The sequence below is a fragment of the Candidatus Palauibacter sp. genome (assembly GCF_965213655.1).
Classification (GTDB): Bacteria; Gemmatimonadota; Gemmatimonadetes; order Palauibacterales; family Palauibacteraceae; genus Palauibacter.
The window spans coordinates 2,050,275-2,107,558 of the sequence record NZ_CBDBZT010000003.1; the positions used below are offsets into that span (position 1 = coordinate 2,050,275).

A 57,284-nucleotide genomic window follows, 5' to 3' on the forward strand; every position below is an offset into this window, starting at 1 on the left:
TTACATGTCTGCATCGAAGTGATTTGGATACCTGTGGAGGTAACGATATGCACCAGCTGACAACGATTTGCACGGCGGCGGCGGTCCTGTTGGTCGCGGCCCCGGTCGCGGCCCAGGAGGGGGCCGACACGACGGTGTACACGGGGGCGGACGCTCCGGTTTGGCTCACGGTGGAGGACGTCGAAGGCGACGCGGGCGCGCACCGGGTTCTAGTGGGGGTGAAGTGGGACGACCACCGCTCTACGCTTCCGTTCGCCGTCGAGGTCGGACCGGGGGACCTTACGGTGTTCCTTCCGAAGACGGAGGACGCGGACGAATCGGACCTGTCCGAAGGCTGCCGGTTCACAAGCGCGAGGATGGCGCACGGCAACCCCGGCATGGTCCCCGCGAACCGGGCGGATACGGAATGTCTCGCACCCCCGGCGGCGTACCTTCCGCTGGTCGGGATCGAGTACACGAGCTCGCCGGCGCCGTTGGTCTGCCGGACGGCGGCGCGGGATGACGGGATCGAGAACCCGGCGGTTCGGTATTTCGCGTGCCTCTACCGGCCCGATCTGAACGAAGGCTGAACCGGGACCGACTGGCGTATAGAGGGACAAGCGGGGCCGCTTCGGACGCGATCCGGGGCGGCCCCTGCCGTATAAGGGCGTTTTCCGGGCCGCTGGCGCAATCGGGGCTGGCGCCGGGCACAAATGGACGATGCGGGCTTTCGGGACCCTCGACGATGAGGGTAGCGCGGGTGAGGGAGTCCCGCCATTCGAGTCTGGTTTTCCCGCTTTCGCTACACGGTCCAGCAGGGTCCAGTCCAACGGCAGAAAACGCAGATCGTGCAGTCCTATAAATAGTTAGACGATTCTCTGCCGTGATTCTGACCTCAAGCGATCCGCTGCCCCATCGGTGTGGGCGACGGCCGACTACGGGGCCACCTGGCGCCGTATCGATGCCGGGTTCCCGGAGGACGATTTCGTGTGGGTCGTGCGCGAGGACGCGGAGCAGCCCGGGCTGCTGTACGCCGGTGCGGAGTGGAGCGGCGTGTGGGTGAGCCTCGACGACGGGGAGAACTGGCACTCCTTGCGCCTCAACCTCCCGGTCACACCGGTGCGCGACCTCAAGCTGAAGGACGGCGACGTGGTTGCGGCCACGCACGGGCGCGCGCACTGGATCCTGGACGACATCTCGCCGCTGCGGCAGTTGGCGGCCGCGGGCGTGGCGCTGAGGAGCGACGGTGGCGAGCCGGGCGCGGACGCCGGGGTTCGGCTGTTCACGCCGCGGCCCACGATCCGGTTCCGGGAGATGGTCACGCGCGCGACGTTCGGCGGCCTCTTCATGCCGAACCCGCCAAGCGGCGTCGTCGTCCGCTACTACCTGCCCCAGGCCCCCGAGGCGGAGGTCCGGTTGTCGATCCATGAAGCAGGCGACGATGGGGAGGGAGAGGAGATCCGCACTTTCTCCAGCCGGGGCGCCGCCGCCGAGCCGGGGCCCGATCCGATCGACCCGGCGGACCTGGTGGAGCCGGGGCTCCCCGCGGAAGCCGGGGCCAACGCCTTCGAGTGGGACATGCGCTATCCGGAGCCCATCGACTGGGTCCCGAAGACGCTGTATCGGCACCGCGATCCGTACGGGCCGCTGGCGCCGCCGGGCCGCTACGAGGCGCGGCTGACGGTGGACGGCGAGACGTTCGTGGTTCCGTTCGAGATCGTGCCGGATCCGCGCGTGGCGACGCCGCAGGCCGAGTTCGACGAGCAGTTCGGCTTCCTGATGGCGATCCGCGAGAAGATTGGCGAGAACCACCGGGCCGTGGCCCGCATCCACAGCCTGCGGCAGAGGATCGTGCAGGCGATCGAGGGTGCCGCGGGCACGGAGGGCGCCGCCGACATCGCCCGCGCGGGGGCCGAACTCGACGCCCGGCTGTGGGAGATCGAGGACCATCTGCGCCAGTTCCGGCCCTCACGGGACCACCGTGCCAAGCAGGAACTCATCAACTGGCCGGTCCGCCTCGACGACAAGTTCGCCAAGCTCCTCGAACACGCCGAGGCCTCGGACGCGTCTCCGACTTCGCGCGACCGCATGCTGTTCGACGACCTGTCCGAACGTCAGGAGGAACAGATCGAAGCCTTGGGGTTCATTGAAGAAGGAGAAGCCGCTCGTTTCTTCAACGAGACCGAGTCAAGAAGTCCATGAACCGCTCCACCCCCTTCATCCTGTTGACCGCTGCGGTGGCCGCCCTTGCGTGGCCGGATTCGCTCGCTGGGCAGCGTGGGAACTTCGAATCCGGAGTTCTTCTCTCGCCCCGCGTACCCTGCCGCCAAGCGCCGTCAGAGGAGGCCGGCGTTGCGTCGGTCCTCAGGCTGACCGGCAACGCATATCGCGAGCCGGTGGCCGTGCGCGCTTCCGCGGTCGACGCGGCGGGTGCGACGTGGATTTCCGTGCGGCAGTCACCTCCCCTGCGGGAGGAGTGGTGCTGGGTGCCGGAAACCCACGTCGGTCCGACACAGGATCCGAGCACTCTCCTCGTGATGGCCGATCGACTCCTCTCCGCGCCGCGCGGGCTTCCGCTCACCGATTGGGTGGCCGTGCACAACTACTTCCGGCATCAAATGTACCGGAAGGAGGTGGACGCCTCCGCGCTTCTGAGTCTGCGGCGGCTGGAGGTGCTCATGCGTGCACTGGACGCCGCGCAGGCTGACCTGCTCCGGGATCCGGACCCACGGGTAGTGGCATGGCTGGAGTCGTTGGGCGCGGACGTCGAGGTTTCCCGGGATCGGTTGGGACGGCACCGGTTAGCGGTCAGCCGCAGTGCGCTCGACGCGCTCCTGGATGCACACCGAGATGATCCGGCGGCGGAGGAGATCCTGTGGAAGAACGCACGCTATTCTCACCAGCCCGGCGAGTGCGCCCGTTCCTTGTCATGCGTGTTCGATGGACCCATATCCGACGTGGCCGGGTATTGGCTCGCCTACCCGGACGGCCGGTTCGTGGGCGAGGCCATCCAGACGGCGTTGACCTGGCTCCGCCGCGCGGGCAACGCGGGCCGCTTCAGGGGCAGCGGGGGCGGCATCCTGGGTACGTGCGAGGAAGCACGCGACGCTGAGCCAGGCGCCATGTACCAATTGAGTCGAGATTGGTGGGACCAACTGGCGTGGGGGACGGAGGGCAAGCCGGCAGCCCGCCGTCTGCTGGAGACGCTGCACGAGGTGGGCGAGGAGGAGAAGGCGCCTCTCGTCGATTACCTGAATCGCGTGGAACGGTGCGCGTTGGAGGTGGCGTCACGGCCGCGGCCCGAGCGACCGCCTCGGAGTCGGGGCGCTGTCGGCACGGTTCAGGAGGCCAAGCCGTCCCAGGAACCTCGCGAGCTGGCCATCATCGCACCGGGCGTGTCGTGCCGTGCTGAACCATCGCGGACGGCGCGTGGTTATTCGTTTCTGCAGTTGGACGAGCACTTCACGACCGAGCGCCCGGACACCGTCGTAGCTGGGGAGGCGTGGGTCTCGGTAAGTCGTTTGGGAGACTGCTGGGTACCGCGCGCGGAAACGGCGGACATGCACGACCATGTGCTTGCGATCGCGGATCACTTCCTCAGGTCGGGCGGAGGGCGCACACGAGACGACGCACTCCGTGTATACAACATCTTGGGCAGCCGCGTCCTGGGGTACCGTGACGTGGTGGACGCTTCCGGCCTCCTCTCGCTTCGGCGGTTGCAGGTGCTGGGCAGAGTGCTGAGGACATCCAACTTCTTTTCGGCCGATGCGCTCGTGCGTGGATGGGTCGAACAACTCGCGGACGACGTGCGGTACTTCGAGCCGGGCGCGCGATGGTATGTGCGCGACGAGGCTTTCCAGCGGGTGTACGACGCGCACCGGGACGGCCCCGAGGGCGAGGAGATTCTCTGGGAACTCGCGACCGGACCCGCGCCGCACGATTGCGAGGGTGAATTCGCCTGCACCGCACGCGTCGAGGTGCTGGAGAAGTTCGCCCGGTACTGGATCGACTACCCTCGGGGCCGCTACGTCGGCCAGGCGATCGACGTCGCGGCGGCACGCCTGGGCGGCTTCCTGCGAACCTGCGACGCGGCGCGCGGCGCCGAGCCGGACTCGAGGGAGGCGCAGTGGTGGGAATGGACCTATTGGGACCCGAGCGGTGCCGAGATGGCTGCAGACATACGCGCGACGCTGGCCGAGGTGCCGCCGTCCGACGCGGAGCCTCTGACAACCGTGCTTGACCGACTGGAAGCGTGCGCCGCCGATGTGGGGTAGCTAGCGGCGCCAGACCCCGACGCCGTTCTCGTAGACGATCTCGGTTCCGTAGGGGCGCGACAACTCGGCGAGATGCTCGATGATCTCGCGGCCCAGTTCCTCGGGCGCGATCCGCGGCGTCCCCCGCCGTCCGCGCGGCGCCTTCCATTCGAGTTCGATGGGATGGAACACGATCTCGACCACCTCGTCGCCTTCGAAGGTCGCGACCGGGACCACGCTTTCATACCACTCGGCACCCGTGGGGAAGCCCGTCGTGGGGTTCCCGTCCTCGTCCACCTGGAAGCGCGTGTCGTAAATCTCCGACGCGAGCCGGTCGAGCGGGATCCCGTAGCGGTCGCGCTGGTCGGAGGGCATGGGGTCGATCGTCTCGTTCTGGAAGATGAAGTTCGCCAGCGAGTAGAAGATCGGCCGACCCTTGTAGATCTCCACTCCGCGGAGCTGGTGCGGACCGTGGATGATGAAGGTGTTCGCCCCCGCGTCGATCGTCTGTCGCGCGAATTCCTCCATCCACGGCGGCGCCGTGACGAAGGCGTTGCCGGGTTCGTGCGAGTGGCTGTTGACGACGACGTAGTCGGCCTGGTCCGTGGCGTTTCGCACCTCGTGGAGGACGCGCTCGCGGTCCACGTCGTTCAGCGAGACGGTCGCGCGATCCTCGTCGCCGGGGAATACCATGGACCCGAATACGCGGACGGGTGCGTTCGGGTTGTCGGACACGTTCGCGCCCTGCCTCCGGGCCACATCGCGCAGCGCGGCCATCGTCTCCGGCGAGCCCTCGTAGCGCGTACTCAGCCGCAGCGGGTTCAGCCCCGGGCGTCCCTGCACGGTCGGCCCGGTCCGCCCCGCCCGTGACATCGGCGTGAAGGTGGACGCCATGCCGATGAGCGCGATCCGCCCCTTCGCCGTCTCCAGGTATCCGGGGCGGCTCGCCCAGCCGAGGTTCTCCCCGGTCCCGGAGTGGATGAGCCCCCATTCGTCCATCAGCCGGTTCGTGAGGCGCATGCCCTCGACCCCGTAGTCCGTCGAGTGGTTGTTGGCCCGGTTGTAGAGGTTGAACCCCATGTCCACGAGATCCTTGAGCGTCTCCGGCGAGCCCACTTCGTAGTTGCCGCCGTTCTCCGCCGCCGGCCAGCCGGTGAACTCCTGCAGGCGGAAGACCGACTGCTCGAGGTTCAGGAAGGCGGCATCGGTCGCGCGGATGATGTTCGCGAGGTCGTGGAAGCCCGGGTCGCCGGAGTGATCGAAGGGCGCCGTACGCCGGTTCATGATCACATCCCCCACCGCGGCCAGCGTCCAGCGGGTCTCGGCGTCGATGGGCGAACGGGTCTGCGCCTGCGCGTCGGACCAAACGGCCGGCGCCAGAGTGGCGAAGCAGAGGGCCATGAGAGCGGGGCGGCGCATGAAGTCCTCCTTGTGACGGGGTCCTGTCATTCGGGAAATGCGGTGGTCGCGGCGCGGGCGCGGTCGAGGAGAGCCTGGTAGCGGGCATCGGCCTCCTGCACGCGCGGTTCAAGGCGGAAACGCTGCTGCTCCCACTCCTGCTCGAGGAGGCGGGTCGTCTCCCAATACTCGAGATCGCCCGCAGGCTGGATGGGCGCGGTGAGCAGTTCCTGGAGCTTGGCCCGGTGGCGGGCGACGAGCTCCGGCACCGCCTCCAGCTTCCACCACGGCTCGTCGTCCACGACAACGAACACGGGAGCGGAGTGCGCGACCGTCATGTCGCGCTCGCCATCCCGGTCGCCGTAGGCGCGCACCGCCACCCACAAACTCTCGTCCGCCTCGATCTGCGTGGCGAGCCGCAGCCCGTCGTCGTCCCCGACCGACCGTGTCACGCTCGCCACGACCTCGCCGTGGACGACGAGTTCCAGCCGGTTCAGGCGGTCGATGTCGGGGTTCAGGGAGGTTCTGGCCACGATCTCGAGGTTCTCCCCGCGCACGACGCGAAGCTCGGAGCCCATCTCCCGGCCATTCACCTGAAACTCGAGGAAGGGACCGTTGCTGACGTACGTGTGGCCCGAGCGGTACGCGTTGTACCACTCGTTGGGGGCGAACGGCCCGTCCAGCTTCACGTAGGTGCGCTCGACCCCCGGCAGCGTGGGTCCGAAGTAGGGATAGTCGGCGCCCGCGATGGGACGGACGTTGAAGCCGAGGTTGAGGAAGCTGTACCAGATGTCGTCGTACAGGCGCCCGCCCTGCAGCACCTCGATGAAGTCGACGAGGTCGAACGGCACGTCGAGCGCGAGGCCCCGTTCCCCGTTGAAGAGCTGGCCCATGTGCGCGTAGCCGGAGATCCCGCCCTGGGCGTGCGACTCCTCGAACACCCGGTGGTAGAGGAAGTAGGACTCCGGATCCTGGCGGATGGGCCGCTGCAGGTTGTGGTGGATCGTGTGTCCGCGCTGGACGGTGCGCGGGTCCTCCTGCCCGGACACGAGCGCGTGGCCCTCCCGCACGTACTGCCCGGCCTCGCCCCACGCCGGCTGCTTGAAGTGGGTTACGGCGATGTTCCCCATCTCGAGCAGGTTCGCGACGTGGATGTCCTCGGCGGCGATCTGTGCCCAAACGGCGTCATCCTCCGTATGGTCGCGCGCGATGTGGACGTGAGAGTCGCCGGAGTACCAGCCCTGCGCGGGGAGGTCCGCGTAGCGCTCGAGGGAGACAGTGAGATCGGTCGTCTCATCCGCGCGCACCTCGATGGTCCGCTGATACCCGCGGTATTCGGGTCCCCGCGTCGCGACGAGTTCGTAGCTCCCGGCCGGGAGACGGGCCTCGTACTCGCCGTCGACGTAGAAGGCGAGACGGTGCTCGGACGGCCACCACGTGCGCGGGTTCACCCACAAAAGGCGGACCTCATCGACGAAGCGGTGCACGAGGACGGAGCGTTCGGAGGGGAGCGGGGCGCGTCCGGTCTCGTCGTAGAGGCCGAACCGGGCGGGGACCGAACGCCCGCTCGCCGCATCCTCCACCGTGAGGCGCAGCGTGCCGTATCCGGCCGGGACCGGCGTGGCGTGGCTGCGGACGACCTCGATGTCGCACAAGGCGATTCCCTCCGGGCCGCCGATCGCGAGGTCCGTGTCGCGGATCCCGTGCGCGGCGAAGCGGGCGCGATCGAGCGTTACCCGGGCGGTGGCGAGCGTCGATGCGGTGGCGGCGCCGGGTCCGGGTCCGGACTCGGGTTCGATGGTTTCCGACGCGCCGATCCCGTCGCCGCCGTTGTCGTTGAACCCGACGCTGAACGGCCCCGTGAGTTCCGGCGCGTAGGTAACCACGAGGTCGACCGGCTCATCGATGTCGAACGCGAACCCGTCCTCGATGTCGAGCGCGAAGAGGGGGCCGACGACACACGTTCGGTCGCCGATGTCGCGCGTCTGGAACGGGTTTCCGCGGCCGTACATGCCGAGTTCCGAGCGGGCGACGCCGAGCGTGCGGGCGATGTTCTCGCGCGGCCACTCGAGTTCGACGACGAAGCGGGCCTCGCTGCCGTGCGCGGCCGGTGGCGAGGCCTCCCCCAACGGACCCAGCGCCCCCGAGCCCAGGAGGACGGCGCCGGTGAGAATACAGGTCCGACTGACGCGGGGGGTCACCGCTCGTAGACGACTCGGCCGTCCACGAGAGTGAGATCGACCTCCATCGATTCCAGACATGGGTCCTCACATTCCAGCACGTGCTCGGCCGTCACGATGAGGTCGGCGGCCATGCCGACCTCGAGCGTCCCCTTCTCTTCCTCTTCGAAGGTGAGGTGCGCGTACCCGCTTGTCACCGCGCGCAGCGCCTCCTCGCGGGTGATCGCCTGGGCGGGATCGAGCACGCCGGCGCTGATCGTGCCACGGGTCGTGAAGTGGTGCAGCATCCACCACGGGTCCCACGGGATGACGGGGGAATCCGTTCCCAGCGAGACGGGGATCCCCGCGTCGAGGTAGGCGCGCACCGGCGTGGTCCAGGCGGCGCGGTCCGCGCCCCAGTACTTCACGAGGCTCGGAGCCGCCACGTAGAGGTGGTTCTGCGCCGTCACGGAGAGTCCGAGCGCCCGCATGCGCGAGAAGTGCTCCTCGCGCGGGATGAACCCGTGCTCGATGACCCAGCGCAGGCCGTCGATCGGGGCGTCGGCGTTCGCGGCCTCGTAGCCGTCGAGGACGAGGTCGATGGCCGCGTCGCCCACCGCGTGCGTCGCCACGCGCCAGCCCTGCCGGTGCAACTCGCGGACGGTCTCGATGTAGCGCTCGGTCGGCAGCGTCTGGAGGCCGTGGAAGGTCCCGCCCTCGCCCCACGGCTCCTCGTACGGCTCGCGCATGAGACCGCCCTCGAAGCCGCCGTCCACGCCCAGCTTCGCGCCGCCGACGCGGAGCCAGGCGTCGCCTTCGCCCATGGCGGGCCACGTCGCGAGCGCCTCGTCGAGCGGCGGCGCCCCCGCGCCACGTGGGGCACGGAGGACGTAGTTCACGCGCAGGGTGAGTCGGCCCGCGTCCCGCAGTCGCGCGATGGCCCGGTACTGTTCGGGGGGGCCGCCCGGGTAGCGGATGCTGGTCAAGCCGCGGGCGTTGAGCGCGGCGTACTCCTCGGCCAGCGCGTCCAGCGTGGCCGCCGGGTCGGGCGGCGCGGCTGCCGGGAGCGTCACGAGATCCTTGGCGCGGTCGACGAGTTCGCCGTTCAGCCGCCCGTCCGGGTAGCGTCCGATGCGGCCGCCCGGCACCTCCGGCGTCGATTCGTCGATGCCCCAGCGGGCGAGCGCCGCGCTGTTCAGCACGTATTCGTGCCCACCGCGGACGACGACGACCGGCTGGCCCGGCGCCGCGCCGTCGAGGTCGTCACGGTAGGGGAGGCGGTGCTCGGCCAGCTGCCCCTCGTGCCAGTCGCGATTCGTGACGATCAACTCGCCCGGGGCCGTCTCCAGCGCGACGGCGGCGATCGCGTCGACGACATCCGCCATCGATCGGGCACCCGTCAGGTCGACGCCGGGACCGCCCCCGATCCCGTGGTAGTGGTTGTCGGTGAGCCCCGGGATCACGGTTCGGCCACCGAGATCGACCACGCGGGTGTCCGGCCCCGCAAGCATGCGGATCTCCTCCGAAGTCCCCGTCGCCGACACCCGGCCGTCTGCCACCGCCAGCGCCTCCACGACCCCCGTCGCTCCCAGTGTGAGGATCTCTCCGTCCACCAACACGAGATCGGCCGCCTCCCGCGGGGCCTCCGCGCAGGCCACCAGCCCCAGCGCCGCGAGGTACCCCGCCGCCGGCGCGACCGCCGCCCGCGAAGGCCTGATCTTCGGCATCACGGCGTCTCTCCCGTCTCCCGGCGCAGGAGCCTGCCGGGCTGCGCCTCCGTCAACGCGCCGTCATCAATCACCGCCACGCCGTTCACGAACACGAAATCCATCCCCTCGGCATAGCGCATCGCGTCCCCGAACCGGGCCACGTCCCTGACCTCGTCCGGATCGAAGATGACGAGATCCGCCGCCATCCCCGGCGCGATCAGCCCCCGATCCGCGAGTCCCAGCCGACGGGCGGCGAGCGACGTCATGCGCCGCACGGCGTCCTCCAGACTCAGGATCCCGTCCTCCCGAACGTACTTCGCGATGACCCGCGGGAAGGCCCCGAACGCCCTCGGATGCGCGCTCGCGGTCGTGGCCGGATTCGTGGGCGAAGCATCGGTGTCGATCATCACAAACTCCGCCCGGAGCGCCTGCCACTTCTGCTCCTCGTTCATGCTCTGCGGGTTCACGCTCACGCCGCCGGCCTGCACGAGATCGAAGAACGCGTCCCATTCCTCCGTCCCGAGGATGTCCGCCGCCTCGGCGATCGAGAGGTTGATCACCCGCTCGTCCACTTCGTCCGGGGCGGAGACGATGAGAACCCTGTCCCAGTCCATCCCCACGTGGCGGTACCAGTTCTCCCAGTCCGACGTGGTCTCGACCTCGCGACGGAGTTCGGCCCGCACCGCGGGGTCGGACAGGGTCTCCAGGAAGGGGCCCGTGCCGCCCGCGTAGTGCCGGGGATGGAGGAAGGAGCCGAGACCGATTCCGTTGCGGATGTAGGGATAGATGTCCGCCGTCACGTCGATCCCGGCGACCCGCGCCGAGTCGATGAGGGCGAGGGCTTCGGCCATCAGCGGCCAGTTCTCCTGCCCCGCCGCCTTGAGGTGGTAGATGTGGACGGGGGTGCCGGCGCGGACGCCGATTTCGATCGCTTCGCGGATCGCCTCCAGCACCGAGTGCGACTCGTTCCGCATGTGCGTGAAGTACGTGCCGCCGTACTCGCCCGCGACGCGCGTGAGTTCGACAAGTTCTTCCGTGGTCGCGTACACGGCGGGCGGATAGATGAGGGATGTCGAGGTCCCGACGGCGCCGTCCTCCATCGCCTGCCGGACGAGGGCCTTCATCTCCTCGAGTTGTTCGGGCGTCGGCTGTACATCCTCCTCGCCCAGAACCACGCGCCGTACCTGCGTGAGCCCGACGTCGTGCACCACGTTGATCGGAATGCCGATGCGCTCGACGTGCGCGAAATACTCGGCGTACGTCCGCCAGCGCAGTTCCTCGCCGTTCACGACCGGGCCCTCGGGCTGGGTGGCGTCGCTCTGGGGAGCGGCCGATCCGCCCTCGCCCGAGAGGTAGGTCGTGATTCCCTGCCGGAGCTTGCTCTCGGCGCTCGGAGGATCGGTGACGAGGACGACGCTCGACTGGCCCATCATGTCGATGAAGCCGGGGCTGACCACGCGATCCGCCGCGTCGATCGTACGCGCCGCCGGCTGGCCGCTCAGGTCGCCGACCGCCGCGATCCGATCCCCCCGGAGACCGACGTCGCCGCGCACCCAGGGGTTCCCCGCCCCGTCCACGATCCGCGCTCCCGAGATGAGCACGTCGAACGGCTCCGCGACCTCCGACTCCGAGCCGGCGGCGCATGCCGAGAGGACCGCTCCCAGCAGACAGACTCCCAGCACAGCGTGCAGCGGAAGACGCAATGGCCCGCCGTCTCCCGCGGTGACGCTTTCGTGCCTTGCTATCATGGGCTAATCCATTGATGGGTGAGTTCCGGTCTCACCAAGGATCGAGTGGCGCTTGTCTGGCGGCAACGGCACCTCGGGTCCGTAAGCTGTTGAAGCGGCCGGTGACCGCGTCGCGACGCGGCCCGTGACTGCGCATACTGCTCTTTTCGAAGCTGTTGAACATCGCCGAGGGTCGAGAGGTGTTCTGATGGGAAATCGAACCGTGAACCGCCGCGCTCTTGTTGCCCAGCCCTTGCCGCTTGCGTGCCACATCTTCGGAGTTATGGCACACAAGAAAGCTCGCGTGCCACGTATGGCACACAAGACCGGCCGCGTGCCACAAATCGCGAGATGTGGCACAAGATGGCGACACGTTCCTCGGGTGTGTTCCCTTCTCCTGCTCCTCCTTTGGAGCCCTTGGAACTCGGCACCGCTGTCCGGGCAGGACGCGGATCGGTATCCGGGGCCGTTTCCGGGCGGGTATCCGGCCATGAGCGGGATCGGCGGGTCCGGGAAGATGTACATGGAGAGCTACTTTCCACCCCCCGTCACGGCATCGCCCACCTATCCGGCGTTCTCGCCCGATGGGGCGTCGATCGCCTTCGCCTACCAGGGGCGGATCTGGGCGGTCCCGGCCGAGGGCGGCGTGGCCCGGCAGCTCACCTCCGGGGCCGGATACCATTCGATGCCGAGTTGGTCATCGGACGGGCGCCATATCGCCTACGCGGCGGACATCGACCTCAACCTCGACATCTTCCTCCTCGACCTCGAAACCGGAGAATCCCGGAGGCTCACGGAAGATCCCGCCATCGACATGCGGCCTCGGTTCTCCCCCGATGGAACGAAGATCCTGTTCACGACCGGACGGGACGGGACGTTCGATCTCTGGGCCTACGACCTCGGGGCGGGAGCGCTGGAGTCCGTCATCGCCCACCCGGGGGCGAACGACATGGCCGGCGACTGGATCGGCGATACGGGGGATATCGTCTTCGTCTCCAAGCGCGGAGAGGCGGCGCTCGGCTCGGGCTCGCTGTGGCGCTGGAACGCGGACACCGGCGAGGCCGAGCTTCTCATTCGCATCGAGACGAACTATCAGGCGTCGCCCGTCGTGGCTCCCCACGGTGGTTCCGTCGCGTACGTCACCGACGCGTCGGGGAATAACGACATCTACCAGGTCCCGACGTACCGTGCGGGTGCGGCGCAGGACCGTTCCAGCCCCGGAATCCAGCAGGTTCGGCTCACTCACACCCGCACGGACGAGTACTTCCCGTCGTGGTCCCCCGATGGCGAACGTCTCGTCTACGCGCGGAATGGGGGCATCCATGGGCAGGATCGGACGACGGACGGCGGGATGGGGTTCGGGCTCTACACGACGGGGCGCGGGGGCGGCGAGCCGGTCCCCGTGCGAATCGAGGACTACGCGTGGTCCGAGCCGACGGGCCAGGTCCAGGTGCGCGTGAGCGATGGGCGCGGGCGGCGGGTCCCCTCCCGTATCTATCTGGAGGCGTCGGACGGACGCAGCTACTTCCCTGACGGCAGTTTCCCGCGCGTCCTGAGCGGGCCGGAGGACTACTACTTCCACACGGACGGGAGCTTCTCCGTCACGCTCCCGGTCGGGGCTGCGGAACTGGAGGTGTGGCGCGGCTTCGAGTACGAACCCGTCATGCGCACCGTGGAAGTGCGCGCCGGCGAGTGGACGAACGTCGACGTACGGCTCGAGCGCTGGATCGACATGGCGGCGGACGGCTGGTATTCCGGGGACAATCACATTCACCCGAACTATGGCGGTCATTATTTCGTCACACCGCTCGATCTCGGGAACAAGGCGCTGGCGGAAGACCTCAATGTGGCGAACGGGATGATCGCCAACTATTGGGCGAACAGCCGTGTCGAGGATCTGGAACATTTCCTCGGCCATCCGCATCCGCACCCGGATCCGCGGACGATCGTCTATTACAATGAGGAGTACCGGCCGAACTTCTTCGCGCACATGTCGCTGCTGAACCTCGTGGAACTCATCACGCCCTTCTACATCGGCTACGAGGGGACGGCGTACCGCGAACTGTACCCGGATAACGCGGCGGTGCTCAGGCGCGTGCACGAGCAGGGCGGCATCGGCGGCTACGTGCATCCGTTCGGGCTCAGCCACCGCGGGCCCGACCCTGCGCCGGGCGGGGCGCGCGAACTGCCGGTCGACGCGATCCTCGGGCTGGCCGACTTCGTGGACGTCTCCTGCATCTGGAGCGACGAACTCGGGACGGCGGCGATCTGGTACCGCCTCCTCAACACCGGCTCGCGGATCCCGGCCACGGCGGGGACCGACGTCATGTCCGACATGTGGCGGCACCCGGCCGTGGGGACGACGCGCTCCTACGTCTACACGGGCGAGGAGGACCTCGACTATGACGAGTGGGCCGACGCGATGGCCGCGGGCCACGCCTTCGTGACGAGCGGACCGATTCTCACGCTCGACGTGGACGGCATGGGCATGGGCGAGGAACTGACGGTCTCGGGCGGCGAGAGCGTGAGGGTCGCGGTCACCGCGCGGTCGCTCTTCGAGATGGAGCGACTCGACATCATCCGGAACGGCGAGATCATCCACACGGTCGAGGCGAGCGGGGACGGCCGGACGCTCGAGGCGGAAATCGACGTACAGGTGGACGGGAGCGGCTGGATCGCCGCGCGAGTCCTCGGGCCGGCGCAGCGCGGCGCGATGGACAGCTACCTGTTCGCGCACACGAACCCGGTGTTCGTGATCGCCGACGGCGAGCCGATCCGCTCGCAGGAAGACGCCGCCTTCTTCGTGCGCTGGATCGAACGGACGCTCGAAGACCTCCACTCGATGGACCGCTGGGACGACCCGGCCCACAAGGCCGAAGTCATCGCGACGTTCGAGGAGGGACTCCGGCTGTATCAGGCCCAGGCCCAGGCCGCCGGTGGCCGCTGAGGGCGGCGATCCGGGGCCGAGGGAGGACCCGGCGCTGGTCGAACCCGAGGCTCCCGCCGGCTTCTTCAACGCCGAGATGCCGCTCGATGCCCTACCCGGCGTCGAGACCGTCGACTGGATGCCGCTACACCCCCGCTTCGCGAGGCGTCTCCAGGTCGGAGCCGTCCTCCGGTCCGTCGCCTACGTCGCGGGCGGCGCGGCTTTCCAGATGGCGATATCGCCCCGCAATCGGGCTCTCATCTCGGAGTCACTGCCGTGGCTCGCACCGTTCCTGTGGACGGCCCTCGGGGTCTTCTGTGTGTGGTCCGTCCTGTGGCCGCTCATCGCGGTCCCGCGCCGGGGTTACGTCGTCCGCGAGAAGGACCTCCTGTACAAGTCCGGCGTCCTCTGGCGCTCCGTGAAGGCGTTTCCGTTTAACCGCGTTCAGCACACCAAGCTCCACAGCACCCCGCTGGACCGCCGGTTCGGTCTGTCGAGCCTGTCGGTCTTTCCGGCGGGGGGCGGCCTCGGTAACCGGATCCGCGGTCTGGGGCGGGAGACCGCCGAGCGGATGCGCGTGTACATCTCGGAACGAATAGAGTCGGCGGCGTCGCCCGCTACGGCTTCCGACGAACACGCCGAAGCCAACGGGAACGCCGGCCGGTGAATTCGCCGACCCCCGGCGATTGGCAACGCTCCTCGCCCTTCGCCATCCTCTTCTTCGCCGGAAACATCGTCAAGACCGTGGCGCGCACCATGATTCAGGGCGCTGTGATCCCCCTGATCGCGCTGGTGGCGCTGGTGCGGGACGATCCCGGCAGCCTCGGCGTTCTGCTCCTCGTGCTCGGGGCGCTGCTCCTCCTGCCCTTCGTCGCGGGCACGGTTCAGTGGGCCTGCTTCAGGTTCAGGATCGCCGAAGACCGACTCCTCATCCACAAAGGTGTCCTCAAGAAGACCGCGCTCGACCTGCCTTACGAGCGCGTGCAGGGCATCAACGTCAGGCGGTCTCCCGTCGACCGTCTGTTCGCGCTGGTCACGGTCACCCTGGACACCTCGGGCTCGGTCCAGGCAGAGGGCAAGCTGCCGTCGATCGAGGCGGAGGTGGCCCACCGGCTGCAGCGCAGCGTGACGGCCCTGCGACCCGTACCCGGGGACCGCGCCGCGGGCGAGGAGGGCTCTGTGGCTACGGGCACGAACCCGTCGTCCGATGCGGCGAGTGAAGTCCGGCCCGCCATTGGACCGGGCCGCGTCCTGCTGAAGCTCGGCCCGGCCGACATGGTGAAAATCGGGCTCGCCAGCCGGAACTTCATCTTCGTGGCGGCGTTGGTCGGCGTGCTGACCGATCTCCTCCAACCGGGCGATTTCCTGGATCCCGTCCTGGAGGCGGTCGAGTCGAGCGTCGACAGCGCGGCGAGCGCGTTCACAGGTCTCGGGACGCTCGCCCAGGTGGGGCTCGCGGCCGCCCTGATCGCCTCCATCGCGGGCGTGGCGCTGCTCCTCACGGTGACGGCGGCGTTCCTGCGACACCACAACTTCACGCTCCGGCACGGCGGCGGCAGGTTCCGCTCGCGCGCCGGCCTCCTCACGCAACGCGAGGTCGTGGTCGAGGCTCCGAAGATCCAGCAACTGACCGTGAGTCAGGGCCTCGTGCTGCGGTGGTTCCGACGGTATCGGCTCTTCGCCCTCCCGGCCGCGGCCGTCTCCCCGGAAGCGGGCCGCGCCTCCGCACTCGAAGTGCCGGACGTGCTGGAGGTGCCGCTCCTGGGCGACCAGCTCGCCGAGGATCTGCGGGCGCTGGTGCTCGCGCGAGAAGCGACAGCGATTCCCGTCCTTCCCGGAAGTAGCCGGTTCAGGCGGGTGTCGCCTCACTACGTTCGCGCCCTCGCCCTGCGCTACGGCCTCGTCCTTGCCACCGTCTTCGGAACTCTCCTGTTGCTGGCGGGGGCCGGAATGTTCGCCCGCACCTCCGCGATCCTCTTCTGGTGGGCCGCATCCATCCCGGTTGCGGCGCTCGCCGCCTGGCAGCGGTGGCGCCGGCAGGGATACGCGTACGACCGCGATGGACTGGCGAGCCGCACCGGATTCGTCGGACGCGAGGTGAAGGCGTTCCTCATGCGGAAGGTTCAGTCCGCGACCGTCAGGCAGTCCCCGCTGCAGCGCCGGAAAGAACTGGCCACGCTTCAGGTACAGCTGGCGTGCGGGAAGATCACGGTTCCGTACATCGACCGTCGCGTGGCGTGCGCTCTGCGGGACCACATCCTGTTCCGCGTGGAGTCCTCACGCCGACGCTGGCACTGACCGGAGGCGACGCGCGCGCCTGGGCGAGCCCCGCCTATCGGCCCTTGAAGTCGGGGTCCCGTTTCTCGGTGAAGGCGCGGGGGCCTTCGGTGTGGTCCTCGGAGGCGAGCATGCGCTCGTAGGCAGGGAACCGACCCTCCTGGACGGCCTCGAAGGCGTCGCGCATCGACAGGCCCTCGATTCCGCGCACGACCTCCTTGATGGCCTGCATCGAGAGCGGCGCGTGCCGGGCCAGATGGTCGGCGACTTCACGGGCCTTCGCGAGTACCTGCTCTGAGGGGACGACCCAGTTCACCAATCCCCATTCGTGTGCTTCCGCCGCCCCCATGCGGCGGCCGGTCAGCAGCAGCTCCATCGCGACGTTCCGCGGCAGCCTCCGCGGGAGCCGCTGGACCCCTCCCGCGTCGGGCACGTTCCCGAGGCGGGTCTCGGGGAACCAGAACTCGGCGCCCTCGCTCGCGACGATGAGATCGGCAGCGAGCATGACTTCGCACCCTCCCCCCACCGCGAGGCCGTTCACGGCGGCGATCACGGGCTTCGTCAAATCCCACAGTTCCGTGATACCTCCGAAGCCCCCGGCCCCGTAGTCCATGCGCTCGTGCTCTCCCCCGGCGGCGGCCTTGAGGTCCCAGCCGGCCGAGAAGATGCGGTCGCCCGCCGAGGCGAGGATCGCCACGCGGAGATCGTCGTCGTCACGAAAGTCGCAGAAGACCTCCCCCATGCGGATGCTCGTCGCCGCATCGATGGCGTTGGCCGGTGGCCGGTCCAGCGTGACCTCGATGATGTGCCCTCGGCGTTCGGTCTTCACCGGATCCGACATGTTCAGCGACTCCCTTCCCGGTCGGATCCCAACTGCCGGGCGTCGGCGCCCCTGTAACTCCGCAGGCGGGCGAGGTTCCGGATGTCGGCGTCCGCGCCATCGTCTCTCTTCGGGGTTTCCAGGATCTTGGGGACATGTTGGAGCTGCGGATCCGTCATGATCCTGCGGAAGGGGCCCTCGCCCAGGCTTCCCTTCCCGATCTCCTCGTGGCGATCCTTGCGGGAGTCGAAGGGGTGCTGCGAGTCGTTCATGTGGATGAGGCCGAGCAGTTCCAGTCCGAGGATATCGTCGAACGCCGTCCAGACGCCGTCGTAGTCCCCGACCAGGTCGTAGCCGGCCGAGTACGCGTGGCACGTGTCGAGACAGACGCCCACGCGGTGCCGATGGGACTCCGGGATCCGATCACGGATGCTGCGCAGGTTCTCGAAGCTCGCCCCGACGGTCGTTCCGGCTCCGGCGGTGAGTTCGAGGAGGACGCGGGTTGGCCCCTCCACCGCCTCCAGCGACTCGGTCACGCCCCGCGCGTTGCGCGTGAGGCCCTCGTCGATCTCGCCGTCCGTGGCGTTCCCCGGATGGGTCACGAGGAAATCGAGGCCGAGGCGCGCGCAGCGCTGAAGTTCGCCCTGGAAGGAGCGCTGCGACATCCGCCACAAGCGGCGGTCCGGTGTGGAAAGGTTGATGAGGTAGGAGTCGTGGGCTCCGGCGACGGCGATCCCGTGCTCGGCACGCGCCGCCTTGAACGCCGCCGCCGTTTCGTCGTCGATCTTCGGCTCGGCCCACCGGTTCGGCTGCTTCGTGAAGAGCTGGAAGTTGGCCGCCCCGATCTCCGCCGCCCGCCCGGGCGCGTTCTGTACGCCCCCCGCCACCGAGACGTGCGCGCCAAGTTCGTCAGCGGGGCCCCCGTCGCGGCCCGCCGGCGCCGCCGTCACTTGCGGGGCGGCTGCGACGGACGGAGTTCGACGCGGCTCACATGGGCTTCCTTCGGATAGGAAAGGAGCTGCATGACCGCCGCCGCGCAGTCATCCACGTGCAGCCGCCACGTCCGCTCCGGCACCTGTTCCCTTCCGTTGAACCACGTGTCCACGCTCCCGGGCATCACGATGCTCACCCGTACGTCGTCGTAGCGCACGTCGAGCAGCATCGCCTCGGTGAGCCCGAGCAGGCCGTACTTGCTCGCGTTGTACCCGGTGCCGCCGCGGAAGGGATGGCGGCTGGCGAGCGATGCGATGTTCACGATGAACCCGTCGCCGCTCGCGCTCAGGTGGGGGAGCGCAGCCTTGGAACAGTAGAAAACCCCGCCCAGGTTCACGTCGATCTGGAGTTGCCACTCGTCGACGCTCATCTCCTTGAGCGGCTTGAAGACGCCGAGGCCCGCGTTGTTCACCAGGATGTCGAGGCGCCCGAAACGGGCCACGGTCTCCTCGACCATGCGCTCGCAGGCGCCGAGATCCGCCACGTCGCACACGATGCCCAGCGCGCGCTCGCCGAGATCCGACTCGGCGGCCCGCACATCCGCTTCGGTCCTGGCGCAAACCGCGACCGACCCGCCCGCCTCGAGCAGGTGTTCCGCAATCGCACGCCCGATGCCCTTCGTCCCGCCCGTCACGAGCGCGACACGCCCCGTCATGTCCGGTCCCATTCCACTCCTCTCACGGCTGCCCCTGTCTCCTCAGATGGGAAGCCAGTAGGCGATCTTGAGCAGGAACACGTGCTGGCCGCGCGCGCGCAGGCTGTCGACGAGGCGGCCCGGGTCCACGAGTTCGCCGGAGGCCCGCATGTCGGAGCGGTCCTGCTGCCACACGAGGAAGAGCGTGCTCCCCGGCTGCCATTCCCAGCGCAGGACGACGTTGCTGCGCATCGAGAGGATGTTGAAGTCCCCGTCCGGGAGCGTGAATGACTGTCCGCCCTCGCTCACGCCCCACGACCCGTCGCGACGGCGATCGATCCGCGATCCCATCTCCCCGTACACGAGCAGGTCGCGGTGGCCGGGCTCCAGGAGCTCGCCCAGGCCGTGGCGGCGTCCGCTCGCCGCGAACGGCTCGAAGTAGGCCTCGAGCGTGAGGTCCGGCCCGAAGGCGTAGGAGCCGCGGAGACGCAGGGCGAGGGTGCTCCGGTCGATGGCGGAGAAGATGTAGCGCCGGTCGAACGTGGCGCGCCGACCGCCGGCCAGGGTCGTGAGGTACTGCCGGGATTCCATCTCGCGCCGGTAGCTGGGTTCGACCTCGAGCTGGAGCGCCGTCCCCGGACGGAGGGTGAGCGAGCCGCTCACGTCGTACATCCACCCGCCGACTTCGTCCTGTCCGTAGGACCCCATGAGGCGGAAGCCGGTCCGGAAGGAGCGGTCGGTGGCGAGCGTCAGCCCGGCTTGCCAGCGGGCCAGCGTCTCCATGAGCGGGCCGCCACGTGTCAGGTGGTCGCTGAGCGCGCGAGGCTGGTATTGGCCGTTAAGCGTCGTGCGCAGATAGTTGTGCCAGGTGGCAGTGGCGTCGGCCCCGAGCGTGGTCTCGGTGCGCACGCCGTCGAAGTTCCACGCGCTCGCCGAGGTGAGCCCGAGTCGCCACGAGCGGGCGAGCGCGGTCGGGAGCGTCTCGCGGATCGCGATGTCGGCTTCGGCCGTGAGCCGGTCCGCATTGAACATCTGGCCCAGGTCGTTGATCTCGAAGCCGGGAGAGATGGCTTCGCCCCGCACGCGCCACAGCCAGCGACGGCCCCCCACCTTCTGCATCCCGAGGGCCGCGGTGTACCCGGACAGCATGGAGCGCGAGGGGTCCAGCCGCGCGGTCTCGCGGTCCGGACGCTGGAAGAAATGGGCGCTCGAACGCTGCACGCGCAGGATCGACTCGGGGTTGCCGCTGAGATGAGAGAACCCCGCGTGTCCCGTGAGTTCGTACTCACCCCCGCCGAAGCGCAGGTTCCAGTCCGTGCCGCCGGCGTAGACCCGCCACGGGAGGAGCGCGGCGAGTTCGGGACGAGCCTCGCGGCTGAGCGCGGTCCCCGTGAGACCGACCGTGGAACGCTCCTCCCCGAACTCCTGCTCCAGTCTCGCCACCCCGAAGGCGCTCAACGGGGCCACCGGGACAACGCTCTCGGTCGTGTCGATCCGCGTGGCGCGGTGGGTGAAGTCGAACGCCCGGGCATCCTCGCGGCCGGTGACGGCGAAGAGCGCGCCCACCGAGGTCCCGCCCGGGAGTCGGCCCGTCATCTTCCCCGCCCCGAGAATCGTCGTCTGATCGGGCGCGACCACGCTGTCGGCCACGGCCCGTCCGGGTGGCGGCGCCCCGATGCGGCGCGAGTAGAAGTAGCGCGGACCCAGCCCTTCCATGAGTTGGCGACCCTCCGTGAAGAATGGGCGGCGTTCCTCGAACACCTCCTCGAACGCGGTCAGGTTGACGACGGCGGGGTCCGCTTCGACCTGTCCGAAGTCGGGGTTGACCGCGGCGTCGAGCGTCAGGCTAGAACCGAGACCGACCTTGAAGTCCGCCCCCACGCGGGATTCGCTCCGCGTCACCACACCCGTCCCGGGGCCGCTCGTCGGAGTGCGCAGATCTCCCGCCACGTAGGGCAGAAACTCGATCCCGCGGCTCCCCTGCACGCCCTCGAGCCCCGTGAGATCGCCCAGCCGCGAGGCCCACCCCGGCTCGCTCCGCACCACAAGTTCCCACAGGACATTCTCCTGGATGTCGGGCATGTAGCGGTTGATGTTCACACCCCACGCCCGCTCGTCGCCGTTGAAGCGCAGTTGCGAGAACGGCATGCGCATCTCGGCCGTCCACCCGAGCGAGTCGCGCTGCACGCGCGCCGACCACACGGGATCCCACGTGTAGTCGCGGTTCGTCACGTTGTCCTCGGGGTGGTACCAGTCCGTGCGGCTGCCCGCCGCGTTCACGCCGAAGGAGACCGCCGTGCGTTGGTTCAGGTAAGGATCGAGCGAGACGAGCAGCCGCTCGGAGCCGGTGTTCTGGTCGCGCCGGGTGCGGTAGGCCTGGATGCCTTCGGGGTCGTCCGTGAACATCCGCCCGGCGACCCACAGCGCCTCGGCGTCGAACGCGAACGCGACCTCCGTGCGCCGCGTGCCGGGCTCGCCCTCGTCCGGCTCCCGCTGCCAGAACGAGGTGACGAACTCGGCTTCCTCCCAGACCGCGTCATCCAGGAAACCGTCCAGGCGCAGCGTTCGTTCCGCGTCGCGCGTGGCCCGCATCTCCTGCCGGTCCTCAACGCCGATTCCCTGGGCACGCAACTCGCCGACGCCAAGGGGCCCTGGGCCGCCGACTCCGCCGACGACGCTCAGGCCGGCGGCGATAGCGGCCGCGAGCGCAATTCGGCGGGTGAGGGGCAGTCCCTGCCGCGCGTCGACTCGTGGAGCCTTCACTCTTGGAGGAAGATGCTCTTGGGGATGAACCCTGTGACGACCTGCGTGAGGTCGACGACCTCGCTCACGCGGAAGTCGACGGCGATGCTCGCCAAGGACAGCGCCTTGTCGGGGGCGAGTCCCTTCTCTTCCGTCAAGAATTCGACGACGAGCCGGACGGCTTCGCGCGCCGCACGATCGAGATCCAGGTCGATCCCCATGATGAGGTAGTGCGTGTCGGTCTCGGCCCTCGGCGCGGGGATCGACACGTCCTTGTGGAGGACGAAGCGGAACACGCCCGTCAGCGACTGCTCGATCGCCGTTCCGCTCACCTCGCCGTCTCCCTGCGCCCCGTGCGGATCCCCCGCGTAGAAGAGCGCGCCCGGGTGGAAGACGGGGAGGTAGACCGTGGTACCGGCGGTGAGATCCTTCACGTCGAGGTTGCCGCCGAAGGGTCCCGGCGGACGCGAGGCCTGGACCCCCGCGACCGTCACCCCCGGCTCTCCCACGACCGGATCGGGCGCGACGGCGAGGATGCCCATGAACGGCGCCAGCGGCACCTGGATCTCCGGAGAGAAGAAGGCCACCTCCCGCCCGTCCACTTCACCTGTCCGGATCAGGTGTCGGCCGGCGGGGATGTCGAGCGGCTCGTCCTCCGGGGCGGCGCCGGGATAGCTCGGGGAGAAGATCCCGCCCTGCCCGCTGGTGGAGTTCACGCCCCACGGGACGCGCGTCTCGATGTCGAGGATCCGGATCTCGAGCATGTCGCCCGGCTCCGCGCCCTCGATGTGGATCGGTCCCGTGATGACGTGTCCGCTGCGGCCCTCCCGCGGGCGGTCCTCGCGCGAGGCCCAGAAGTCGATCACGTCGTTGAGAATCTCCTCCCGTGGAACGCCGAGCCCGGTCAGAAACGCGACCGGATCTTCGTTCTGCGTGGCGCCCACATGGGTCAGCGTCTCGATGCGGACGGTTTCGCCCGAGGAGATGCGGAGGACGGGTTCCTTGTCGATCGGATACCAGCCCCAGTTGAGCGTCTCCGGCCGCGACGCGACGAGATGGTCGGCCTCGATCTCCCCGGCGTCGGCGACGCTCGCGTCTTCGCCCGCGGGCGGCGCACACCCCAGCGCGAGCGCGCACCCCAACGTCAGCGTGCCGCCCATCACCACCAGGCCCGGCTTCATTTGACGCGACATGGAACGGTCTCCCACGCTGAGAGTGAACGTTTACAGTGGATCTTCCCGTTGCGGGAGGCAACGATCCGGGACGGAACCCGGATAAGACAGCGAGGATAACGATGCGAAACGGCAAACGGCGCGCGGGGACGGCGAGAAATCGCGCAGAAACCGGGGTCGGGGCACTCGCGCTCCTCGTCCTTCCGGTTCTCCTTCCTGCGTGCGCGAACCCGGAAGCGGGAGGGGCAGGCGAGACCGGCGTGACCAGCGAGACCGGCGCTCCGTCGTTCGCGGTCGACCCCGGCTGGCCGCGCGAGATGCCCGACCTCTGGATCATGGGTTCGGTGACGGGCGTGTTCGTCGACGCGAGTGACCACGTCTGGGTCACGCACCTCCCCGAGACGCTGACCCCGGAGGAGACGTCCGCGGTGCAGGATCCGCCGATCGGCACCTGCTGCGCCCCGGCCCCGGTCGTGATCGAGTTCGACGCGGACGGGAACGTGGTTCAAGGGTGGGGCGACCCCGCGACGCAGGACGTGTCCGAGTTCCCGCGCAACGCGCACGGCATCTTCGTCGACCACAACGATTACGTGTGGATCGGCACCTACCGGCACCACCGCGTCATGAAGTTCACGCGCTCAGGCGACCTCGTGATGACGATCGGCCGTTACGACGAGAACGCGGGGAGCGACGACCCGGAGCTTCTCGGCGGCCCCGCCGGCATCTGGGTGGACCCGGAGGACAACGAGGTCTTCATCGCCGACGGCTACCGGAACCGCCGCGTCGTCGTCTTCGACGGCGAGACGGGCGCCTACCTGCGCCACTGGGGCGCCTATGGCGAGCCGCCGGACGACGCCTACGAGTACGACTACGGAGGCCGTGCGTCGGACTCGGAGCCGCCGCGCCAGTTCTCCACGGTCCACGGCCTCGCCGGCTCGAACGACGGCCTCATCTACGTGGCCGACCGCCGCGGCAACCGCATCCAGGTGTTCGACCAGGAGGGCGCGTTCCAGGCCGAGAAGATCGTGGCTCCCCTGACGCGAGCCTCGGGTTCGGCCTTCGTCGTCGCGTTCTCACCCGACCCGGAGCAGCGCTGGCTCTACCTCGCCGACGGCACCAACCACAAGGTGTGGATCCTGCGCCGCAGCGACCTCGAGATCGTGGGGGAGTTCGGCCGCGGAGGGCGCCAACTCGGCCAGTTCCTGCGCCCCCACGGGATGAGCGTCGACTCCCGCGGCAACATCTACGTGGGCGAAGCCTCCACCGGCCGCCGAATCCAGCGCTTCACCCCCCGCTGATACGGCACTGGATTGAGACACGCCGCTCTCGGCCGGCTCAGGCACGACCATGTGAGCAGCGAACCTGGCGAGTGGTGGATTCACCGGGTGGCACCGTTTCACACGTCAGGAGACCCTGTCACACTCTTTCGTCGCCTTCGGGACGTCGTGGCCGCCATGCCACGCACCCATATCGTGACGGCGACGGACGATTACCTGCACGCCGTCTGCAGGACTCGAGTGGGGTTCCGCGACGATCTGGAGTTCCGGTGGTGTCCATCGGAGGGCGTCGCCCACGTCACGTCGGCGTCTCGCGTCGGCCTCTTCGATTGCGGGGTGAACCGGCGCAGGGTAGAACGGGTGCGCAGGATGCTTGAAGCAATCAATTCCGGACGGGCTTCAGCCCCCGGTGATGCGGTGTGAGCCAGCGGCCGCCCGGGTAATCCGTAGCTCCGTCCCCCGGTAGTTCTTCGCCTTGCGGGGCAGCGGAGGGTCATCTTCGAGCAAGCCGGGGATCATGGCTTGCTGCGAGGTCGTCTTGCCCGGAATCCGGACCTCGATCTCTCCAGCGTCTTCCATCGGAATCAGGGCCTTCGTCCTGAGCTGCGACGAGTGGTAGTCCGTCTTGTCGGACCTCACAAACTCCTTGACATCCTCGATGCGTACCCAGCCCTCCCCGCCAAATCTGTCCTTCAACGCGTCCCGTAGCGGTGCGAAGTTTGGTTGATCGACCCCAAGCAGCAGTTGGTCCGTCTGTCCTCCTCGGAAACTGAAGTTGCCGCCCGGATCGATGTTCCAGATCGCCGCCTTCATCTTGTCTGAAGCCAGGGGATGCCGACTCGCATGGAAGATGCTGTACTTGTGTCGACTGCCCTCGTGCAGGTCGAAGTGGATGACCTGCTCCGCCCCCGCCTTTCTGAGTTGTCGTTTATACAGATCGAAGAGGCACCGCCGACGCTCACCGCCGTCGCTCAGATCGGCGCAGGTTCTCCAGTCGGGACAGCCGTAGAGCAAGTCGAGAGGACCGCTGAATTCGTCACTACTGCGGAAACGGTTGATTTGTTCGTACATGACGGAGATGTAGACTTCACTCATCCGGTGAGCCAGGATGCGCTCCATGACGTGCATCGGGGTGTCGGAGACCCCGAAGGGGTCCACCATCGCGAAGCACGGAGGAAAAGACTTGTCGGCATCCGCGAGGGATTCAAGCTGCGGCGCGAATGTCTCGTCGAATGCGCCGCAGACTACCCGCACTTCGGAGCCCTGAGGCAATCGCGCCTTGAAGGGGGTCACTAGTCCGTCGAGATGCTCAGCCCGCTCCTGCTCATCCTCGATGAAGACAAACTTGACCTCAGCCTTGATTTTGTTTTTTGCCGAATGCTCAAGGAACGCATTCAGCGCGATGATCGGAGATCCGTCTTCGCCTCCCTTGTACTCGCCCGGACCCGCGAAGCCATCGAGGAAGATGATCCGCTCCTGTTTCAGGCCAAGGATCGGGAGCCACGCCTTCAGGTATTCCCTCAGTACGAGGTGCTTGCCGAGCGAGTGCGGCTTTAGGTCCCAGATTTTCTCTGTCGGCGCCGCCATCAGGTGACAGCTGCGATCGAGGCCGCCGACGCTACAACGTCGGGGAACTCGCTCCACTCCCGCCCGTCCAGGAGCCGGCCACCCGCCTTAGCCGTGTTCCCGCCCCACTGCTTGAAGAAGAAGGGCACGGAATCCCGCCGACACTGCTCGCGGATCGTACACGCCCAGCTCGATTCCATGGATCGATGATTCGGCCCGCTTTCACCTCCGACGATGACCCAGTGGATGCCGTCGAGGTCCAAGTCCAGAGGCCCCAGCAGTGGTTCACACGACAGAAAGCGCACCGCCGCTGGAACGCGAATCAAGTGCGACCGGCGGTAGGCAACCCTCTGGTCTTCAATCGATGTGCCCAGCCAGATATGCGCAGGGATTTCGGCGTACCCTAACTCCTCGGCGTTTGACGCCCAGAAGGCGGCCGCCCGGGCCGGACGCTTGGTCAGCACCTGATAAATGTGGCGATCGCAGGTCAGCATGACTTCGAAGATTCTCCGCACGAATTGCTGCGGGATGTCCTTGTGGAAGAGATCGGACATCGAGTTCACGAAGATCATCCGTGGCTGGGACCAGCGTTCGGGTTGCCCCAGACGCTCGGGCCACAGCCTCACGGCAAACGGATCCTCCGCGTTCTCCTCCGTTTCGACCGCGGGCCGACGAGGCAGATACGTATGCCTGAGTCGGCGGCGGGCGAACGCCGCCGCGTAACAGTTGTCGCAACCGGCGCTTACCTTCGTGCATCCGGTAACCGGATTCCACGTGGCGTCGGTCCATTCGATTGCTGTTTGTTCACCCATGCTGCTGATACCTGTGATTGGGCATCTGCCGAGATGTCGTCACCGAATAAAAACCGAATATCGACCGGGTTGCAACCCCGAATGAGGTCGGATGAGAGTGTCTGCAATCAAAATACCGGCACCCGTTAACCACGAATCAACTCAGCCACGGTTGCCCTCGCCCCACGCGGAGGTGAGGGGCTCCCCGTCGATGAAGCGGCCGGGGCGGAAGGGCGAGAGGTCGATCGTTGGCGCCTCGCCGCAGATCACATCGGCGAGCGCTTCGCCGATGGGCGGGCCGAGCTTGAAGCCGTGGCCGCTGCCGCCGAAGAAGGCGTAGTAGCCCTCCAGGCCCGGCTCCGTACCCACGATCGGGTGCCAGTCGTCCGTGATCGTGTAGAGCGAGGCGTAGCCGCCCAGGTGCCGGGCGCGGGACAGAGCGGGGATTCTCTGGAACAGCGGGCGCTCGATGCGTTCGCGCACCTCCGGATCGAGGGCCGGATCGCACTCGTCGGGATCCACCGGCTCGATGTCCTTGGGCGCCCCCAGCCCGACGATGAGGCGATCTTCGCCGTGGGGTCGCAGGTAGACGCGCAGGCCCGGGTCCGAGACTACGGGGAGAGCGCCGAAACCGGCCGGCATTTCCACGAAGAGATCGCTCTCGCGACTCCAGCGCAGCGAGTACTTGAGTCCGAGCCACGAGCCGACGCGACCGGCCCAGGGGCCGGCGGCATTCACGACGACGTTCGTCGCGATCGTCCCCTCCTCGGTCTCCACTGCGATCACCTGGTCTCCGTGCAGGCGGACGCCCGTGGCCGCGATGCCGGCGCGGGGTTCGAGTCCCCATGGGCGGGCCGCCGCCACGAGGCTCTCCACCGTCCGCGTGGGGTCGGCGTAGCCCGAGCGAGGCTCGAGGATCCCGTACGACACACCGTCCAGCGAGAGTGGCGGTGCGCGGTCCGCCACCTCGTCCACGGTGAGGCGTTCGACGTCGATGGCGTGGCGACGCTCGGATTCGAGGATGTGTTCCCCGGCGGCGCGCAGGCGCTCGCCAATCAGGAGGAGGAAGCCGATGGGCCGGAACCCGCAGTCGCCGCCGAGCAGGTCCCGGTCGTTCTCGAACATGTGAAGGGCCCGTTTCGCCAGTTCGAGCGTGATCGGATTCGAGTAGTACGTGCGGACGATCGCGGCGGAGTGCCCCGTGCTCACGCCCGCCAGGCGTCCCTTCTCGAGCAGGACGACGCGGCCGAACCCCTTCTTCGCGAGGAAGTGGGCGGCGCTGGCCCCCATGATCCCGCCCCCGATGACGACGGCATCGGCCGTCTTCGACCCCGGAGTGGTCGCCCCGCTCATCCGCGCAGTCTCTCGGTCTCCGCGAGGTCGACGGCCCATTCCCCTGAGTTGATCGCCACGCCGTAGGCCTGCCGCGCCCGGGCGCGCGAGATCTTGCCTTCGCGCACGTCCCGGAGCACGGCCTCCGGGTCCCGCTCGTGAGCCGGTCCGAATCCGCCGCCGCCCGCCGTCTCGATCCGCACTCGATCGCCGGCCGCCAACTGCACCGTCGCCTTCGAGCCGAGATCCCGCGCCTCTCCTCCCGAGATCAGCCGGTAGCTCGCCACCCTCCCGTCGCCGCCGCCGTGCAGGCCGTGGGCCGGGAACCGCGCGCGGTCGGCCAGCGTCGTGAACGTCGGCTCATGACCCACGAACTCGTACTCGCGGCACAGCGCGAGGCCGCCCCGGTGCCGACCCGCCCCCTCCGAGTCGGGCACGAGGCTGTACTCGTGGATCCGCACCGGATAGTTGAGTTCGGTCTCCTCGATGGGCGCGTTCTGGGTGTTCTGGATGTGGGTCTGGACCGCGTCCGGGCCGTCGGCATCGTGCCGCCCGCCGTACCCGCCCGCGAGCGTCTCGAGGAAGCAGTAGTACTCACCGGTCGCCGGATCCTCGCCACCGAATCCGACGTGGCAGATCATCCCCTTCGTTCCCGCGGGCACGCACTCCGGCATGGGGTCGGCGAGCGCCCGGAACATGATGTCGCACAGCCGCATCGCGACTTCCCACCCACCGACCACCCCGGCCGGCGGCCGGACGTTCACCGCGGATCCCTCGGGCGCCACCACCTCGATCGGGCGGTAGAAGCCCTCGTTCAGTGGGATGTCGGGGTCGACCAGGCACTTGAGCACGTAGACGCAGGCGGTGAAGCACTGCGTCAGGTTGCAGTTCATCGGCGCCGCGCGTTGCGCGTCGGTCCCCGTGAAATCGAAGCGTGCGGTCGAGCCGTCGAAGCGGATCCGGACCTTCAGGTGCACGGGCTCCCCGGTGATCCCGTCGTCGTCGAGGCACCCCTCCGCCGCGAACTCTCCCCGCGGAAGCTCCGCCAACTCCGCCCGCAGCCGCCGCTCGCTGTACTCGATCATGCGGTCCATGTAGGAGCGCAGCATCTCCGGGCCGTAGCGCTCCCACAGCGCGGACAGCCGCCGCAGCCCGATCTCGTTCGCCGCCTGCTGCGCCCGCAGGTCGCCCGCCACCTCCTTCTTGGCGCGCACGTTGGCGAGCATGAGCTTCAGCACGTCGTCCACCAGGTCGCCGCCATCGAAGAGCTTCACGACGGGCAGGATGATCCCCTCCTGGTAGATCTCCCGGAACGCCCCGATGCTCGCCGGCGCCCCGCCTCCCACGTCCACGTGGTGACAGCAGTTGGCGACGTATCCCACCCGTTCGCCCCCGTGGAAAAAGGGGGTGATGAGGAAGACATCGTTGAGGTGGCTCGCCTGCCGGTGCGGATCGTTGACCAGCAGCCCGTCCCCCGGACCGAGCGTCCCCTCCCCGTGCTCGGCCTCGTACTCGGCCACCGCGCGCGGGACGAGCCGCCCGATCGTCACCAGGTGCGCGGGCTGGCAGAAGGCCTGGGCGATCATCCGCCCGTCCGCGTCCACGAAGGCGCACGAATAGTCGAGCCGCGTCTTGATGTTGGTCGAATAGGCGGTGCGCTGGAGCGTGACCGACATCTCCTCCGTCGCCTCCACGAGCGCGTTCCGGATGACCTCGAACAAGACCGGATCCACGGTGCCCCCGGCGCGGCTCTCAGGCTGCGGCATTGCGGCCCCCCGTTCGAGTTTCGAGACGCGCCCCGATCCACAGAATCAGGATCGTGAGGGGAAGCCCGACGAGGATCGGGTCCAGTTCCCAGATGATGACGACGGCGCCCACCTCGCGGATCGCCCCGAACGTCTGCCACGCGGCCTGGATCCCGGCGCCGATGAGCATCGCCGCCATGACCGTCCGCGGCGCCTCCCGCAGCGATGGGAAGAGGACGATCCCGATCAGCGCGGGGGCGACCGAGGCTCCCATGATCCGTCCCCCGATCCAGAACAGTTCGATGAGAAGCGGCAGCGCGAGGTAGAGCGCGGCCGCCAGCGCCCCTACGAGGAGGACGTTGAGGCGGTACACCCACAGTTGTCGGGCGGCGCTGGCCGTGGGGGCGATGAAGCGCGCGTACAGATCGAGCGTGAAGTTGGAGGCGATCGTGTTGATCGTGCTGGAGAGCGTCGACATGCTCGCCGCCAGCACGCACACGACGACGAGGCTCGCCAGTTCGTTCCCCGCCGCCCCGAACGCGAGCGTGACGAAGGCGTCCTCCGCCGCGAGGCCGGGCCCGTAGATCGTCCGGGCGACGATCCCGATCAGCGGCGGCGTCATGTACCAGATCGAGGCGATGACCCCGCCGTAGAGGAATCCTCGCCGGGCCACATCCGCGCTCCGCGCCGCGAATCCGCGCTGGATGAGCCCCTGGTAGGCGCCGGTGATCGCCAGACCGATGACGATCCACGCCAGGACCTGTGTGACGCCGGCCCGCCCGAAGATGTCGATCAGCGCCGGATCGACGTTGGCGCTCAGCCCGCCGAACCCTCCGGCGGCGGCGAGTCCCGCCACCAGCACGGCGATCGAACCGGCCAGGATGATGAAGAACTGGATCGCGTCGGTGGCCATCACCGCCCACATGCCGCCCAGAAACACGTAGACCGACGTCACGCCGAGCCAGAGGAGGAGCGACTGGGCCACCGAGAGGCCGAGGACCGCTGTGGTGACGAGGGTCAGCGCGCCGATCGTCCCCGCCGTGACGCCCATGTCCCGCAGGATCACGAGAAAAAGCGAGACGATCCGGTGCCGGGGGCCGAAGCAGCGGCCGAAGAATTCCGGGATCGTGATGACGCCGGTCTCCCACAGACGCGGGATGATGAAGTACGCGATCCAGATCGTGCCCAGCATGAAGGAGCCTCCGCTCCAGTACGCGTCGAGGCCGAAGTCCGCGCCGAGCGCCGAGATCCCGATCAGCGTGGTCCCGTTGATCCAGGTGGCGGCGACGGAGAAGGCGATGAGCCACACCCCCGAGTTGCGTCCGGCCACCGCCATGTCCTCGACGGAGCGCACGCGCCGCCGGAACCACACGCCGATCCCCAGCATGAGGGCGAGGTAGCCCCCGATGAGCCACCACGAGAGCTGCACGCCATCCATCATCGCGTGCCCCCCGGCCTATCCACGCAGGAGCCAGCCCCAGAGCCCGATGTAGCCGAAGCCCAGGAGCACGAGGATGAGGAGCGCCAGCCAGGGCTTGAGGCGCCCTCCGCGCGAGTCCGGCCCGTTCACGCAGCGCCCCCCGTAGAGATGAGGAGGTTCCCGAAATCGTCCACTGCGGCACGGTACCCCGCATGCACGAGCGTCGTGGAGTCGACTTCCTCGATGATGGCGGGCCCCGGGACGATGTGGCCCGCCGACAGCCGCGCCCGGTCGTAGATCGCGGTCTCGACGAAGCCGCCGGCGTCCGAGAAGAACACCTGCCTCATCCCCCGCTGCGCGTCCGACAGGCCCCCACCGTTCGAGCCGATTCTCGGGAGCCGCGGCCGCGCGATCCTGCCGATGGCCGTGACGGTGAAGTTCACGAGTTCGACGGGCTGCTCCGGGTACCCGTGCCCGTATGCCCGCTCGTGCTCCACATGGAAGCGGCCCACCGCGTCGGCCAGCGCCGCGGCGTCCAACCCGGCAGTGTCCAACCCCGCGTCCGCCCTCCCGGCCGCGCCGTCGTGCGGCAACGGCACCGCCACCTCGGAGGACTGTCCGGCATACCGCATCTCGATTCCGCGCCGGAAGTCCATCTCCTCGGGGGCCACGCCCTCGCGTCGGAGCGTGCGCCGACCCTCCTCCTCCATCCCTTCGAAGAGCGACCGGATCCGCGCCGTGAAATCAGCGGGCACCCCGTCCGCGGCGGCGGCGGACATGACCTGCGTGCGCGAGAACTCGTGCCTCAGGTCCGTGACGAGGAGGCCCAGGGCGGAGGCCGTCCCCGGACTCGGGGGGATCACGAGCGCCGGAATCTGCATCTCCATGCAGAGCCGGTTCGCGTGCAGCGGTCCGGCCCCTCCGAAGGCGACCATCGTCAATTCCCGCGGGTCGTTGCCCCGGCGCACCGTCACGAGCCGCAGCGCGTTGATCATCGTCGCGTTCGCGATCTCGATGATCCCGTTGGCCGCCTCGATCGGGTCCAGGCCCAGCGGGTCGGCGCACCGTTCGCGGATTCCCGCGGCGGCCGCCTGCACGTCGAGGGCCATCTCGCCGCCGAGGAAGTAGTCCGGGTTCAGCCGACCGAGCACGAGGTTGGCGTCCGTGATCGTGGGCTCCGTCCCGCCCCTCCCGTAGCAGATGGGCCCCGGGTCGGCGCCCGCGCTCCGGGGTCCCACACGGAGCCCTCCGCCGGCGTCCACCCAGGCGAGGCTCCCCCCGCCCGCACCCACTTCCACGAGATCGATGACCGGCGTGCGGATCGGGTAACCGGCGGCCCGCGTCATCCCCTGCCCCGGCTGGGCCTGCGCGCCCACCTCGTATTCCTTCGTGACCCTGGGACTGCCATCGAGGACGAGGCCGGCCTTCGCCGTCGTCCCGCCCATGTCGAAGGAAATCAGATCCTCGTGGCCCAGCTGGCCCGCGATGAAGTTGGCGGAGACCACGCCCGCGGCAGGTCCCGACTCGACCATGAACACCGGTTTGCTCGCCGCCTGTTCCGCGGTCAGCACCCCACCGTTGGACTGCATGACGAGCAGCTCGGCCTCCAGTCCGGCGCGACCCAGCCCCTCCTCGATCCCGGCCAGATAGCGCGCCACCACGGGGATGATGCAGGCGTTGATCACACAGGTACTGGCCCGGAAGTACTCCCGGAACTCCGGACACACGCTCGATGACAGAGATATGAGAAGCTCCGGATCCTCTTCGCGAAGGATCTCGGCGACGCGCGTCTCGTGAACGGGGTTCGCGTAGCCGTGCAGGAGACACACCGCCACGGACCGGACGCCTTGCTCCCGCAGCGCCGCGGAGATCTCCCGGACGGCGTCCTCCTCGAGAGGCCGGAGCACCCCGCCGGCCGCGTCCAGTCTCTCCGGCACCTCGTAGCACAGGTCGCGCGGGACGAGCGGGCGGAGCTTCTCGAAGTGGACATCGTAGAGCGAAGGCCGGACCTGGCGGGCGATCTCGAGCATGTCGCCGAAACCCTCGGTGGTCACGAAGGCCGTCTTCGGCGTCTTCCCCTCGATGAGCGAGTTCGTGGCGACGGTCGTGCCGTGGACGAGGTGGGAGATGGCCCCGGGATCGACCCCGCCCGTCTCGAGCGCGCGCTCCACCGCCGCCATGAAGCCGATGGAGGGATCGGCGGGCGTGGACGGGACCTTGGCCGTATCGATGCGCCCCGTCTGCTCACAGATCAGGACCGCGTCCGTGAAGGTGCCGCCCACATCTATCCCGAGGTGGAACTGGTTGCCCGTCATCGCGCCACCAACCTTCGACGCGGCCGCTTCCCCGGACAAGGCGCGCCGCCGAGCACGATCGAGCGTGCCGCTGTCCGCCGCGTCTGGACGCTCCGGACCGGACCCATAGGTTGGGAATCGCGGGGCCATCGTCGCGGATCGTCCCCTCGCACACGCACCGGAGGAGGCCACATGGACCGCAGATCGTTCGTTCGAGCCGGGCTGGCGGGAGCGGGGATGGCCGGACTGGGCGCCGCGTTCGACCCGGAGGCGCTGGCCGGGAGCACCGAAGCCCGGGATCGCGCCCTCTCCGCGGAGGCCGACGGGGATGTGGTCATCGTGAAGGACGTGCCGGTCCCCATGCGTGACGGCCTCGACCTCATGACCGACCTCTATCTGCCGGCGGAGGACGGCGTCCCGCTGGAGGAACCCCTTCCTGCAGTCCTCGCGCGGACCCCCTACGACAAGATGCGGCCGATCTCGATCGACCACGCGATGTTCTTCGCGCGCAACGGCTACGTCTCGGTAGTCCAGGACTGTCGCGGGCGCTTCAACTCCGGGGGAGACTTCTTCCCCTTCGTGCAGGAGCCGGAGGACGGCTACGACACGGTGGAGTGGGTCGCGCGGCACCCGTCCTGCGACGGGCAGGTGGGCACGTACGGCGTCTCTTACCAGGCGTGGGTCCAATTCGAGACCGCGACGCTGAACCCGCCCGGGCTCAAGACGATGATCCCGTACGAAGGGCCGACGAACGCCTACACCTACAGCATGAAGTGCGGCGGTGCCCTGGGTCTGGGGCTGCTGCAGTGGATTCTGTCCGTCGCGTCGAACGGGAACGAGGCGCGGGCGAACCCGCAGATCACCGAGGCGATCGACGAGATGCGCACGGGGCAGACGTTCCTCGAGTGGGCGTCGCGCATCCCGTGGCGGCGCGGAGAGACGCCCCTCAGCCTCGCACCGACCTACGAGGAAGCCGCCTTCCAGCTCTACTTCGAGAACTACGACTACAGCGACTTCTGGCGGCAGCCGGGTCTGGGCATGGACGAGCACTTCGCGTCGTACCCGGACATGCCGATCCTGTGGGTGGTGGGCTGGTTCGACTGGTATCCGCGCACGATCAGCGACGGCTACCAGGCGATGGTCGATTTGGGGCGGGAGAACCAGCACATCCTCATCGGGCCGTGGACGCACAACAACTTCGCCTCGTCGATCGGGGACGTGAACTTCGGCACGGAGGGCGCCCGGGTCGTCACCTACGATGACTACCTGAACCTCGAACTGCGCTGGTTCGACCGCTGGCTCAAGGGCGATGACAGCGCTGATGTGTGGGCACCCGCGAAGTACTTCATCATGGGCGGCGGCGATGGCCGGAGGGCCGAGAACGGCCGCATCAACCAAGGCGGCGAGTGGCGCTACGAGGAGAGCTGGCCCCCGGCTGTGGCTCAACCCACCGAGTTCTATCTGCACGAAGGAGGAGCGCTCGCTCCGGAGGTGCCGTCCGCGCGCTCTGCCTCGACGACCTACACCTACGACCCGCGCAACACGGTCTCGAGCAACGGCCGCTGCATCGTGGCGTACGGACCGGCGCTCGAGTTCGGGTTCCAAGGGATGGGCCCCCGCGACCAGATCGAGATGGAGACGCTGCCCGGCCACGGGATCCCCGGCATGCCGATCGCCTCCCGCCCGGACGTGCTCGTGTTCCAGACCGACCCGCTCCCCGATGACCTGACGATCGCCGGAGACATCACTGCAGTCCTCTTCATCTCATCCGACGCGCCAGACACCGACTTCTACGTGAAGCTGCTCGACGTCCATCCGACGAGCCCGGACTACCCGAGCGGGTACGCGTTCCCGGTCTCCGAGGGGATCCTCCGCGCGCGCTACCGGGACGGGTTCGAGCAATCGGTGCTCATGACGGAGGGCGAGGTCTACCGGCTCGAGTTCCCGCTCGAGCCCTCGGCGAACCTGTTCAAGGCGGGACACCGCATCCGGGTCGATGTCTACAGCAGCAGCTTCCCCAACTTCGACATCAACCGGAACACGGGGGATCCGCGCGACCGCCGGTGGCGCGTCGCGAACAACACGGTCCACCACGAGGCCGCAAACGCCTCGCACGTCCTGCTGCCCCTGATGCCGTAGCGAGCGTATCGGGCCGCGACGCTACCTCTTCGGCGTCCCCGCGGCCCAGTCGAGGGCGATGGGGTTGGTGGGCAGCGCTCCGATGTCGACGATTCGGCCGCCCTTGATGACCACCGAGAGCTGCCGGATGTTCGCGATGTCGGCGAGCGGGTCCGCGTCGAGGACAACGATGTCCGCCGCCTTCCCCGCCTCCAGCGTGCCGTACTCGTCCAGCGCCTTGCTCGCGATGGCGCCGTTCTTTGTCGCGGCGACGATCGCCTCCGACGGCGTCATGCCGAGTTCGACCAGCCCCTCGATCGCGAAGATCGTGCCCAGGCCCGGCAGCTGGTGCTCCATGTTCTCGGGTTCATCGCGCAGGAAGTCCGCGGCCACACCGCCGCGCCCGAAGAGCGTGTTGTCGGTGCCGACCGTCACGATGCAACCGGCCTCGATCAGCTTTTTCGCGTTCGTGCGCTTCGTCGTATAGCGCCCCTCCATCACGGATCCCGGCTGCGGGAGACCGGTGTCCTGGACGCGGCGGCGGATCTCCGCGGTCGTCGGGGGGATGCGCCGCCGGCGGTCGGAGGCCTGGACCTCGGCGAGATCCTCCCGCGCGCGCTCCATGTTGCGGACGTGGAACTGCCAGCTGGGGCCCGTGAACTGGTTGATGAGCATCGAGCACACGATGTCGCGCTCCACGATCATGTCGACGAGTTCATCGGTGATCGTGCGGTTCCCGACGTTGTCCGGGTGCTGGATGAGGTCGATGCCGGCGAGGATCGAGAGGCGCAGGCCCTCAAGGCTCGTGGCGTGGGTCTCGGCGATGAGTCCGCGCTTGTGCGTCTCCTCGACGATCACCCGCTGGGCGCGCGGCGAGAAGGAGATCCCCGCCGGATAGTTGAAGTGGTGCGTGGCGCCGTACTTGATGAAGTCGGGCCCGTGATCGAGGTAGCCGTTGATCGCGACGCGCAGTTCGTCGGGCGTCATGTGCATCATCTCTTCGCCGCTTCCGAGCGTGACCTCGTCGTTCATCCGCTCGGCGAAGAAGCTGATCTCCGACTCCGGGAGCCCGGCGAAGGTCTCCGAGGCGGGGCCGCCCCAGCCCACGATGTTGCCGGCGAGGTACGTGCGCGGGCCGATCTCCTCACCCGAGTCGATCTTCTTCTTGACCCGCTGCATGGGACGCAGGACGCCGTAGCTGTCCCGGACCGTCGTCACGCCGTGCTTGAGGTGGAGTTGAAGCCCCTGGAGGATGACCTGCTCGTGGTGCGCCCAGTACGCCGCGTGCTCCTCGACGCGGCCTCCGCGACCGAAGGCGAGCGACATGTGGACGTTGGTGTCCACGAACCCCGGCGTGACGAACTTGCCGGTTCCGTAGATCACCTCCGCGCCGCCGGGGACTGCGACGTCGGCGCTCGGACCCACCGCAGTGATACGGTCGCCCTCGATCACGAGGGTCCCGTCGGCGATCGGGGCGCCTCCGTTTCCGTCGATGATCGTCGCCCCGACGATGGCCAGCGGCGTGGAGGCCTCCTGGGAGACCGCCGAGCCTGGCGCGGAGAGGAAGGACAGGAAGGAAACCGCCGTGACAACCGTTCGTGAGCCCATGGTTCCTCTCCTCCGGGGAAACGTCTCTATCCCGTACGTAGACTCCGCGCGCTCTCGGGCATCTCCCACCAGGTCCAGCCGCGGCCGAAATGGCCGAAGTCGAAGTGGTTCGGGTGCAGGCATTCGGCGAGGATCTCGGCCGACTCGACCACGCGGGGGCCGGGGCGGTTGAAGTACTGGTTCCCGTCCGTCATCACGACGCGTCCGTTGCGGACGGCGGACAACTGTTCCCACTCGGGGCGTGTGACGAGAGCCGTCATCTCGCGGCGGGCGCGTTCGAGGTCGAAGCCGCACGGCATGATCGCGATCACGTCCGGGTCGACCTCGACGAGCCGTTCGATCTCGACGTAGCCGGAGTGCTTCCCGGCTTCACCGAGCGGGTCCGTGCCGCCGGCGATCTCCACCAGTTCCGGGACCCAGTTCCCCGCCATCATCAGCGGGTCGGTCCACTCGATGCAGCCCACCGAGGGGCGGGACTCCAGGGATCGCGTGCGGGCGCGGAGCGCATCGAGCCGGGCCGTCAGCCGAGCCACGAGTTCGTCGGCGCGGGCCGGCTCCCCGAGCGCGGAGGCGACGGAGCGGATGTCCTTCCACACATCCCCCAGCGCCATCGGCTCGAGCGACACGATGGCCGGGTTCGAGGTGACGAGTTCGCACACGGCGCGCTCGACGTCCTGCAGGCTGGCGGCGCACACCTCGCACTGCGTCTGCGTGACGATGACGGTCGGGGCAAGCTGGTTCAGTAGATCCGGATCGACCCGGTACACCGAGAGTCCGTCGCCGACGAGCGAGCGGACCTGGTCGTCGATCTCCTTGCTGCTCGCCTCCACCTTCACCTTCGAGGAGCAGCAGGCGGGGAGGCGCTCGACGCCGGGCGGGTAGTCGCATTCGTGGGACCGGCCCACGAGTGCGTCCTCGAAGCCGAGGGCGCACACGATCTCCGTCGCGCTGGCGATGAGCGAGACGACGCGGTGGGTCATCGCGCCACCCTCAGGTACGGCTGGATGCCAAACGGTACCCGGGGACGGCGGTCGGCTTCGTCAGGGCGACGCGACTGAACAGGACCGGCAGGAAGACCGCCATGCTGACCAGCGTGTTCCGCAGGTACGGAATCGCCATCACGTAGCACTCGACGAGGCCGGCGAAGTTGAGCGGATAGATCGCGCCGCCGCCGAACGCCCACACGCCGAAGTTGCTGAACACGAAGAACGCAAGCGACGACCCGAGCCCCGCGCCGGCGACGCGCTTCCACGACCGCCCGCGCCGGAGGGAAAAGCCGATGAACGCGACGAGGGCGACCGAGAGATAGATCACCGGCTGGTGCGCGTAGAACGCCCAGTCGGCGCGTCCGGTGAGTGCCCAGACCCCGAGGTCTCCGAGCAGCCAGGCCGCGAACGGGACCAGGTACGCCATGCGGGCCCGCGCGAACATGGCTCCGCCGAACAGGCAGAGAGGCAGGAACGGCGAGAAGTTCCACGGATAGACCGTGTTGCCGGGCTCGACCGTCATCCCGAACTGCGCCAGCACGTAGGGAATCAGCCGCACGGCGACGCTCACGGCGAGCAATGCGAGGATCACGGACAGCCGAGGTTTCATGGTCCCAATCCTCCGTGTTCATGGCTGGGCAAAAAAAATCGGGGCGGCGAGATTTGAACTCGCGACCTCCTGAACCCCATTCAGGCGCGCTACCGGGCTGCGCCACGCCCCGACGTGGACCGTGAAGCTAGCTTGTACCGTGATAGGGTCAAGCTGACGGCCGAACGGTTCGGCCCGGGAACGAGAGAGGAGTGAGTAAGAGAAACTGAGCGTAGCGCCCCCATCGTCATATCCATATATTTGGATTTATGGATACGATGATCGCCCAAGCGCCGGCGCCGACACGGGACCTTCTCTCCCGCTTCGAATCCCTCGGGGACGAGAACCGGCTCCGGATTCTCACCCTGCTGGACCGTAACGAGTTCACGGTGTCGGAACTCGTCTCCGTCCTGCAGCTGCCGCAGTCCACGGTTTCGCGTCACCTCCGGGTGCTCGCGGACGATGGCTGGGTGCGCCGGCGGCAGGAGGGGAAGACCCGGTACTACCGGATGGACGGCGAACTCGAGTCGGGGGCCCGGGAACTCTGGCGGCTGGCGGAGGGGAGCCTCGCCGGCGCCCGCTGGATCCGGGACGATGCGGAACGGGCCGAGAGTGTACTCGCAGAGCGCCGCGGGCGCGCCGCAGCCTTCTTCTCGGAATCTGCGGCCGAGTGGGACACCCTCCGCGATGACTTGTTCGGGAGCGACGCACGGTTCGCACCGCTCTTCGGTCTGTTCGATCCGGAGTGGACCGTGGGGGACCTCGGCGCGGGGACCGGAACGCTCGCAAACATGATTGCACCCTTCGTGACGCGAGTCGTCGCGGTCGACCGGTCACCGGAAATGCTGGCGGCGGCGGCTGTACGCCTTGGCGAGCGCGACAATGTCGACATCCGCGAGGGCGAACTGGAATCGCTCCCGATCGACGACGATGCACTGGACCTCGCCGTGTTGATGCTCGTGCTCCACTTCGCGCTGGACCCCGGACGGGTGCTGGCCGAAGCGGCCCGCGCCCTGGCCCCGGGCGGACGCCTGCTCGTGCTGGACATGCGCGCGCACGAGAGAGACGAATACCGGGAGACGATGGGCCACCTCTGGCCCGGCTTCACCGAGGATCAGATGCGGGACTGGACGCGTCTCGCCGGCCTCGAAGCGTACCATCACATTCCGCTCGCGCCGGAGCCCGAGGCGTCGGGGCCGGCGCTCTTCGCCGCCACCGCCCGGAAAACTGTCTGAAAGCTGTCTGAACCTGCCTGAACACCGAAGGAGATACACGATGGAAAGCGCCGTACTACACGACATGACCGAGACCGCCGCCGGCCGGCTTCCGTTCAAGGTGGCCGACCTGAGCCTGGCGGAGTGGGGCCGCAAGGAGATCCGGCTCGCCGAGCACGAGATGCCGGGGCTGATGTCCGTGCGGGCGGAATACCGGGACGCGCAGCCGCTGGCGGGACGGAAGGTGATGGGCTCGCTGCACATGACCGTGCAGACGGCCGTCCTCATCGAGACGCTGGCCGATCTGGGCGCGGACGTGCGCTGGGTCTCCTGCAACATCTTCTCGACCCAGGATCACGCGGCAGCAGCAGCAGCCGTGGGCCCCGACGGCACGCCCGACGACCCCCGCGGCGTCCCGGTCTTCGCCTGGAAGGGCGAGACGCTCGAGGAGTACTGGTGGTGCACGGAGCAGGCGCTCCTGTGGCCCGACGGCTCGGGACCCGACCTCATCGTCGACGATGGCGGCGACGCGACACTTCTCCTCCACCGCGGTCTCGAGTTCGAGAAGGCGGGGGAGATTCCGGCCCTCGATCCCGAGACGGAGCCGGAGGAATGGGGCGTCATCCTCGAGACGCTGCGCCGGATCGCGGCGACGGATCCCGGACGCTGGGGACGCACGGCGCCCGCGATCCAGGGGGTGTCGGAGGAGACGACGACCGGCGTCCATCGCCTGTACGAGATGGCGTCGGAGGGCACGCTTCTCTTCCCCGCCATCAACGTGAACGACTCGGTGACGAAGTCGAAGTTCGACAACATCTACGGGTGCCGTCATTCGGTCATCGACGGGCTCAACCGAGCCTCGGACGTGATGATCTCGGGCAAGACGGCGGTGGTGTGCGGCTACGGCGAGGTCGGGAAGGGGTGCGCGCAGGCGCTCAAGGGCCAGGGCGCGCACGTCGTCGTCACCGAGATCGACCCGATCTGCGCGCTGCAGGCCGCGATGGAGGGCTTCCAGGTGCGGACGCTCGAGGACGTGGTGGAGACGGCGGACATCTTCATCACGGCGACGGGCAACCGCGACGTGATCACCTCCGGGCACATGGCGCGCATGAAGGACAAGGCGATCGTCGGAAACATCGGCCACTTCGACAACGAGATCGACATGGCCGGTCTCGGGAAGGCCGGCGTAACCCGGAACAACATCAAGCCCCAGTACGACGAGTTCGTGTTCGAGGACGGGCACTCGGTGCTCATCCTCTCCGAGGGGCGGCTGCTCAACCTGGGGAACGCGACGGGGCATCCGAGCTTCGTGATGAGCGCGAGCTTCACCAACCAGGTGCTGGCGCAGATCGAACTGGCGCGGAACAATGGCGCGTACGAGCGGCAGGTCTACATGCTGCCGAAGCATCTGGACGAGAAGGTGGCGCGCCTGCACCTCGATCACCTCGGCGCCCGCCTGACGGAAATGACGGAGACGCAGGCCGACTACATCGGCGTACCGAAGGATGGTCCGTTCAAGCCGGAGCATTACCGCTACTAGAGTTGAGGAGAAGTAACCATGGCGGCGAACCCGAAACAGCTGGTGGTCTTCGCTCCGCTCGCCCTGTTCGGGGCCTGCGGCGACGCCGGTCAGGGCGGGGCGACCGGCGCCCGCGGAACCCTCGAGGGTCCGGACGTGATGCTGGACCCCCTGACCGAAGAGGTCTTCACCGTCGGGTCGGTTGTCGGTGATGCGTGGGACACCTTCGGCAGCGTGAGTTCGGTGGCCTTCGACCGCGAGGGCAACCTGCACATCTTCGACTCCCAGGCCGAGCACATTCTGGTGGTCGGACGGGACGGATCGCTGCTGCGCACGGTGGGAGGACAGGGAGAGGGGCCGGGCGAGTTCAGCAACGCCAGCTCAGCCATCGTCGCCCGTGACGGCTCTTACACGGTGCTGGGCTTCTCGCAGGTCGATCTCTTCGACCCCGGTGGAACCTTCGTGCGGCGCGTCCAGATGGATGCGATCCTCTTTTCCGGTATGGCCCTCCCCGACGGACGCCTGGTCGCCTCGAGCTTCGTTTCGATGGACCCGTCTTCGCGGGCGGCGAGTTCCCCGGAAGAGGAAGGTCGGCCGATTCACCTCATCCCGCTGGATGGGACCGAGCCCGAGATTCTCTACACCGCCTGGATCCTCCCCGAGGATACCGACGACGACGCTTTCGACGTTGATGAGTCCAGGACTATCCGCATGTCGGCGGGGCGCGCCTTCGAGCCGGGACTCTACTACGATGTGCTGACCGACGGCCGGCTCGCCCTTGCCGACTCGATCGGCTACCGCGTGAAGCTGATCGGACTCGACGGGAGCGTCACCGGAGTCGTCGAGCGGCCGATTGCGCCGCTGGCCGTCGACGAAGCGATCATGGAGGCGGAGCGCGAGCGCTACCGTGAAGCCACCGCTCAGCTCCAAAACCTGCAATCGTCGTTCCAGGTAGAACGCGAAGGCGTGGAAGAGCTTGACTTCGCCGACGAAGTGCCGGTCATCGGAGACGTCGAGGTCGACTGGGAGGACCGGATCTGGGTGACCCGAAGGGGAGCGGACGGCAACCGCGACGGTGGTCCGACCGACATCGTGACGCCGGACGGCCGCTACATCGGCACTCTGGCCGCGGATGGACTGCAGACCCCAGCTGCTTTCGGCCCGGACGGCCTGCTGGCCTACATCGAACGGGACGAGCTGGATGTGCCCACCGTCCGGGTGATTCGACTGGTGTCGGTTGAACTGGAGGGCGTGGAACTGAAGGGCTGAGGGAACTCTATCGAGGCAGTCGAAAGCGGAAGGCGACGACCGTGTGCACCTCGAAGGTCGGGTCCATGACGACGCCGACGATGACGTCTTCGCCGAAGAACGGCGGCGGATCGGTCAGCAGCGGGGCCGGTACGACGACGGTGCCGGTGTAGCGTCCGTCGTACTCCAGAACGTCGAAGTACCGCGACGAGGCCATGCCTTCCGGGGGCCAACGCTCGACCCAGATCCGGTCGGAGGCTCCTACGTGGATGGAGTTGAAGGCCGGCAGCGAGTCCGGGATCTCGCCCCTGAGGATCTCCGGCGCAACGTGAAAAACTTCGTCCAGCGGGACGGGAAGCGAATCGAGGCGCGCGTCGAGCGCTCTCATGCTGTCGGCGCGCTCGGCCCGCGGCACCGGTCGTCGCTCTACCTCGGGGCCGTCGATCGTCCTCAGAAGCTCGCCGCCCTCGGCAAACTCGTAGAGTCGGTACGTCTCTCCGTCGCCCATGATGATCGTCCCGCGCCCGGTCATGTCCCAGTCCGCGCGGGAAGCGAAGGGAGGGCTGCTCAGTCCATGGACCATTCGGCCGCTCCAACCAGAACTGGTCGGAGAAGTACCACCGACCCGGTAGTAAGCCGTCCTCTGCCTCGAAAGGTCCCCCAGCTCGGGCACTTTGACCGTGTCGCTCGTTAGGCCCGCTTCGTCGTACTTCATGTAGAAGTATTCCGCAGGTCCCTCCGTCCAGAGTCGATAGTGCGGGTAGTAGTAGACGTCGTCCACCAGCCGAGCCCGCCAGGACTCGGAGTTGTAGTACGGCGGAATGCTCCACGTCTCGGCCACGGAATCCGGATACGCCGACATAGCACTGGTCGCGAAGGTGGTGATCCGGGATCCCCGCACGAAGAGGGTTCCATCGGCGGTGGGCAGGATGTCGACCGGCCGCGTGAACTCGCCGGGGCCCTCGCCTTCCCGTCCGATCCAGGCCATGAAGTCGCCATCGGGCCCGAACACACGAACCGACGGCGAAAGGCGGTCGGCGACGTATATCCGTCCTTGCTGATCGGCGGCCACGGACGTGACATCGCCGAAGATGTACTCGTCGCTCTCGGCTCCGATGCCGGAACTCCCGATGCGGGCGCTGACGACCGCCGTGACGGTGTCGGCCGAGACGCTCCGGACCGGACGGGCGACGGCGGCGGACATGCCCGCGATGCTGATCGCCACGGCAACGAGCCCGGCGGCGATGGTGCTCCGATGTCGGGGATGCGCGTCGAGGATGGCCAGGACTCTCTTTTCCAACGGGGGGTGCACGCGCTGGCCCATTGGTAGAGACAGCACCGGACGACCGGTGTGCGCGTCCGCCGCCAGCGCGAGGAGGTGGGTCGCGTAGTCCGACGGGCGCGTGCCGAGGGCCAGCACCTTCTCGTCGCAGGCCTCTTCGCGCGCCACCGCCGCGAAACGTGCCGCCAACCAGGTCAGCGGATGGATCCAGTAGATCGCGACCACGACCCGGGACATGAACTGCCGGAGCACGTCGCGCCGGTACACGTGGGTCATCTCATGCGTCAGCACGACGCGCCACCGCTCACGGGACCATCCTGCCGAGGATGTCGGGAGGAGGACGACAGGCCTCCATATGCCGCCCGTCATCGGCGTGGTGGCCGTCGGGCTGACGAGGAGTCGAACGTCGCCCCTGATCCCCAGCCGGCGGCGAACCGCCTCCGCCTGTCGAAGCCCGATGGGATCGCGGAGAGGACGAGCCGCGCGAACAAGTCGTGCGCACCGCACGGCGCTCACCCCCAGCGAGGCCAGTGCCGCCGTGCAGCCGACGGCCCAGAGGAGAAGTGCGAGCGGGATCGAGCGCGGTGGCGACACCGGATCCGCCACCGCGACCGCTGCGGATCCGACTTCCGGCAACGATGTGTCGGGGGCAGCAAGCCTGACGGGCGCGTCTCCGGCGACAGCGACCGCGGAGGCCTCCATCGACGGCGACGGGCGCTGCGGGGCCGGGCTACCGGCGGAGGGCAGGATGGGCACGTCCCACGAGGGGCCGAGGAGGCTCAGGGCGGGCAGCCCCAGGAGCAGGGAGAAGGTCATCGTCCACAGCAGATGACGCACGCCTGCGGAACCCTTTCGAGCGAGCCAGGCCAGAGCCAGCGCCGCCGACAGCAGGATCGTGGCCCTGATGACGAGGCCGGGCATGCTCAGGGAGTCGGGAACCAGCAGCGAGTCCATTATCGTCCCGCCTCGGACGCCTCGTCGATGAGCGCCTTGATCCGGGCTCGCTCAGCCGGGGTCAGTTTGGTCTCCTCCAGCTCGAGCAGCGAGGCGACGGCGCCTTCCACCGAGCCGCCGAAGAACGTCTTGAGGACGTGCCGCATCGCCGAACTGCGCGCCCTTTGTGCGGACACCGTGGGTGAATAGACGTACCGGGGACCGTTCCACTCCGCGGACAGATGTCCCTTCTCGACGAGGATCCTCAGCACCGAGCGGACGGCCGAATCGCTGGGAGGGTCGGTCATGCGCTCGCGGATGCGGGCGGCGGTGACGGCGCCCGCCTCGTGGACGATGTCCATGACTTCGCGCTCACGTCTGCTGAGCTGCGGCAGTTCGGTCAACGGGGCTCCACTCGTCCGGGCGTGGAGGCGAGCAACGGGGTCAGGCGCCCGCCGTCACCACCATGGTAAACTGGAGGAGCGGAAAAATCAACAGTTCGTTGAAATTTCAGCGGCGGCGGATTCCTGCACGCACTGGCTCATGGCGAATGGTCCGTGAGCGTGCGGGCTCCGGCAGGTCGCGCGGGATTCCGCGGAACCACGGTTTCCGGGGACCGGCTATCTCTGGTCGATCAGGCGGCCGGACAGGTACTTGTGGATTACGCTCGACAGTAGCGTCTGGTACGGGATCCCCTCCTCGCGCGCCCGTGCATGGGCAAGATCGAAGTCGCGTTCAGTGACCCTGAGGTTGACGCGACGGGTCTTCTTGAACGTGCTGCGGGCCGCCTCACGCGCGGTCATCATCTCGCCCTCAACGCCGGGGACGGGGCGCAACTCTCCCCGGTCGAACTTCTCCAGGATCTCCCGCTCTTCCCGGTTCAGTTGGTCGTTCATGGCGATTGCCTCCTCTGGTAGTCCCGCGTCGCTTTCCGGCTGGGGATGATCGTCTTCAGGAAACGCGTGCCGTCCTCGCTGATTACGAACGGGACGAGGTAGAGGTACCGGTCGACGTCCACGACGTAGATCATCTGCCCCGGGTACTTTTCCTGGTTCGGGTGTTCCAGCACGTCCACCAAGCCTCCGCGCTCAATCGCGGAAATCACTCGCTCGAACGAGATCCCGTCACTGACAACCCTCGCCTGACGTTCCGCTGTCAACAAGGCGTGTCAGCAGCCGAAGGGACAAATCCGCCGTGTGAAGGAGGGCTCCGTGAGCACGAGTACCGAACCACTGAAGCGTACGATTCGTTGGCTCCAGGTCTACTCCGCGCTGATGACCATCGCGCTGGCCGTGCTCTTCGTCAGGAGCGGGGCGGCTTCGGATGATGTGATCAGAACCCGTGGCCTGATCATCGAGGACGAGGCCGGGCGCGAGAGAATCCTCATCGGCGCCCCGGTCCCGGAGGCCGTCAACCGCGTTCGCACCGATGAGGCCCGGGTGCGGGAGATCTGGGGACCCCGGTTTCCGGACGCCTACATGGGCTACTACCAGGACTACGTTCACGAAACCACCGGGCTGCTGATTCTGAGCGAGGACGGGTTTGATCGCTTGGTCGTCGGGGATCCGGTGCCCGATCCGAACATCGGCAGGCGTCTCGCGCCGAGTACGGGCATGGTGATCAACGACCACGAGGGGTTCGAGCGGATGGGGTACGGCCTGAAGCCGATGGACGGCCGCTATCGCGTCAGTCTGGGCCTCGACACGGATCGCATCCAGGAGGGTCTCTTGCTGACCCTGGACGACGACGGCCTGAACGGCGTCACGGTGGGCACCGGGGCGAACGGGATCTTTCTTGGCAGTGCGCCCGCCGGACACGGGTGGACGGGCCTTGAGGAGGAGTTTCAGGGCCTGCTGGTACGGCGGGACGGCGAGATCGTGCACAAGATCAATCTCGCGGACGGCAACTGACGCAGTCAGCATCCGCCGATGCGATCGTCAGGCGGGCGCCTCGATGTCGATCTCGCGTGCCACCGAGGCGAAGTGGCGGACGTTCCAGCTGATGATCGTCGAGGCGCGAGCCTTCAGCGCGCATGCCGCGATGAGCATGTCGTACGTCTGTCCGCCGATCACTCCGCTTCGCTGGGCTTTGCGCAGCGCGCGCCAGGTTCTCGGCCGCCGTAAGGTGTACGACCGGCGTTTCGCCCCAGTTCGCCTCCAGTAGCGCGAGGGCGTCTGCGGATCGCAGGCGATTGGGTCCGAGTAGCCGGGTGAGGACGGCGTACGTTTCCGCCAGCGAATGAGCGGCAAGAACAAGCTCTTCGCCTCCCCGCTCGCGTCGCTCGATCGCGGCGCGGGTCCGCGCGTGGTGTTCATGCCAGGAGCAAACGATCGCGACGAGGGCGCTTGTGTCGCAGAGGTAGCGGGTCACCCGGCCCCTTGAGTCCCGCCCTCCGAGGGTGCGCCGGAGCGGAGGCCGGCGGTCGTCTCCTCGACCTCCGCCGCCGTCAGGACGGGCCGTCCCTCTCGCGGCACCGCGACCACGGCGGAACCGTGCCGTTCAAGCGAGACGTCCAGCGGTACGGGTTCGATCTCGACGCGGCCGTCCCGGACCCGGAATCGGACGCGGGTTCCGGGGCGTAACCGGCTCGCCTCCCGAACCGCCTTGGGCACAACCAGGCGGCCAGCTTTATCGATGGTAGTTTCCATGGTAATAATAATGCCATTTATGGCACCATCGATCAAGGTCCTGGGGGTGGAGGGATGGGTCGAGAGGGGCGCAGACAACGCTCGCCTGACGTGCCACTGTCACACTCGCAGCAGCGTGGGACCTAATCCGGTTTCCCCTCGAGACGCAGCGATCGCGTGTTGGAGCCGCCAACGGCCAGAGCCATATGAAGGAGGAACCCCTTGAGTCCGAGTCCCGAACGATTGACGCGTACGATTCGTTGGCTCCAGATCTACACGGCATTGATGACCGTCGCGCTGGTCGTGCTGTTCGTCAGAAGCGGGGCGGCAGCGGACGGCGTAATCAGAGCCCGGGGGCTTGTCATCGAGGACGCGGGCGGGCGCGAGAGAATCCTCATCGGCGCCCCGGTCCCCGAGGCCGCCAACCGTGTTCGTACCGATGAAGCTCGCGTGCGGGAGGTGTGGGCACCCGGGTTTCCGGACGCCTACATGGACTTCTACCAGGACTACAGCCACGAGACCAACGGCATCTTAATCCTCAGCGAGGACGGATTCGATCGCCTCGCCCTCGGAGATCCGGCGCCCGACCCCAACATCGGCAAGCGTAGCTCGCCGATCACGGGCATGGTGATCAACAACGCCGAAGGATTCGAGCGGACGGGGTACGGTCTGCTGCCGGTGGACGGCGGCTACAACGTCGGCCTGGGTCTCGACACGGATCGCATCGAAGAGGGTCTCGTCCTGATTCTGGAAGATGACGGCCCGCGCGGCGTTCTCGTGGGCACCGGACCGGACCGGATCTTTCTTGGCAGCGCGCCTGCCGAACACGATTGGACGGGCCTTGCGGAGGAGTTTCAGGGACTGCTGGTCCGGCGAGACGGCGAGACCGTGTACCAGATGAATCTCGCGGTCGACAACTGACGCGGCCGGCAAGGATCTTTGCGTGGACTATCACTGAAGGGGAGGACCAACCATGGCCATGCACGACCCGCCGCATCCGGGCCGCATCGTGAGGCGGCAGTGCCTCGAGCCGCTGGGTCTGACCGTGACGCGGGCGGCCGAGGGCCTGGGCGTTACACGGCAGGCGCTCTCGGAGTTGGTGAACGAGCACACAGGGGTGTCTGTCGAGATGGCGATCCGGCTGTCGAAGGCTTTCGGCTCGACGCCCGAGACGTGGCTGGGGATGCAGATGGCGTACGATCTCTGGCAGGCGCGCGGTCACGCCGGAGAGATCGCGGTTGAACGGGACGCCGCCGCCCGGATGGACGCACTGCGAGCGCGATTGCCCGCAGTCGAGACCGATCAGATCGCCCGATGGATACGAGAGGAGCGGGAGCAACGGCTGCCGTGATCGTAACGCCGATAGTTGGCAAGACGCGGATCGTCGGAGTATTGCGGCTCCCGGCGCTTCGAGCGGCGAGTCAGGAAGCTCCTTGGCCGCCCACGAGAGCCATCACCGGGTAGAGCGTGCCGGTATACGTGATGAAGTGCCATGTCTCCGTATTGAGTGACTTCGTCCACCAGCGGCCCGATTCTCTCTGGTTCCGCCTGAGCCACTCAACGCCTCGCTGCACGGCGGGGTGCGTGGGCGGCACCCCGGCGGACGACAGCACCACAACCGCCAAACCGGTTTGGTGGCCATCGCTCGCGGGACCCCCGAAGTCCGCCTCGCCTCGCAGGCGTTCCGCGCGGTTGCCCCTGCCCCACTGTTCGGGCTGAGCGAAAGAGCGAATCGACCATCCCCCGTCCGGGCGCTGACGGTCGAGGATCATCCTGATGATGTCCTGCTTCCTGTCGGCGCTGATCACGCCAGGCAGATACCGGTCCGCCCAGAGCAACGCCACACGAGCGTAGTCATGGGGAGGAGGGACCTGCCGCAGGTACTCTCGCAGACTCGCGATCTGCTTCTGCACCTGGGGAGAGGTTGCCTGCTCGAGCCATCCCGGAGCGAGGCCCACGCCCATGGCCGCCACGGTCGCGAGCTGAAATGCGTCGGACTCGAACGGCGGCCATGTGTCCGGCGAGTGCCAGGCCCCGTCGTCGCGCTGAAGGCTGAACATGAGCTGCAGAGCTTGCTCGGTCTCGGGAGACAGCCGCTGGTCCACGTACGCATCCCAGGATGCCAGAGACGCGGCCAGGTGCACGACTTCTGCGGGGTCCACTCCCTGCTGGAGCTCTGCGGGACCCTTGGCGAGCCTCTCCTGAAGACGCTGTTCGAGAAAGACCCGGGAGGCTGCATCGGGCCGCCCCAGGCTCTCGGCGAGTTGCGGACGAAGGATCCCGTACCAACCCGTGGTGTGACACGAGACGCAGCCGCGGTTGTTTGCCCACGCCTTGGCTCCACCTTCGAGGTAGGTGACGGCCCGTTCGATGGACAGATTCTCCGCCATCGGTTCATCCTCCGACGCGGGCGGGATGGAGATCTCTCCGTAGTGATACTGGTGCAGACGGTGATCGGGCTCCTGCTGCGCGTGAAGCTCGGAGCCGAGAAGCGAAATCCCAACGGACAGTCCGAGTGCGGCGTGCAGGAGTCTCATGGCCGAGCGCAGTCCTCTCGCGTTGGGAGTGGAGCTCCGGTCATCGTAGACGCCTCGCGCGTGGCCGGCCAGTCTGCGAGGCTGCATGGTATTGTACCTCAACCCGAAACACGGATGCTCGACATGAAAGCTCTGCCGTGCGCGCCGCTGGGTTCCCCGGTTTCCGCTGCGAGACGCCTTGCTTCGATCGGGCTCTTGCTCGGTCTGGTCGCCGCGGCCGGCTGCCGTGAATCGACGGTTGCTCCGGGTGTCCCCGAAGCCAACGTGGTGGTCGCCGATGGCCGCGACCGGGGAGACGACCCCTACATCGTGAACTCGGCCGCTGTCGACGGACACGGGCTGACCATCGAGGTCTCGTACGCCGGCGGCTGTCGGAGGCACGACTTCACGTTGGTGATCTCGAAGACGTTCCTGGAGTCGGATCCCGTGCAACTTCGGGCCGTGCTCGCTCATGAGGCGAACGGCGATGCCTGCGAGGCGGGGATCACCGAGTCTCTCGACTTCGACCTCGCCCTGGTCAGGGCGCGCTATCAGGAGTTCTATGGGCCGGGTGCGGGCACGGTCGTCCTTCGGATCACGGGTGTGTCCGGTGACGACCTCGTGTACAAATTCGTCGGGTAGCGCCGGGGTGGGGCCAACGCCGCAGGGTCGTCACAGCGTGGGGAACTCCGGGCACGCTTTGGGGCATGTTGAAGCAACCTGGGCATCCGTGAGGAGGACTCTTGATGCGGTACGTTTATCCTTGTGAGCTGACGCCCGAGAAGCACGGCGGCTACTCGGTGTCGTTCCCGAATGTGCCGGAGGCGCTGACATGCGGCGACGACCGGGACGAAGCCCTGGCCATGGCCGAGGACGCCCTGGCCGTGGCGCTCGGTTCGTACATGCAGTGTCGCGAGGACATTCCGGTGCCGGAGACCGCGTTGGGCGAGCAGGAGATGATCGCGGTCCCACTGGTCGTTGCGGCGAAGCTCGCTCTCTACACTGCCATGCGACGGTTCGGAAGCTTCTGAACCCGAATCACCGCTCACACATCGCGCAAATCGAGAGAGCGCTCGCGAAGGTGGGGCGGCGGCTTGTCGCGGAGGACGCGACCGTTTAGCGGAGACGGCCGGCGCGTACCGCCGACCTCGGGACTGCCCGTCCTGGAGGGTCAGTGAGGCGGGTGGGGCGCTACGAGTTCAAGCAGTTCGACCGCCTGATCCCGCGAGACCGTAGGGTAGTCGTCGAGGAAATCGTCGAGTCGGTCGCCCGCTTCGAGATGCTCCATGAGTATCCGCACTGGGACCCTCGTGCCGGAGAACACGGGAGTCCCGCCCAGGATGTCGGGGTTCCTATCGATAAGCTTGTCCGTCATGTTGCCTCCGCCCGCGCTTCCCGATCACTGCCTGGAGCCCGGTCTGCGCTCTCCGCCCAGCACCCGAAGCGCAATCTCCGGGGCTTTGTCCAAGATCCGGAGCAGCGTTCTGGCGGCGCCTGTGGGGCCCCGCTTGCCCTGTTCCCAGTTGCGGATCGTCTCGTGCGATACGTCGATGCGCCGCGCAAACTCCACCTGCGTCAGGCCCATGCGCCTGCGTACCCGGCGGGCGAACCGCGCCATGTCCCGCATCGCTTCGGCGTCGTCCTCGCGTTGCTGCGCGGTCAGGTCCGCCTCGGTGGTGCGGTCCAGGGCCGCGTGGTCGACCCTCCCTTCGGGCAGGCTTCGCGGGTCGTCCGGATCAATCCGTGCGCGCGTTGTGTTCATGTGTGTGTTGTAGGCCATTGGCCTACCGTCGTCAAGTTCGTGGGAACGTGTGGAGTTGAGCGAGCACAACCGTGGCGCGATCCGTAGGGAGCGGTGCGGTGTTATGGTGCCAAGCCTAGGTCCGAGGCACTTGGGGACGAGGACCGTTCAGGAACGCTTCCGCTGAGAGATTGAGCAAGCTGGAAGCTTGGGTGGTCGAGGCTGAGATCGCGGAACGGGAGCCGATGCTCGTCAGTCGAGGAAACACGGAGCGACATGGACTTCCTGGCTGACTTGATCGACATCGTGCGCGGGTGTTTCCGGGAAGATGGAATTGCCTATGACGGGGGTGGGGATCCCCGAGAGTTGGCTGCCCTCTATTGCGAAACTCGAATCAGGCGGATCATTCCAAGACCGCGCGAGGTGCATTTTTCTGAAGAGATCCACGCCTCGCTGGGAAGGCTCGTGCGAGAAACGGATCCAGACGAGAGGGGAAAGGCACTAGCAGCGTGGCGAACCGTCTTCACTCTCCGGAACTGCTTGGCTAGGGGCGAGGAGGTCACGCGATTCCTTAGCAAGGGAGTCGCGAAGGCAACGAGTAAAGACGGGATGTTGTGGGACTTCGGCATGCACCATTTCCATCTCTGCAGGCTCCTCGACGACCGTGCGACGTTCGTGGAACGATCAGATCACTTGCTGTTCGCGATCACCGCGGACGACGCGGCGTATTTCGTGGACGTCAGAAGGCACGATGACCCCGAGCGGCTCGGATGGGTTCGGCAAGACCTCCTGCGCATCGTCCACTCCAATTGGCCCGCGCTGGTCGAACACCACGAGCTTCGTGGCGTAGCGGGAGACAGACTTACGGACCAAGAGAAGCAGTCCCTAAGGCAGCGTCACCTCAATCATGTCACTGAGATCGGAGGCAAGGCTATTGGGCCGGTCGGGTGGGGCGTGATGGCGAACGGATCGAGTGCCTGGTGCCGCGTGTGGGGCGACAAGCTCATCCATGAGATCAAACGGCATAGACGATTCTTCGGTGGACAACCGCCGGAAGTACGGAGAGCGTTGATCGAGGGGGGAGCGAAGGTTGCCGGGAAGATGGAGTTCCGCCTCATGCGAATGGATGACCTCAGCCCATCGGCCGAACTCTTGGAAGCGCTGAAGGAAGACCGGTGCTTGAGCAAGGATTTGTGTGGGATGGGCTTCGTTGTCGTCGAAGCGACCACTGGAGCGCCCGTCGTGGTCGTGGTGGAAGATTGGAGTTGCCCCGCTTTGACGGACACCTATCCATTGGGGTCAAGCAAGGAGGTGTCCTATGGCGGGCCGGCAGGGGCGGTATCCGTCCGAGTACAGGGAGCGGCTGGTGGAACTGGCGAGGAGCGGGCGTAGCGCCGCGTCACTCGCCCGGGAGTTCGATCCGTCGGAGCAGACGATCCGGAACTGGGTCCGGCGGGCGGACGTGGACGAGGGGTTCCGTAGCGACGGGCTGACGACGGAGGCGCGCAACGAACTGCGGCGCCTGGAGCGTGAGAACAAGCGGCTCAGGATGGAGCGGGACATCCTAAAAAAAGCCGCGGCCTGACCACCGCTGCGCGGCGGTGCCCCGCGCAGGAGAGCGGATCGATCCCCGGCGGGGGTACGCGTTCATGAAGGCGCACCGGGCCGAGTTTCCGCTTCGGGCCATGTGCCGGGTGCTGGGTCTCTCCCCCAGCGGCTACTACGACTGGCTCAAGCGTCCTGCCTCGGACCGCGCGCGGCGGGACGCGCAACTCGAGGCGCGGATCGGGGCGATCTGGACCGGGAGCGGCGAGACGTACGGCCGTCCGCGGATCCACGCGACGCTCAGGGCCGAGGGCGAGCGGGTGGGCCAGAAGCGCGTGGGGCGGCTGATGAGGGGCTTGGGGATCGAGGGCGCGACCAGGCGGCGTTTCAAGACGGCGACGACGAAGAGGGACACCGAGGCCCGGCCCGCGCCGGACCTGGTGAGGCGGGACTTCTCGGCCTCCGGGCCCGACGAGCTGTGGGTGGCCGACATCACGTATGTGCCCACTTGGGCGGGCTGGCTGTACCTGGCCGTTGTGCTCGACGTCTGGAGCCGTCGCGTCGTCGGCTGGGCCATGGCGACGCACATGCGGACCGAACTCGTCGAGGCCGCGCTGTCGATGGCCCTCGCGCGCCGTCGTCCCCGGGGGCGCATCGTCCATCACTCCGACAGGGGCTCGCAGTACACCTCGCTCGCCTTCGGGGAGCGCTGTCGCGAGTCGGGCATCGCCCAGTCCATGGGCTCGGCGGGCGATGCGTACGACAACGCCATGTGCGAGTCGTTCTTCGCGACGCTCGAGTGCGAGCTGATCTGGAAGCGCTCCTTCCGCACGGCGGACGAGGCGCGACGGGAGGTCTTCGGCTTCATCGAGGGCTTCTACAACACCCGGCGGCTGCACTCCGCACTCGGCTACGAGTCGCCGGCAGACTACGAGAGGAACCATGCGGCCTGAGGCGCACCGGCGGCGCGCACGGACGTCCTCTCCCGAGCGCCTGAGAGAGGCCGAAAGGAGAAGAGCCCGAGACGATCAACCACAGAAACTAACCGTCCGTGAAAGCGGGACAGCTCCAGATTCGCCGTGATGCACAACCCAGTGCCGCGGTAACGCCAATGGAGTGACGATCTATGGTTACAGACGTGTCGGCAGACCGCGTCGTCTCCTGTCTGAAGCGGTTGGGGGCGGATTCGCTCGAACGGAAGGGCGGCGTCAGCGGCATCGACATCGAGAACGACGCGCGCGCCCTCGTGAACGACCTCGAGCGTTACCCGCACGCGTTCGTGCTGGCCTGTATCGCGGATCGGCAAACGGAAGCCAACATCGTCTGGAGTCTTCCACACGCGATCCGTGAGGCCGCCTCGGGCTTCGACTTCGACACGCTGCTGAGCCTTCCGAAGAACGTGTGGGCCTCCGCACTCGCGTCGTCCGGCCACTGGCTGGCCACCGAGCTGGAACAATTGCTTCCCGCGGCCATCCGACACATCGGGAACAGGTACGGCGGGGACGCATCACGTATCTGGGCCGACGGGAGCAGCGGCGCTGCGGTGGCTAGGCGGTTCCTGGCCTTTGACGGTGTGGGCCTGAAGATCGCCAACATGGCCGTGAACATCCTGATTCGCGATTTCGACATCGAACTCGCGGCGCCCATGCCCGACATTGCGGTCGATACCCACGTCCTGCGGGTGTTTGAGCGACTGGGCCTTCTGGGCAGGCTCGAACACAGCCCGCTAAGCTCGACCAAGAACAAGCAGAAACTCCGGCTCCCGCTGCGCGCTCGCGAACTCAGTCCAGAGTGGCCGGGGGAAATCGACTGGCCAGCATGGCGTGTCGGCAAGACTTGGTGTCACGTACGGCGCCCGCCCGATTGCCACAAGTGCTACATGAGATCGGTGTGCCCGAGGGACGGAGTCACGGCGCACTCCACGGCTGGATCGTGAACTTGAGCGCGACTGCACGGTGGGTGTCCACCTTGTTTGCCCGACGAGCCGAAGCAGCGTGGAGTTCTCGGTCCTCGGCCGGGACGATGCGCGTCAGTAGTGATTGTTCCTTATTCGGATAGCCTCTTCAACAGCACCCGCCAGGTACTTCTTGATCCACGCGTAACGATCCCTGCTGTTGGTGCCCTGTGGATTATAGCATTTCACGATCGACGAGAGCTTCGTGTCGCTCGCCCCATAGCCGATGTGGGCGAAGGGATTGGGCCCCCTCCTGGAGATTCTGCGGTCGAGGTTTTTCAGGCCGTGAATGTGGATCCCCACCACGCCCATCCCTCGGTTCCAGGACTCGATGATTTCGTAGTCGATCCACCTCCGACCGGCAGTGTTGGTTCCCACCAGGACGACGGTGCATGAACGGCGGTAGAGCTGGTCTTGGATCCACTTCCGGATCGCGCTATCTCCACCTCGCGTGATGCTCTCCCAAGAGTTGTCCGACACCGGGTGGTTTCCGTCAACCATACCCATGTTTCGGACCTGGGCGGCGCGCGAATTGTCCGGTTCGTAATGGAAGCTGAAGAAGCAGCGCCGAGCCAAGCGTCTTCGATCCTAGCCCAGGACCGACGTCATGTTACGCCAAGTCCATCGCAAGAGGCGACCCGCATTCGGGACCCGCGTCGGGCTACTGGCCTTGTAGCCGATGATCTGAACGATCGGCTTACTCAAGCGACGGGCGATCGCGACTTCCTTGAGGACCCCAGGCGCCTTGTGGGTCTGGGGCATACGAGCACGACAACGACATCGCTCCGCTTTATCCTGGCTTCCGCTTCCCGCTCCCAGTTCCGCTGCGGCGCAGCTTCCTTCATCGACCAATCGGCCCCGGCGAAGGGTGAAGCGGGCAACCTCATTTGCCCAACCATGTGATGCTTGAGGCACTAATCTTCGTCGAAGTCAAGACTGAAGAATGCGCGCTTCTTCGGCACGAGGAGTCTTTCTCCTACCACAGGTGCTTATCAGCCAGCATTAACAGCATGGCGATTACGATCGTGCCGGTGATGGTGCCGTGAAACAGCGCCAGCGTGTGCGACCGAGCGACGCTCCAAGTGCTGTCTACCTGATCGGTGAACGGCTCGGTATCCATTGAGAAGTCGATCTCAGCGTCCAACTCGCGGGCCTGATTCCATAGCTCTCGGAACAGGTGTTCTTGGCGCAGGAAAAAAGCATCCAGAGCCCAGAACATGAAGGCCGGGAAATACGCCAAGTAAACGAAGAGTTCGTTCGTCCCTGCGGCCGCCAAGGCGAACAGCGCGGCGACGAGGGTGACGCTCCACCCCTTGATCAGGAACGAATTGCTAGCCATACGCGCGATCACGGCTTGGATCATCTGCAGGTACGCTACCTTGTGTTCCATGCTGTACGATAACTGACTTCGGCGCGATGGGTCTAGCGTTCCACGCGGCGGCCGCGCGCGCCATAACAGCCCTTCCGAGCAGATTGGCTCCTTCCCTTGGGGAGCCCGGCCCGCCCATATGTGCGCGATTCGCCCGCGAATACGGACCAGATAGCCCGGCTTCGCCGGCAATTCGGGCGGATGGTGCCGAGCGGCTTCCGCAAGTAGCCGCTTTCGCCAGCCCTTCCGCAGCGGCCACGGAACGCCCCATTGATCAACCGGCGTACGCGTGTAGCCGCCACGCGCCGAGACGCCCCTCCTCGATTTCTTGAATCGCCGGAATGCAATTCTTCGCGTCACCAGTCCGATTACCCATTGCCACTGCGCCTTTCTCGAAGCTGAAAGGTGGAAGATCACGGCGGGGTGGTTCGAGGCGGTTCCATCCAGCACGTCGCTCGCGGGACCAGATCCATCGCCACACGATCGCCCGCCCACGCGACCGCCTCGCAAGTTCGGAACGAAACGGGCCCAAGGCCGCGCCCGCAACTCATCAGCCAGACGGGTCTGGGCGGCGGAGAGCTTGACGTTACCGCATGGGAAACGTACCCTCGGTTGCCGCCTGCTCAAAGATCTTGATTTGCGTCTATTTTGAGTGCGCTACTGGTCGGCGCGACATTACTAATCCGTCATTCCGCCTAACCCCAAGAACGAGGCCACGCCGATGGCAAAGTATCGCAAGGTATTTTTCAGCTTCCACTACGACGAGGACGTCGACCGGGCCATGGTGGTCCGCAATAGCTGGGTCACCAAGGGGGGGCAAG

49 protein-coding genes, 1 tRNA gene and 3 pseudogenes (2 of these 53 cut by a window edge) are annotated in these 57,284 nt (G+C 67.5%); 22 read left to right on the forward strand and 31 right to left on the reverse strand.

The annotated features are described in order from the left end of the window. The 4 genes from ACOOGH_RS11210 to ACOOGH_RS11225 all read left to right on the forward strand — a co-directional run. Positions 1-60, forward strand: partial view of a hypothetical protein gene (locus tag ACOOGH_RS11210; RefSeq protein ID WP_420449000.1) — the 3' portion only. Its footprint begins 648 nt before the window's first position; 60 of the gene's 708 nt are visible here — the last part of the coding sequence; its start codon lies beyond the left edge, outside the window; the stop codon is at positions 58-60. Next, positions 48-569, forward strand: a complete 522-nt coding sequence (locus ACOOGH_RS11215) for a hypothetical protein (RefSeq protein WP_420449001.1) — start codon at positions 48-50, stop codon at positions 567-569. The genes ACOOGH_RS11210 and ACOOGH_RS11215 overlap by 13 nt, the downstream gene beginning before the upstream one ends. Before the next feature lie 328 nt (positions 570-897). After that, positions 898-2,181, forward strand: a complete 1,284-nt coding sequence (locus tag ACOOGH_RS11220; RefSeq protein ID WP_420449002.1) for a WD40/YVTN/BNR-like repeat-containing protein — start codon at positions 898-900, stop codon at positions 2,179-2,181. Beyond that, entirely contained in the window at positions 2,178-4,253 is a 2,076-nt protein-coding gene (locus ACOOGH_RS11225) for a hypothetical protein (protein WP_420449003.1), read from the forward strand. The genes ACOOGH_RS11220 and ACOOGH_RS11225 overlap by 4 nt, the downstream gene beginning before the upstream one ends. Here the strand turns inward: ACOOGH_RS11225 and ACOOGH_RS11230 are convergent, their stop codons facing one another. From ACOOGH_RS11230 to ACOOGH_RS11245, 4 genes are read right to left on the reverse strand one after another with little or no spacing between them, the layout of a single operon-like run. Further along, positions 4,254-5,651: a CapA family protein gene (locus tag ACOOGH_RS11230; RefSeq protein WP_420449004.1), complete on the reverse strand. Its 1,398-nt coding sequence runs from the start codon at positions 5,649-5,651 to the stop codon at positions 4,254-4,256. A 26-nt stretch (positions 5,652-5,677) separates the two neighbouring features. Then, positions 5,678-7,831 carry a CehA/McbA family metallohydrolase gene (locus tag ACOOGH_RS11235; protein WP_420449005.1) on the reverse strand — a complete coding sequence of 718 codons (2,154 nt, stop codon included), beginning with the start codon at positions 7,829-7,831 and terminating at the stop codon, positions 5,678-5,680. Continuing rightward, on the reverse strand, positions 7,828-9,516 hold the full coding sequence (locus ACOOGH_RS11240; RefSeq protein ID WP_420449006.1) for an amidohydrolase: 1,689 nt from the start codon (positions 9,514-9,516) through the stop codon (positions 7,828-7,830). Before ACOOGH_RS11240 ends, ACOOGH_RS11235 begins: the two co-directional genes overlap by 4 nt. Further along, positions 9,516-11,246, reverse strand: a complete 1,731-nt coding sequence (locus ACOOGH_RS11245; RefSeq protein WP_420449007.1) for an N-acyl-D-amino-acid deacylase family protein — start codon at positions 11,244-11,246, stop codon at positions 9,516-9,518. Before ACOOGH_RS11245 ends, ACOOGH_RS11240 begins: the two co-directional genes overlap by 1 nt. 469 nt (positions 11,247-11,715) lie before the next feature. Between ACOOGH_RS11245 and ACOOGH_RS11250 the strand changes: the two genes are divergently transcribed. From ACOOGH_RS11250 to ACOOGH_RS11260, 3 genes are read left to right on the forward strand one after another with little or no spacing between them, the layout of a single operon-like run. After that, the gene (locus ACOOGH_RS11250) at positions 11,716-14,172 is read left to right on the forward strand and encodes a CehA/McbA family metallohydrolase (RefSeq protein ID WP_420449008.1); all 2,457 of its coding nucleotides are present in this window, start codon (positions 11,716-11,718) and stop codon (positions 14,170-14,172) included. Then, positions 14,162-14,818: a PH domain-containing protein gene (locus ACOOGH_RS11255; protein ID WP_420449009.1), complete on the forward strand. Its 657-nt coding sequence runs from the start codon at positions 14,162-14,164 to the stop codon at positions 14,816-14,818. The genes ACOOGH_RS11250 and ACOOGH_RS11255 overlap by 11 nt, the downstream gene beginning before the upstream one ends. Further along, entirely contained in the window at positions 14,815-16,449 is a 1,635-nt protein-coding gene (locus ACOOGH_RS11260) for a PH domain-containing protein (protein WP_420449010.1), read from the forward strand. Before ACOOGH_RS11255 ends, ACOOGH_RS11260 begins: the two co-directional genes overlap by 4 nt. Before the next feature lie 34 nt (positions 16,450-16,483). On the opposite strand, the gene ACOOGH_RS11265 is transcribed toward ACOOGH_RS11260, so the two are convergent. From ACOOGH_RS11265 to ACOOGH_RS11285, 5 genes are read right to left on the reverse strand one after another with little or no spacing between them, the layout of a single operon-like run. Continuing rightward, positions 16,484-17,269, reverse strand: a complete 786-nt coding sequence (locus tag ACOOGH_RS11265) for an enoyl-CoA hydratase-related protein (RefSeq protein WP_420449011.1) — start codon at positions 17,267-17,269, stop codon at positions 16,484-16,486. A gap of 2 nt (positions 17,270-17,271) precedes the next feature. Then, complete coding sequence (locus ACOOGH_RS11270) at positions 17,272-18,198, reverse strand: deoxyribonuclease IV (RefSeq protein ID WP_420449012.1); 927 nt, start codon at positions 18,196-18,198, stop codon at positions 17,272-17,274. Continuing rightward, positions 18,195-18,908, reverse strand: a complete 714-nt coding sequence (locus ACOOGH_RS11275; protein WP_420449013.1) for an SDR family oxidoreductase — start codon at positions 18,906-18,908, stop codon at positions 18,195-18,197. The genes ACOOGH_RS11270 and ACOOGH_RS11275 overlap by 4 nt, the downstream gene beginning before the upstream one ends. 30 nt (positions 18,909-18,938) lie before the next feature. Then, positions 18,939-21,638, reverse strand: a complete 2,700-nt coding sequence (locus ACOOGH_RS11280) for a DUF5916 domain-containing protein (protein ID WP_420449014.1) — start codon at positions 21,636-21,638, stop codon at positions 18,939-18,941. Then, entirely contained in the window at positions 21,635-22,810 is a 1,176-nt protein-coding gene (locus ACOOGH_RS11285; protein ID WP_420449015.1) for an acetamidase/formamidase family protein, read from the reverse strand. The genes ACOOGH_RS11280 and ACOOGH_RS11285 overlap by 4 nt, the downstream gene beginning before the upstream one ends. Positions 22,811-22,911: 101 nt before the next feature. Between ACOOGH_RS11285 and ACOOGH_RS11290 the strand changes: the two genes are divergently transcribed. Then, positions 22,912-24,087 carry a hypothetical protein gene (locus ACOOGH_RS11290; RefSeq protein WP_420449016.1) on the forward strand — a complete coding sequence of 392 codons (1,176 nt, stop codon included), beginning with the start codon at positions 22,912-22,914 and terminating at the stop codon, positions 24,085-24,087. Positions 24,088-24,174: 87 nt separating this feature from the next. Further along, positions 24,175-24,489, forward strand: a complete 315-nt coding sequence (locus ACOOGH_RS11295) for a DUF1499 domain-containing protein (protein ID WP_420450118.1) — start codon at positions 24,175-24,177, stop codon at positions 24,487-24,489. On the opposite strand, the gene ACOOGH_RS11300 is transcribed toward ACOOGH_RS11295, so the two are convergent. The 6 genes from ACOOGH_RS11300 to ACOOGH_RS11325 all read right to left on the reverse strand — a co-directional run bounded on the left by ACOOGH_RS11300 (position 24,466) and on the right by ACOOGH_RS11325 (position 33,235). Beyond that, a complete protein-coding gene (locus ACOOGH_RS11300; RefSeq protein WP_420449017.1) occupies positions 24,466-25,653 on the reverse strand; it encodes a three-Cys-motif partner protein TcmP in 1,188 nt (395 codons plus the stop codon). The genes ACOOGH_RS11295 and ACOOGH_RS11300 overlap by 24 nt on opposite strands. Next, entirely contained in the window at positions 25,653-26,444 is a 792-nt protein-coding gene (locus tag ACOOGH_RS11305; RefSeq protein ID WP_420449018.1) for a DUF5131 family protein, read from the reverse strand. The genes ACOOGH_RS11300 and ACOOGH_RS11305 overlap by 1 nt, the downstream gene beginning before the upstream one ends. 141 nt (positions 26,445-26,585) lie before the next feature. Beyond that, a complete protein-coding gene (locus ACOOGH_RS11310) occupies positions 26,586-27,776 on the reverse strand; it encodes an NAD(P)/FAD-dependent oxidoreductase (protein ID WP_420449019.1) in 1,191 nt (396 codons plus the stop codon). Beyond that, positions 27,773-29,521 carry a hydantoinase B/oxoprolinase family protein gene (locus ACOOGH_RS11315; protein ID WP_420449020.1) on the reverse strand — a complete coding sequence of 583 codons (1,749 nt, stop codon included), beginning with the start codon at positions 29,519-29,521 and terminating at the stop codon, positions 27,773-27,775. Before ACOOGH_RS11315 ends, ACOOGH_RS11310 begins: the two co-directional genes overlap by 4 nt. Next, entirely contained in the window at positions 29,508-30,941 is a 1,434-nt protein-coding gene (locus tag ACOOGH_RS11320) for a sodium:solute symporter family protein (RefSeq protein ID WP_420449021.1), read from the reverse strand. Before ACOOGH_RS11320 ends, ACOOGH_RS11315 begins: the two co-directional genes overlap by 14 nt. 125 nt (positions 30,942-31,066) lie before the next feature. Continuing rightward, on the reverse strand, positions 31,067-33,235 hold the full coding sequence (locus ACOOGH_RS11325) for a hydantoinase/oxoprolinase family protein (protein ID WP_420449022.1): 2,169 nt from the start codon (positions 33,233-33,235) through the stop codon (positions 31,067-31,069). A 171-nt stretch (positions 33,236-33,406) separates the two neighbouring features. Here ACOOGH_RS11325 and ACOOGH_RS11330 point away from each other — a divergent pair, with 171 nt between their 5' ends. Beyond that, entirely contained in the window at positions 33,407-35,353 is a 1,947-nt protein-coding gene (locus ACOOGH_RS11330; RefSeq protein ID WP_420449023.1) for a CocE/NonD family hydrolase, read from the forward strand. Positions 35,354-35,374: 21 nt separating this feature from the next. Here ACOOGH_RS11330 and ACOOGH_RS11335 read toward each other — a convergent pair whose 3' ends face one another. The 4 genes from ACOOGH_RS11335 to ACOOGH_RS11350 form a co-directional block, all read right to left on the reverse strand. After that, complete coding sequence (locus ACOOGH_RS11335) at positions 35,375-36,940, reverse strand: amidohydrolase family protein (protein WP_420449024.1); 1,566 nt, start codon at positions 36,938-36,940, stop codon at positions 35,375-35,377. A 26-nt stretch (positions 36,941-36,966) separates the two neighbouring features. Next, positions 36,967-37,920, reverse strand: a complete 954-nt coding sequence (locus ACOOGH_RS11340) for a cobalamin-binding protein (RefSeq protein WP_420449025.1) — start codon at positions 37,918-37,920, stop codon at positions 36,967-36,969. A gap of 10 nt (positions 37,921-37,930) precedes the next feature. After that, on the reverse strand, positions 37,931-38,536 hold the full coding sequence (locus ACOOGH_RS11345) for a DUF6580 family putative transport protein (protein WP_420449026.1): 606 nt from the start codon (positions 38,534-38,536) through the stop codon (positions 37,931-37,933). Positions 38,537-38,574: 38 nt separating this feature from the next. Beyond that, positions 38,575-38,648 (reverse strand) — tRNA-Pro (locus ACOOGH_RS11350). 145 nt (positions 38,649-38,793) lie between these two features. Here ACOOGH_RS11350 and ACOOGH_RS11355 point away from each other — a divergent pair. From ACOOGH_RS11355 to ACOOGH_RS11365, 3 genes are read left to right on the forward strand one after another with little or no spacing between them, the layout of a single operon-like run. Next, positions 38,794-39,750, forward strand: a complete 957-nt coding sequence (locus ACOOGH_RS11355) for an ArsR/SmtB family transcription factor (RefSeq protein ID WP_420449027.1) — start codon at positions 38,794-38,796, stop codon at positions 39,748-39,750. A 40-nt stretch (positions 39,751-39,790) separates the two neighbouring features. Continuing rightward, positions 39,791-41,269 carry an adenosylhomocysteinase gene (gene ahcY / locus ACOOGH_RS11360; RefSeq protein WP_420449028.1) on the forward strand — a complete coding sequence of 493 codons (1,479 nt, stop codon included), beginning with the start codon at positions 39,791-39,793 and terminating at the stop codon, positions 41,267-41,269. 18 nt (positions 41,270-41,287) lie between these two features. Further along, complete coding sequence (locus ACOOGH_RS11365) at positions 41,288-42,517, forward strand: 6-bladed beta-propeller (RefSeq protein ID WP_420449029.1); 1,230 nt, start codon at positions 41,288-41,290, stop codon at positions 42,515-42,517. A 7-nt stretch (positions 42,518-42,524) separates the two neighbouring features. Here the strand turns inward: ACOOGH_RS11365 and ACOOGH_RS11370 are convergent, their stop codons facing one another. From ACOOGH_RS11370 to ACOOGH_RS11385, 4 genes are all read right to left on the reverse strand, one after another. Then, complete coding sequence (locus ACOOGH_RS11370) at positions 42,525-44,732, reverse strand: M56 family metallopeptidase (RefSeq protein WP_420449030.1); 2,208 nt, start codon at positions 44,730-44,732, stop codon at positions 42,525-42,527. Then, complete coding sequence (locus tag ACOOGH_RS11375) at positions 44,732-45,115, reverse strand: BlaI/MecI/CopY family transcriptional regulator (RefSeq protein WP_420449031.1); 384 nt, start codon at positions 45,113-45,115, stop codon at positions 44,732-44,734. Before ACOOGH_RS11375 ends, ACOOGH_RS11370 begins: the two co-directional genes overlap by 1 nt. A gap of 216 nt (positions 45,116-45,331) precedes the next feature. Further along, positions 45,332-45,607: an antitoxin gene (locus ACOOGH_RS11380; RefSeq protein ID WP_420449032.1), complete on the reverse strand. Its 276-nt coding sequence runs from the start codon at positions 45,605-45,607 to the stop codon at positions 45,332-45,334. Next, positions 45,604-45,786, reverse strand: a complete 183-nt coding sequence (locus ACOOGH_RS11385) for a hypothetical protein (RefSeq protein WP_420449033.1) — start codon at positions 45,784-45,786, stop codon at positions 45,604-45,606. The genes ACOOGH_RS11380 and ACOOGH_RS11385 overlap by 4 nt, the downstream gene beginning before the upstream one ends. 136 nt (positions 45,787-45,922) lie before the next feature. Between ACOOGH_RS11385 and ACOOGH_RS11390 the strand changes: the two genes are divergently transcribed. After that, a complete protein-coding gene (locus ACOOGH_RS11390; protein WP_420449034.1) occupies positions 45,923-46,621 on the forward strand; it encodes a hypothetical protein in 699 nt (232 codons plus the stop codon). Positions 46,622-46,648: 27 nt separating this feature from the next. Here the strand turns inward: ACOOGH_RS11390 and ACOOGH_RS11395 are convergent, their stop codons facing one another. From ACOOGH_RS11395 to ACOOGH_RS11405, 3 genes and pseudogenes are all read right to left on the reverse strand, one after another. After that, complete coding sequence (locus ACOOGH_RS11395) at positions 46,649-46,783, reverse strand: hypothetical protein (protein WP_420450167.1); 135 nt, start codon at positions 46,781-46,783, stop codon at positions 46,649-46,651. Positions 46,784-46,811: 28 nt separating this feature from the next. Next, a pseudogene (locus ACOOGH_RS11400) lies at positions 46,812-47,081 on the reverse strand (PIN domain-containing protein); the annotation flags it as partial. Next, entirely contained in the window at positions 47,078-47,359 is a 282-nt protein-coding gene (locus ACOOGH_RS11405; protein WP_420449035.1) for an AbrB/MazE/SpoVT family DNA-binding domain-containing protein, read from the reverse strand. The gene ACOOGH_RS11405 and the pseudogene ACOOGH_RS11400, both read right to left, overlap by 4 nt. Before the next feature lie 201 nt (positions 47,360-47,560). Between ACOOGH_RS11405 and ACOOGH_RS11410 the strand changes: the two genes are divergently transcribed. Next, positions 47,561-48,259 (forward strand): hypothetical protein, encoded by a 699-nt coding sequence (locus ACOOGH_RS11410; RefSeq protein ID WP_420449036.1) that lies wholly within the window; start codon positions 47,561-47,563, stop codon positions 48,257-48,259. A 52-nt stretch (positions 48,260-48,311) separates the two neighbouring features. Continuing rightward, a pseudogene (locus ACOOGH_RS11415) lies at positions 48,312-48,584 on the forward strand (HigA family addiction module antitoxin); the annotation flags it as partial. 175 nt (positions 48,585-48,759) lie between these two features. On the opposite strand, the gene ACOOGH_RS11420 reads toward ACOOGH_RS11415, so the two are convergent. Next, a complete protein-coding gene (locus ACOOGH_RS11420; protein WP_420449037.1) occupies positions 48,760-49,962 on the reverse strand; it encodes a hypothetical protein in 1,203 nt (400 codons plus the stop codon). A 36-nt stretch (positions 49,963-49,998) separates the two neighbouring features. Between ACOOGH_RS11420 and ACOOGH_RS11425 the strand changes: the two genes are divergently transcribed. Beyond that, on the forward strand, positions 49,999-50,496 hold the full coding sequence (locus ACOOGH_RS11425; protein WP_420449038.1) for a hypothetical protein: 498 nt from the start codon (positions 49,999-50,001) through the stop codon (positions 50,494-50,496). Positions 50,497-50,600: 104 nt separating this feature from the next. Next, positions 50,601-50,885 (forward strand): type II toxin-antitoxin system HicB family antitoxin, encoded by a 285-nt coding sequence (locus ACOOGH_RS11430; RefSeq protein WP_420449039.1) that lies wholly within the window; start codon positions 50,601-50,603, stop codon positions 50,883-50,885. Positions 50,886-51,025: 140 nt separating this feature from the next. Here the strand turns inward: ACOOGH_RS11430 and ACOOGH_RS11435 are convergent, their stop codons facing one another. Together ACOOGH_RS11435 and ACOOGH_RS11440 are read right to left on the reverse strand one after the other, a co-directional pair. After that, complete coding sequence (locus ACOOGH_RS11435) at positions 51,026-51,229, reverse strand: DUF433 domain-containing protein (protein WP_420449040.1); 204 nt, start codon at positions 51,227-51,229, stop codon at positions 51,026-51,028. Positions 51,230-51,253: 24 nt separating this feature from the next. Continuing rightward, the gene (locus ACOOGH_RS11440; protein ID WP_420449041.1) at positions 51,254-51,634 is read right to left on the reverse strand and encodes a helix-turn-helix domain-containing protein; all 381 of its coding nucleotides are present in this window, start codon (positions 51,632-51,634) and stop codon (positions 51,254-51,256) included. Positions 51,635-51,871: 237 nt separating this feature from the next. Here ACOOGH_RS11440 and ACOOGH_RS11445 point away from each other — a divergent pair, with 237 nt between their 5' ends. The 3 genes and pseudogenes from ACOOGH_RS11445 (at position 51,872) to ACOOGH_RS11455 (ending at position 55,076) form a co-directional block, all read left to right on the forward strand. Further along, on the forward strand, positions 51,872-52,987 hold the full coding sequence (locus ACOOGH_RS11445) for a hypothetical protein (protein ID WP_420449042.1): 1,116 nt from the start codon (positions 51,872-51,874) through the stop codon (positions 52,985-52,987). Next, positions 52,914-54,093: pseudogene (locus ACOOGH_RS11450) on the forward strand (IS3 family transposase). Before ACOOGH_RS11445 ends, ACOOGH_RS11450 begins: the two are co-directional and overlap by 74 nt. 185 nt (positions 54,094-54,278) lie before the next feature. Next, complete coding sequence (locus tag ACOOGH_RS11455; RefSeq protein WP_420449043.1) at positions 54,279-55,076, forward strand: iron-sulfur cluster loop; 798 nt, start codon at positions 54,279-54,281, stop codon at positions 55,074-55,076. Between the two features lie 93 nt (positions 55,077-55,169). Here the strand turns inward: ACOOGH_RS11455 and ACOOGH_RS11460 are convergent, their stop codons facing one another. Beyond that, complete coding sequence (locus tag ACOOGH_RS11460) at positions 55,170-55,670, reverse strand: TIR domain-containing protein (protein ID WP_420449044.1); 501 nt, start codon at positions 55,668-55,670, stop codon at positions 55,170-55,172. Positions 55,671-56,070: 400 nt separating this feature from the next. Further along, positions 56,071-56,484, reverse strand: coding sequence for a hypothetical protein (locus ACOOGH_RS11465; protein WP_420449045.1), 414 nt, complete (start codon positions 56,482-56,484; stop codon positions 56,071-56,073). A 700-nt stretch (positions 56,485-57,184) separates the two neighbouring features. Between ACOOGH_RS11465 and ACOOGH_RS11470 the strand changes: the two genes are divergently transcribed. After that, positions 57,185-57,284: the 5' portion of a TIR domain-containing protein gene (locus ACOOGH_RS11470; RefSeq protein WP_420449046.1), read on the forward strand. 356 nt of this gene lie beyond the right edge of the window; only the first 100 of its 456 coding nucleotides appear in the window; the start codon lies at positions 57,185-57,187; its stop codon lies beyond the right edge, outside the window.

Bases quoted from the DNA above. Each gene is read 5' to 3' on its own strand.
- ACOOGH_RS11330 (WP_420449023.1), top strand. From the start codon at position 33,407: ATGGACCGCAGATCGTTCGTTCGAGCCGGGCTGGCGGGAGCGGGGATG.
- ACOOGH_RS11465 (WP_420449045.1), bottom strand. From the start codon at position 56,484: ATGGAACACAAGGTAGCGTACCTGCAGATGATCCAAGCCGTGATCGCG.
- ACOOGH_RS11230 (WP_420449004.1), bottom strand. From the start codon at position 5,651: ATGCGCCGCCCCGCTCTCATGGCCCTCTGCTTCGCCACTCTGGCGCCG.
- ACOOGH_RS11340 (WP_420449025.1), bottom strand. From the start codon at position 37,920: ATGACCCACCGCGTCGTCTCGCTCATCGCCAGCGCGACGGAGATCGTG.
- ACOOGH_RS11380 (WP_420449032.1), bottom strand. From the start codon at position 45,607: ATGAACGACCAACTGAACCGGGAAGAGCGGGAGATCCTGGAGAAGTTC.
- ACOOGH_RS11345 (WP_420449026.1), bottom strand. From the start codon at position 38,536: ATGAAACCTCGGCTGTCCGTGATCCTCGCATTGCTCGCCGTGAGCGTC.
- ACOOGH_RS11370 (WP_420449030.1), bottom strand. From the start codon at position 44,732: ATGGACTCGCTGCTGGTTCCCGACTCCCTGAGCATGCCCGGCCTCGTC.
- ACOOGH_RS11310 (WP_420449019.1), bottom strand. From the start codon at position 27,776: ATGAGCGGGGCGACCACTCCGGGGTCGAAGACGGCCGATGCCGTCGTC.
- ACOOGH_RS11445 (WP_420449042.1), top strand. From the start codon at position 51,872: ATGGACTTCCTGGCTGACTTGATCGACATCGTGCGCGGGTGTTTCCGG.
- ACOOGH_RS11215 (WP_420449001.1), top strand. From the start codon at position 48: ATGCACCAGCTGACAACGATTTGCACGGCGGCGGCGGTCCTGTTGGTC.
- ACOOGH_RS11420 (WP_420449037.1), bottom strand. From the start codon at position 49,962: ATGCAGCCTCGCAGACTGGCCGGCCACGCGCGAGGCGTCTACGATGAC.
- ACOOGH_RS11275 (WP_420449013.1), bottom strand. From the start codon at position 18,908: ATGGGACCGGACATGACGGGGCGTGTCGCGCTCGTGACGGGCGGGACG.
- ahcY (WP_420449028.1), top strand. From the start codon at position 39,791: ATGGAAAGCGCCGTACTACACGACATGACCGAGACCGCCGCCGGCCGG.
- ACOOGH_RS11430 (WP_420449039.1), top strand. From the start codon at position 50,601: ATGCGGTACGTTTATCCTTGTGAGCTGACGCCCGAGAAGCACGGCGGC.
- ACOOGH_RS11245 (WP_420449007.1), bottom strand. From the start codon at position 11,246: ATGATAGCAAGGCACGAAAGCGTCACCGCGGGAGACGGCGGGCCATTG.
- ACOOGH_RS11320 (WP_420449021.1), bottom strand. From the start codon at position 30,941: ATGATGGATGGCGTGCAGCTCTCGTGGTGGCTCATCGGGGGCTACCTC.
- ACOOGH_RS11335 (WP_420449024.1), bottom strand. From the start codon at position 36,940: ATGGGCTCACGAACGGTTGTCACGGCGGTTTCCTTCCTGTCCTTCCTC.
- ACOOGH_RS11365 (WP_420449029.1), top strand. From the start codon at position 41,288: ATGGCGGCGAACCCGAAACAGCTGGTGGTCTTCGCTCCGCTCGCCCTG.
- ACOOGH_RS11240 (WP_420449006.1), bottom strand. From the start codon at position 9,516: ATGCCGAAGATCAGGCCTTCGCGGGCGGCGGTCGCGCCGGCGGCGGGG.
- ACOOGH_RS11265 (WP_420449011.1), bottom strand. From the start codon at position 17,269: ATGTCGGATCCGGTGAAGACCGAACGCCGAGGGCACATCATCGAGGTC.
- ACOOGH_RS11290 (WP_420449016.1), top strand. From the start codon at position 22,912: ATGCGAAACGGCAAACGGCGCGCGGGGACGGCGAGAAATCGCGCAGAA.
- ACOOGH_RS11305 (WP_420449018.1), bottom strand. From the start codon at position 26,444: ATGGGTGAACAAACAGCAATCGAATGGACCGACGCCACGTGGAATCCG.
- ACOOGH_RS11435 (WP_420449040.1), bottom strand. From the start codon at position 51,229: ATGACGGACAAGCTTATCGATAGGAACCCCGACATCCTGGGCGGGACT.
- ACOOGH_RS11225 (WP_420449003.1), top strand. From the start codon at position 2,178: ATGAACCGCTCCACCCCCTTCATCCTGTTGACCGCTGCGGTGGCCGCC.
- ACOOGH_RS11285 (WP_420449015.1), bottom strand. From the start codon at position 22,810: ATGTCGCGTCAAATGAAGCCGGGCCTGGTGGTGATGGGCGGCACGCTG.
- ACOOGH_RS11405 (WP_420449035.1), bottom strand. From the start codon at position 47,359: ATGGAAACTACCATCGATAAAGCTGGCCGCCTGGTTGTGCCCAAGGCG.
- ACOOGH_RS11355 (WP_420449027.1), top strand. From the start codon at position 38,794: ATGATCGCCCAAGCGCCGGCGCCGACACGGGACCTTCTCTCCCGCTTC.
- ACOOGH_RS11425 (WP_420449038.1), top strand. From the start codon at position 49,999: ATGAAAGCTCTGCCGTGCGCGCCGCTGGGTTCCCCGGTTTCCGCTGCG.
- ACOOGH_RS11300 (WP_420449017.1), bottom strand. From the start codon at position 25,653: ATGGCGGCGCCGACAGAGAAAATCTGGGACCTAAAGCCGCACTCGCTC.
- ACOOGH_RS11440 (WP_420449041.1), bottom strand. From the start codon at position 51,634: ATGGCCTACAACACACACATGAACACAACGCGCGCACGGATTGATCCG.
- ACOOGH_RS11315 (WP_420449020.1), bottom strand. From the start codon at position 29,521: ATGCCGCAGCCTGAGAGCCGCGCCGGGGGCACCGTGGATCCGGTCTTG.
- ACOOGH_RS11325 (WP_420449022.1), bottom strand. From the start codon at position 33,235: ATGACGGGCAACCAGTTCCACCTCGGGATAGATGTGGGCGGCACCTTC.
- ACOOGH_RS11250 (WP_420449008.1), top strand. From the start codon at position 11,716: ATGAGCGGGATCGGCGGGTCCGGGAAGATGTACATGGAGAGCTACTTT.